Origin of the sequence: Gracilibacillus salinarum (genome assembly GCF_022919575.1) — a bacterium.
Classification (GTDB): domain Bacteria; phylum Bacillota; class Bacilli; order Bacillales; family Amphibacillaceae; genus Gracilibacillus; species Gracilibacillus salinarum.
In genome coordinates this window covers 1,153,430-1,211,100 of the sequence record NZ_CP095071.1, presented here as the reverse complement: position 1 = coordinate 1,211,100, position 57,671 = coordinate 1,153,430, and the positions used below count along the sequence as shown (strand labels likewise).

The 57,671-nt window shown below is 38.4% G+C and carries 45 protein-coding genes and 1 riboswitch (1 of these 46 cut by a window edge); of the genes, 41 read left to right on the top strand and 4 right to left on the bottom strand.

The window, feature by feature from the left end:
• Positions 1–284, bottom strand: the 5' portion of a protein-coding gene (locus tag MUN87_RS05905) for a thermonuclease family protein (RefSeq protein WP_244746770.1). 385 nt of this gene lie to the left of the window's left edge; 284 of the gene's 669 nt are visible here — the first part of the coding sequence; it begins with the start codon at positions 282–284; its stop codon lies off the left edge, out of view.
• Positions 285–372: 88 nt separating this feature from the next.
• Between MUN87_RS05905 and MUN87_RS05900 the strand changes: the two genes are divergently transcribed.
• From MUN87_RS05900 to MUN87_RS05775, 26 genes are all read left to right on the top strand, one after another.
• On the top strand, positions 373–945 hold the full coding sequence (locus tag MUN87_RS05900) for a YdcF family protein (RefSeq protein ID WP_244746768.1): 573 nt from the start codon (positions 373–375) through the stop codon (positions 943–945).
• A gap of 162 nt (positions 946–1,107) precedes the next feature.
• Positions 1,108–1,482 (top strand): cupredoxin domain-containing protein, encoded by a 375-nt coding sequence (locus MUN87_RS05895; protein WP_244746766.1) that lies wholly within the window; start codon positions 1,108–1,110, stop codon positions 1,480–1,482.
• Between the two features lie 226 nt (positions 1,483–1,708).
• Positions 1,709–2,395: an RluA family pseudouridine synthase gene (locus tag MUN87_RS05890; protein ID WP_244746765.1), complete on the top strand. Its 687-nt coding sequence runs from the start codon at positions 1,709–1,711 to the stop codon at positions 2,393–2,395.
• Positions 2,396–2,415: 20 nt separating this feature from the next.
• On the top strand, positions 2,416–3,426 hold the full coding sequence (locus MUN87_RS05885) for an LLM class flavin-dependent oxidoreductase (RefSeq protein WP_244746763.1): 1,011 nt from the start codon (positions 2,416–2,418) through the stop codon (positions 3,424–3,426).
• A gap of 85 nt (positions 3,427–3,511) precedes the next feature.
• Positions 3,512–3,676 (top strand): hypothetical protein, encoded by a 165-nt coding sequence (locus MUN87_RS05880; RefSeq protein WP_244746762.1) that lies wholly within the window; start codon positions 3,512–3,514, stop codon positions 3,674–3,676.
• Positions 3,677–3,760: 84 nt separating this feature from the next.
• On the top strand, positions 3,761–5,386 hold the full coding sequence (locus tag MUN87_RS05875) for a BCCT family transporter (RefSeq protein ID WP_244746761.1): 1,626 nt from the start codon (positions 3,761–3,763) through the stop codon (positions 5,384–5,386).
• A 1,007-nt stretch (positions 5,387–6,393) separates the two neighbouring features.
• Positions 6,394–6,582 carry a hypothetical protein gene (locus MUN87_RS05870; protein ID WP_244746759.1) on the top strand — a complete coding sequence of 63 codons (189 nt, stop codon included), beginning with the start codon at positions 6,394–6,396 and terminating at the stop codon, positions 6,580–6,582.
• A complete protein-coding gene (locus MUN87_RS05865) occupies positions 6,579–8,051 on the top strand; it encodes a sodium:solute symporter family protein (RefSeq protein WP_244746757.1) in 1,473 nt (490 codons plus the stop codon). Before MUN87_RS05870 ends, MUN87_RS05865 begins: the two co-directional genes overlap by 4 nt.
• A 90-nt stretch (positions 8,052–8,141) precedes the next feature.
• Positions 8,142–8,558: a MarR family winged helix-turn-helix transcriptional regulator gene (locus MUN87_RS05860; RefSeq protein WP_244746756.1), complete on the top strand. Its 417-nt coding sequence runs from the start codon at positions 8,142–8,144 to the stop codon at positions 8,556–8,558.
• Position 8,559: 1 nt separating this feature from the next.
• A complete protein-coding gene (locus MUN87_RS05855) occupies positions 8,560–9,726 on the top strand; it encodes an MFS transporter (RefSeq protein ID WP_244746755.1) in 1,167 nt (388 codons plus the stop codon).
• Between the two features lie 103 nt (positions 9,727–9,829).
• Entirely contained in the window at positions 9,830–10,999 is a 1,170-nt protein-coding gene (gene trpB, locus MUN87_RS05850; RefSeq protein WP_244746754.1) for a tryptophan synthase subunit beta, read from the top strand.
• Between the two features lie 2 nt (positions 11,000–11,001).
• Complete coding sequence (locus tag MUN87_RS05845; protein ID WP_244746752.1) at positions 11,002–11,205, top strand: YdbC family protein; 204 nt, start codon at positions 11,002–11,004, stop codon at positions 11,203–11,205.
• A gap of 236 nt (positions 11,206–11,441) precedes the next feature.
• Complete coding sequence (gene glnA, locus MUN87_RS05840; protein WP_244746750.1) at positions 11,442–12,812, top strand: type I glutamate--ammonia ligase; 1,371 nt, start codon at positions 11,442–11,444, stop codon at positions 12,810–12,812.
• Positions 12,813–12,913: 101 nt separating this feature from the next.
• Entirely contained in the window at positions 12,914–14,131 is a 1,218-nt protein-coding gene (locus tag MUN87_RS05835) for an EAL domain-containing protein (RefSeq protein WP_244746749.1), read from the top strand.
• 16 nt (positions 14,132–14,147) lie between these two features.
• Positions 14,148–15,041 carry a diacylglycerol/lipid kinase family protein gene (locus tag MUN87_RS05830; protein WP_244746748.1) on the top strand — a complete coding sequence of 298 codons (894 nt, stop codon included), beginning with the start codon at positions 14,148–14,150 and terminating at the stop codon, positions 15,039–15,041.
• Between the two features lie 352 nt (positions 15,042–15,393).
• The gene (locus MUN87_RS05825) at positions 15,394–18,690 is read left to right on the top strand and encodes a glycoside hydrolase family 2 protein (protein ID WP_244746746.1); all 3,297 of its coding nucleotides are present in this window, start codon (positions 15,394–15,396) and stop codon (positions 18,688–18,690) included.
• A gap of 16 nt (positions 18,691–18,706) precedes the next feature.
• The gene (locus MUN87_RS05820) at positions 18,707–21,310 is read left to right on the top strand and encodes an exo-rhamnogalacturonan lyase family protein (protein WP_244746745.1); all 2,604 of its coding nucleotides are present in this window, start codon (positions 18,707–18,709) and stop codon (positions 21,308–21,310) included.
• Between the two features lie 504 nt (positions 21,311–21,814).
• Entirely contained in the window at positions 21,815–24,160 is a 2,346-nt protein-coding gene (locus tag MUN87_RS05815) for an AraC family transcriptional regulator (protein ID WP_244746743.1), read from the top strand.
• A gap of 11 nt (positions 24,161–24,171) precedes the next feature.
• Positions 24,172–26,676: a hypothetical protein gene (locus tag MUN87_RS05810; protein WP_244746741.1), complete on the top strand. Its 2,505-nt coding sequence runs from the start codon at positions 24,172–24,174 to the stop codon at positions 26,674–26,676.
• On the top strand, positions 26,677–27,303 hold the full coding sequence (locus MUN87_RS05805) for a rhamnogalacturonan acetylesterase (protein WP_244746739.1): 627 nt from the start codon (positions 26,677–26,679) through the stop codon (positions 27,301–27,303).
• Positions 27,304–27,992: 689 nt separating this feature from the next.
• Entirely contained in the window at positions 27,993–29,522 is a 1,530-nt protein-coding gene (locus MUN87_RS05800) for an extracellular solute-binding protein (protein ID WP_244746737.1), read from the top strand.
• A gap of 100 nt (positions 29,523–29,622) precedes the next feature.
• Positions 29,623–30,576: an ABC transporter permease gene (locus tag MUN87_RS05795; protein ID WP_244746735.1), complete on the top strand. Its 954-nt coding sequence runs from the start codon at positions 29,623–29,625 to the stop codon at positions 30,574–30,576.
• A gap of 37 nt (positions 30,577–30,613) precedes the next feature.
• A complete protein-coding gene (locus MUN87_RS05790; protein WP_244746734.1) occupies positions 30,614–31,492 on the top strand; it encodes a carbohydrate ABC transporter permease in 879 nt (292 codons plus the stop codon).
• A gap of 278 nt (positions 31,493–31,770) precedes the next feature.
• A complete protein-coding gene (locus MUN87_RS05785; protein ID WP_244746732.1) occupies positions 31,771–32,457 on the top strand; it encodes a DUF1961 family protein in 687 nt (228 codons plus the stop codon).
• Positions 32,458–32,467: 10 nt separating this feature from the next.
• The gene (locus MUN87_RS05780) at positions 32,468–33,103 is read left to right on the top strand and encodes a YesL family protein (RefSeq protein WP_244746730.1); all 636 of its coding nucleotides are present in this window, start codon (positions 32,468–32,470) and stop codon (positions 33,101–33,103) included.
• Between the two features lie 24 nt (positions 33,104–33,127).
• On the top strand, positions 33,128–34,390 hold the full coding sequence (locus tag MUN87_RS05775; RefSeq protein ID WP_244746728.1) for a hypothetical protein: 1,263 nt from the start codon (positions 33,128–33,130) through the stop codon (positions 34,388–34,390).
• 191 nt (positions 34,391–34,581) lie between these two features.
• Here the strand turns inward: MUN87_RS05775 and MUN87_RS05770 are convergent, their stop codons facing one another.
• Positions 34,582–36,738 (bottom strand): methyl-accepting chemotaxis protein, encoded by a 2,157-nt coding sequence (locus MUN87_RS05770; RefSeq protein ID WP_244746727.1) that lies wholly within the window; start codon positions 36,736–36,738, stop codon positions 34,582–34,584.
• A 312-nt stretch (positions 36,739–37,050) separates the two neighbouring features.
• Here MUN87_RS05770 and MUN87_RS05765 point away from each other — a divergent pair, with 312 nt between their 5' ends.
• The gene (locus tag MUN87_RS05765) at positions 37,051–37,404 is read left to right on the top strand and encodes a DUF2200 domain-containing protein (RefSeq protein ID WP_244746725.1); all 354 of its coding nucleotides are present in this window, start codon (positions 37,051–37,053) and stop codon (positions 37,402–37,404) included.
• 192 nt (positions 37,405–37,596) lie between these two features.
• Here MUN87_RS05765 and MUN87_RS05760 read toward each other — a convergent pair whose 3' ends face one another.
• Positions 37,597–38,301: a DsbA family oxidoreductase gene (locus MUN87_RS05760; RefSeq protein ID WP_244746724.1), complete on the bottom strand. Its 705-nt coding sequence runs from the start codon at positions 38,299–38,301 to the stop codon at positions 37,597–37,599.
• An 80-nt stretch (positions 38,302–38,381) separates the two neighbouring features.
• Positions 38,382–40,178: a BCCT family transporter gene (locus tag MUN87_RS05755; protein WP_244746723.1), complete on the bottom strand. Its 1,797-nt coding sequence runs from the start codon at positions 40,176–40,178 to the stop codon at positions 38,382–38,384.
• Positions 40,179–40,473: 295 nt separating this feature from the next.
• Here MUN87_RS05755 and MUN87_RS05750 point away from each other — a divergent pair, with 295 nt between their 5' ends.
• The 14 genes from MUN87_RS05750 to MUN87_RS05685 all read left to right on the top strand — a co-directional run bounded on the left by MUN87_RS05750 (position 40,474) and on the right by MUN87_RS05685 (position 57,660).
• Positions 40,474–40,737 carry a phage holin family protein gene (locus MUN87_RS05750; protein WP_244746722.1) on the top strand — a complete coding sequence of 88 codons (264 nt, stop codon included), beginning with the start codon at positions 40,474–40,476 and terminating at the stop codon, positions 40,735–40,737.
• A gap of 15 nt (positions 40,738–40,752) precedes the next feature.
• Positions 40,753–41,616, top strand: coding sequence for a peptidoglycan-binding protein (locus MUN87_RS05745; RefSeq protein ID WP_244746721.1), 864 nt, complete (start codon positions 40,753–40,755; stop codon positions 41,614–41,616).
• Positions 41,617–42,107: 491 nt separating this feature from the next.
• A complete protein-coding gene (locus tag MUN87_RS05740; protein ID WP_244746719.1) occupies positions 42,108–43,568 on the top strand; it encodes a SulP family inorganic anion transporter in 1,461 nt (486 codons plus the stop codon).
• 20 nt (positions 43,569–43,588) lie between these two features.
• On the top strand, positions 43,589–44,005 hold the full coding sequence (locus MUN87_RS05735) for a universal stress protein (protein ID WP_244746717.1): 417 nt from the start codon (positions 43,589–43,591) through the stop codon (positions 44,003–44,005).
• Between the two features lie 608 nt (positions 44,006–44,613).
• On the top strand, positions 44,614–46,401 hold the full coding sequence (locus tag MUN87_RS05730) for a methyl-accepting chemotaxis protein (protein ID WP_244746716.1): 1,788 nt from the start codon (positions 44,614–44,616) through the stop codon (positions 46,399–46,401).
• A 164-nt stretch (positions 46,402–46,565) separates the two neighbouring features.
• Positions 46,566–49,346: an EAL domain-containing protein gene (locus MUN87_RS05725; protein WP_244746715.1), complete on the top strand. Its 2,781-nt coding sequence runs from the start codon at positions 46,566–46,568 to the stop codon at positions 49,344–49,346.
• A 469-nt stretch (positions 49,347–49,815) separates the two neighbouring features.
• Entirely contained in the window at positions 49,816–50,130 is a 315-nt protein-coding gene (rhaM, locus tag MUN87_RS05720) for an L-rhamnose mutarotase (RefSeq protein WP_244746713.1), read from the top strand.
• Between the two features lie 28 nt (positions 50,131–50,158).
• Positions 50,159–51,442, top strand: coding sequence for an MFS transporter (locus MUN87_RS05715; protein ID WP_244746712.1), 1,284 nt, complete (start codon positions 50,159–50,161; stop codon positions 51,440–51,442).
• A 364-nt stretch (positions 51,443–51,806) separates the two neighbouring features.
• A complete protein-coding gene (locus tag MUN87_RS05710; protein ID WP_244746711.1) occupies positions 51,807–52,067 on the top strand; it encodes a metal-sensitive transcriptional regulator in 261 nt (86 codons plus the stop codon).
• Between the two features lie 106 nt (positions 52,068–52,173).
• Entirely contained in the window at positions 52,174–52,653 is a 480-nt protein-coding gene (locus MUN87_RS05705; RefSeq protein ID WP_244746710.1) for a DsrE/DsrF/DrsH-like family protein, read from the top strand.
• Positions 52,654–52,695: 42 nt separating this feature from the next.
• The gene (locus MUN87_RS05700) at positions 52,696–52,992 is read left to right on the top strand and encodes a rhodanese-like domain-containing protein (RefSeq protein WP_244746709.1); all 297 of its coding nucleotides are present in this window, start codon (positions 52,696–52,698) and stop codon (positions 52,990–52,992) included.
• Between the two features lie 1,085 nt (positions 52,993–54,077).
• A riboswitch (cyclic di-GMP riboswitch) is annotated at positions 54,078–54,164 on the top strand.
• Positions 54,165–54,325: 161 nt separating this feature from the next.
• Entirely contained in the window at positions 54,326–56,167 is a 1,842-nt protein-coding gene (locus tag MUN87_RS05695) for a diguanylate cyclase domain-containing protein (RefSeq protein WP_244746708.1), read from the top strand.
• Positions 56,164–57,447 carry an ABC transporter substrate-binding protein gene (locus MUN87_RS05690; RefSeq protein ID WP_244746707.1) on the top strand — a complete coding sequence of 428 codons (1,284 nt, stop codon included), beginning with the start codon at positions 56,164–56,166 and terminating at the stop codon, positions 57,445–57,447. Before MUN87_RS05695 ends, MUN87_RS05690 begins: the two co-directional genes overlap by 4 nt.
• A 48-nt stretch (positions 57,448–57,495) precedes the next feature.
• Positions 57,496–57,660, top strand: coding sequence for a DUF4025 domain-containing protein (locus MUN87_RS05685; RefSeq protein WP_244746705.1), 165 nt, complete (start codon positions 57,496–57,498; stop codon positions 57,658–57,660).
• Positions 57,661–57,671 lie beyond the last annotated feature (11 nt).

Below are 57,671 nucleotides of genomic sequence, written 5' to 3'. Positions count from 1 at the left end.
GTTTCTCCTGATAATATTTTCTCAGCAAAGTCTGAAGCTTCTTGTCCGAATGGCTGCTTCGGTAAATCAGGGTGTTTGGTTTCAGGAGTGTCCACTAAAAGTAATCGAATATTCTCTTCTTCACCGTTTATTTCAATTTTTATCGTATCCCCGTCCACTACGTGAATAACCTTCGCCTCAGCATCATATACGGTATCACTGCTGTAATCCATTGCAGGAAGGCCGCAACTGGTAAGAAAAATACTGATAAGAAATAATAGTATGAACACTGTTCGTTGAAGCATGCTTACACCTTCCTCTATAACTTTATATGCATTGAAAAATAGTTTACTATAGTAGATAACAATTGAAAAGATAAAGTGAGGGACTTTGATGAAAAAATGGTTGTTGATCGTATTCGCGGCATTCTTCCTATTTTTCCTTGTTCACACTTCGTTCATTGTGATAGATGGATGGACAGATGAGAAGAAACAAACAGAGCTTGGTGTGGTTTTTGGCAATAAAGTAAATCAAGATGGCAGTCTGTCGAAACGCTTAAAGGCAAGATTAGATAAAGCGCTTCAATATTATGAATCGAAAAAGGTAGAAAAAGTACTAGTAAGCGGCGGAATAGGAAAAGAAGACTTTGACGAAGCAAAAGTGATGGAGCAATACTTGATTCGAAAAGGTGTAAATTCTGCAGATATTATCGTTGACAGTAATGGTTATAATACGAGAATGACAGCTGAAAATAGTTTTCGTATCGCTAAGGCTAATCAGTTGTCGGTTCATAGAATAACGGTCATTACACAATATTTTCATGTTACCAGAGCTAAGCTAGCAATGAAGCAAGCAGGATTTCAAGCTACTGCAGGGGCACATGCTGAATATGTTGAATGGAGAGACATCTATTCGATAATACGTGAGTTTCCTGCATTCTATCAATACTGGCTATTTTCAGATTAGTTTATGAAATTTTTGTGAAGGATGTTAAACATCGGTAGTATTGGCAATTAGATTCAGTATAATGGAAATGTATCTATTACTAGATTAAAAAGGTCCTGTTCTGGATATAAATGGGTAATGTTACATAACAAATACGAACAGACTTGAAAGGAGCATTTATTGATGAAAAAATTAGTCCTATTATGCCTAACTCTTACACTAGTTATGGTTTTAGCAGCTTGTGGTTCTGGTGAAGAAGACAATGCCAGTGAAGATAACCAGAATTCTGCAACAACGGGAAATGGTGAAAGCGTGGATTTAGTTGCGACAAACTGGGAATTTGATCAGGAAGAATATACAGTTCCAGCAGGAGAAGTGACGGTTAACTTAACAAGTAAAGAAGGCTTTCATGGTATCGTGATCGAAAATAGCGATGTGTCCATTGAAGGGGAAGGCTCAGCTACTACGACGTTAGAACCGGGTGAATACACCATTAGATGTTCAGTGCCATGTGGCACGGGGCACAGTGAAATGACCGCTACGCTTGTAGTACAATAAGCATTTAGTGAAGGACGGATTCTCGTTGCCACCGCAACAAACAATCCGTCCTCTTTTTAATTTAGCAATGAAGAAGCTCGACTTAGCAAAGAAAAATCATCCAGGATTAAACCAGGTATTTCTTTTCGACAGTATCAAATTACCAAATAGGAATGCGTTGATGCCGGGAACAGGATAATGTTAAACTATAAAGCAGGAGAGGAATAATTGAAGGAATGAGGTTACTATGAGTATCGAAATTTTATATGAAGACAATCATTTGTTAATGGTTGAAAAACCTGTTAACTTGCCGGTGCAACAAGATCAAAGTAATGATCATGACTTATTAAATATATTGAAAGAAGATATAAAATACCGCTATCAGAAACCAGGAAATGTCTATTTAGGACTGGTCCACCGCCTAGACCGGCCTGTTGGTGGTGCGATGGTATTCGCCAAAACATCAAAAGCAGCTTCGAGGCTATCCAATACCATTCGTAAAAATGAAATAGACAAAACATATCTGGCAGTTGTCAGAGGAGTTCCAGATCAGGCAACTGGTCATTTTGTTGATTATCTTGTGAAGGATAAAAAACAAAACAAAGTATCGGTGACATCATCACAATCGAAGCAGGCAAAAAAAGCAGAGCTTGGTTATGAGCTTTTAGCAAGTGAAAGTGGATTAAGCTTAGTGAAAATTCATCTCTACACAGGAAGACCACATCAAATCCGTGTTCAGTTTGCTTCCCGTAATATGCCGCTTTACGGAGACCAGAAGTATGGAGCGAAACAAAATAAGCCTGGACAGCAGATTTCACTATGGTCGCATCGATTACGTTTTTTTCATCCTGTTCGCCAAGAAGAAATCAGTAAAAAATCATTTCCGCCGGATACATTTCCTTGGTCCAAATGGAATGATATTTTGTATGCATGATGATAGAGAGGATGAGAGAAATGGAATTAGGTGTGTATAGTTTAGGAGAAATATTGTCTGATCCGAAAACAAATCAGGTCCGTTCAGCACATGACCGCATCAACGCTCTGATCGAAATGGCACAATATGCTGATCAGGCTGGTGTGGACGTATTTGGTGTCGGTGAACATCATCGGCTCGATTACGCAATATCTTCTCCGCAAATGCTGTTATCTGCTATATCCCAAAGAACGAAATCAATACGATTAACGGCATTAACTTCCTTATTAAATACAGCTGACCCTGTCCGCTTATTTGAAGACTTTGCCACGTTAGACCTCTTATCAGGTGGACGAGTAGAATTTACTGCAGGAAGAGGTGCGTTTGTAGAGGCATTTCCTCTGTTTGGTTATGATGAGAAGAATTATGATGAACTGTTTAGCGAGCATTTAGAGCTCTTCTTGCAACTTAATCAACAGGAACGAGTTACTTGGGAAGGGACTTACCGTTCGAAATTAGATCAGGCAGAAATAGCACCACGACCCGTACAGCAAGCTTTGCCAGTATCGATTGGTGTTGGAGGAACGATTGAAAGTGCGGAACGTGCAGGTAAAAATGGCTGTGGTTTAACAGTTGTAATGATAGGTGGCATTGCTAAGAAGTATCAGCCGCTTGTTGCCCGCTATCGTGAAGTATACAACGGCGAGCAGGCACCTCGAGTTGCTATTGCGGGGCATACGATGGTTCGCGAAACTGTTGAGGAGTTACAAAAAGACTTTTATAGCTATTATGCGAAATATTGGGAGCACTTGACAAAGCAGGGAATTGGGGGAGCAATGGGAGTTGCTCGATCTGATCTGGACTTTATTACCAGTGCAGAATCCACCTTAATGGTTGGGACTCCGGAACAAATAATCGCAAAGATACAATATCAATATCAGTTATTCGGTCATGACCGATTCTTAGCGCAAGTCGACTTTGGTGGACAACCGTTAGAATCAGTGAAAGTAACCATCGATTTATTGACAAAGAAAGTCATGCCTTATTTATAAATACAGCCATGCATATGTTCAGTATATAGCTAATATGATAAAATAAAGTTCATGTTGAAACCGCTTAACAGGAGAGGAGAATAAAATGGGTTCCAATAAAATTCGTATACCACTGCTCGTCGCTCTAGTCATCTTGATGATTTTAGATTTAACTGGTATTATATATGTTCCCGGTATCGTTATTTTCATCATCGCGATTGCACTTATCTGGTATAACATAAATATTAGAAAAAATCATAAGCGTAATTGAAAGGACAATAAATATTGTCCTTTTTTGTTTGGTTTCTTTTTTTATGGGTAAGTTAATATTATTTAGGAATGGAAGGTGAAGTATTTGAATAATCAACGAATCGACTGGCCTACATTTATTGGGGCCTTTATATTATTAATTGCAGTTACAGTTCCTCTCGTTCTATTCCCAGAAGCGGGTAAAGAATTTGTGAGTATGGCAAATACGTTTTTAACGACGAACTTTGGTGTTTTCTATTTAGCAATGGGGTTGATCGTATTTGCTTTTCTTATGTATGTGGCATTCAGTAAAAATGGACATGTTAAACTGGGAGAGGAAGGACAAAAGCCAGAATTCAATTCTTTCTCCTGGGCAGCCATGCTCTTCGCTGCTGGTATCGGTTCAAGTATTCTATATTGGTCTGTTATTGAGTGGGTTTACTATTATCAGGGACCGCCGTTCGGTATTGAAGCAGAATCGAATGAAGCGATCCAATGGGCAACAGCATATGGTATTTTTCACTGGGGACCGATTGCATGGGCGATCTATACATTGCCGGCGTTACCAATTGCTTACTTTTATTATGTGCGGAAGAAACCAGTATTGAAAGTGAGTGAAGCAGTACGACCGGTGCTTGGACAATGGGTAGATGGACCGATTGGTAAATTGATCGATGTACTGTTTATATTTGGTCTGTTAGGCGGTGCCGGGACTACTCTCGCATTAGGTACTCCGATGATCGCGGAAGGAGTTCATCATTTAACTGGTATACCGGTAACACTTGGTATGCAGGCAGTAATTATGTTAATTTGTACCGTGATTTTTGCGATAAGTGCATATTCAGGACTGCAAAAAGGAATTAAACTATTAAGTGATGTCAATTTATGGCTTGCATTATTTATTCTGGCTTTTATTCTTATTTTTGGACCGACACGCTTTATCATAGAGACGACGTTTAATGCTGTGGGGATTTTATTAGATAATTTCTTTAAAATGGCAACCTGGGTTGAACCATTTGGTAATCTTGCCGGTTTTAATGAGACAGGTTTTCCGGAAGGATGGACCGTCTTTTATTGGGCCTGGTGGCTTGTATATGCACCATTTGTCGGGCTATTCGTTGCACGTATTTCCAGAGGACGTACGATAAGGGAAATGATTATTGGTACAATGGTATACGGTACATTAGGCTGTGTGTTGTTTTTTGGGATCATGGGGAATTTTGGTCTTCATTTACAGCTGACAGGTCAATTCGATGCGATTGGTTATATGGATGCCAATGGTCCGGCAGCAACCATTATTGCTGTGATTGGACAATTGCCTTTACCGAATCTGATGATTTTTTTATTTACGGTTTTAGCGATTATCTTCCTCGCTACAACGTTTGATTCGTCTTCCTTTATTTTGGCATCTGTTGTTCAAAAAGAGGTAGGAGATGAGCCATTCAGATGGAATCGTCTATTTTGGGCATTTACTCTTTGTATCATGCCACTCGTCTTAATGTTTTTAGGTGGATTGGATACATTACAAACGGCGAGTATAGTCGGCGGTTTCCCCTTAATCTTTATTATGTTCTTGTTGGCGTGGTCTTTCATGAGAGCATCAAACCGGGATATTACAGCATCCGATGATTATGAATCACCAACCATTCATATAAAAAGATGGAAGAAAAAGAAGAAAAAATCCGCATTAGAAGTGTTGAAAGAAAAAGATCCTGATAAAAAGAATGATTAAAGAGAAAAGAGACAAGATCCTCCGTGTGATCTTGTCTTTTTTTTACGTTAGAAAAGTATAAACGAGGCGAACGCCGAGTTTTTCTAATGTTTATAAGTACAGTCATGATAGTAATCATGCTGTATATGAAGAAGGGTTCTTATAATATGGATTATGTAAACTAACCGCCTTAGCAATAAGGTAATTTTGAAATGTTTCAAGTGCTAGCATACCGCTCCGTCCAACCACTTCGCGTCCTGCGGGGCACGGCTGAAACTAGGCTACTACCCGAAATACTTCTCTGCTGCCTTGCACCGAGGAAGCCTACGTCGAAGCTTTACTAGTAGACGCAGATGCAGACGTTGTGGATCTTCAGCGCCTGCCTGTCCCGCGGGAGTCTACGTGGTTGGCCTCCGCTAAAATTGGTACTCTACAACCTTTGTAAGATATAGCATACTGATCACTCATCCCTATATAACAGGAATTGAATGATTAACATAATGCCTAAAACCACTGCTTTTAGCTGTTCCATACATTGTAGCACTTCCCTTAAGCGTAGGGAATAGGCGGAGACTCCCGTGGAATCAGCGCGAGCTGAAGATCCACTTAGGAAAGAAAAGAATTTTCTTTCCTAAGTTAGCTGAAGCCGTGCCCACAGGACGCGGAGCCTATTTCCGGAGCTTTGCTGAGCAGATAAAATATATCAAAATGACCATCTTGCAAAAAGTTCCACTTTGCATAATTCATATTATGTAGTTAGGACCGGGCTGGTTAGGTCCGGCTTTTCTTATATATAGTTGTGACTAATGCATGCAAGTCTTGTGTAATAGTTAAGGAATGGTGAAACACACTATAAAAAATGAAATGAAAAGTTGTAACTACTTAGTTCCCATCAGTACTGCCTCGTTAAAACGAGACCAGATAACTATAATAGGAATTCGCTTTACATATAATTTTCACAAGTGTCTTTACACATGTATGAAAATGTGTATAATAAAACTCATGACACGAAAGGTTAGGTGAGTGTAGTGAATCAGAAAGAGAAAATATGGGGACTGGTGATTTTGATCATCGTTTTTCTTGGATATTTCATTCCATACGCATTCTTAAGCAATGTTACAAAATGGTATGGAAGCTTTTTAATTTGGTCGATTTTAGCTATCATTGTCATCATCGCCAATTACTTTTTATCGAAGAATTGGGGTGACGAAGAATGAGTACGAGCTTAGTTTGGGCGAGTATTTCGGTATATGTTGTTATCGCTATTATAATTGCTTATTTATCTAGGAGTGGTGACCAGAAAAGTATGGCAGGTTATTTTCTGGGTGAACGCAAGCTGAATGGATTTGTATCTGCCTTAAGCTATAGTGCAACCACATACAGTGCCTTTATGCTGGTAGGACTTGCAGGTTTGACCTATAACGGTGGTGTAGGTGCATTTGGTTTTGAAATCATTTATTTTATGGGAGTTTCGCTTGTAGCCATTTTTGGTCCGCGATTTTGGCTGGTTGGCAAAAAGTATGGATATGTCACACCGTCGGAAATGCTGGGGGATCGTTATCAAAGTAAATGGGTTGCGATTGTTACTGCAATATCGAGCTGTCTATTTCTGATTCCGTACAGTGCTGTTCAACTAACAGGTATCGGTTATTTGTTAGCAGGTGTAACAGACGGTGCTATTCCATTTACGACAGGTGTTGTGATTGCAACGGTTCTAGCGATTGTTTTTTCTTATATTGCAGGTATTCGCTCTGTTGCCTGGACAGATTCACTGCAGTCGTTACTAATGATTACAACTTCTACAATTGTGGTGATTGTGATCATTCTTCACTTGGGTGGCATTGGTGGATTTTTTGATGCCATTGAAGCAAGAGATCCACAAGCGTTAGCGGTACCTGGTAATGGATTCTTCAATTTTTGGACGTTTTTAGGTTTAACGATTCCATGGTTCTTCTTCAGCATTTCGAATCCACAGGTTAGTCAGCGACTTTTTATGCCTGCTTCGCTAAAGAGCATGCGGCATATGCTGCTAGGATTTTTAGTGTTTGGATTTATTTATACGATCGTTTCTGTCGTTTGGGGTTTTTCTGCTTCCGTGCTATTCCCTGATTTAGAAAATGCCGATTTGGCGACGCCGACACTATTATCGTCAGATGTTGTCCCGCCAGTTCTAGGTGTGATTGTAATGGTTGGAATTATGGCGGCAGCTATTTCTACGATTGATTCGATATTATTAACATTGTCTTCTTTATTTTCAAGAGATGTTTATCGTAATATGACGGATAAGGCAGATGATAGTAAGCAGTTAATGGTAGGTAAGCTGGTTATTCCGGTTATTGCTGTTCTGACATTTTTATTTGCTAAATTAGAGCTGGATTTAATAGCTGTCTTGTCTGTAGCAGCTTCATCAGGTCTGATTGTTGTTGTTCCAGCAATCATCGGCAGCTTTTTTTGGAAAAAAGGTACAGCGGCTGGTGCGATCAGCAGTGTTGTTCTGAGCAGCTTGCTTGTTATCTGGGTGGAAGCAACGGATGGGCTCTTATTTGGCTTAAAATCCGGTATATGGGGACTACTATCGTCAAGCTTGCTATTCATCGCTGTCAGCCTTGTTACGAAAGCACCAAAGCAAAAAGCAGAGGAATTTACGCAATATGTTAGACAAAATATGAGAAGCAGTCGTTCATAACGAACGGCTGCTTCTTTACATTTTTTATCCTTTCAACTATACTGGTAAAAGCGAATTATTTACCTGGGTAAATAATTAGGAGGGGAATTTATGGATACAAGTCATTTGTTGCACTTATATAATCAAAAATTGCGTCTTTTTCAAACTGAATTAAATGAACAATTGAAGCCATTTGGTTTATTTCATTCTCAATGGACGATATTGTATACATTGTTTCAACAAGAGGAAATGACACAAACAGAAATCTGGCAATATCTAAAAGTAGAGGCACCTACTATTACAAGAACTTTGGTCCGTATGGAGAAGAATGGATGGATCCATCGGTCAATCGGACAGGATAAAAGAGAACGCCTTGTGACATTGACAGATAAAGCAAAATCTACTTATCCCGAAATAATGAAGCAGATAAAAAAGACAGAAGCGCAATTTTTGCAAAATTTGTCGCAACAGGAAAGACATCAATTCCAGCAACTTCTAGAAAAACTATCAATAGAGAAAGAGGAATAATATGACAGAAAACAAAATTTGGACGAAAGATTTTATTAGTTTAGCTATCGTGAATTTATTCGTGTTCATGAGTTTCTATACGTTACTAACAACGTTACCTTTATTTGTTATGAATGAATGGAACGGGTCAGAAGCTGAAGGCGGCATGGTGGTGACAGCAATGTTATTAGCTGCTATATTATTACGTCCGTTCTCTGGAACGATTCTTAGTAAATATGGAAAGACCAAAGTATTACTGATCAGTAATATTTGTTTTGCAATCACAATGGTGGTTTACATCTGGATTGATTCCTATTATGCGTTACTGTTACTTCGTTTTGTTCATGGCTTTTCATTTGCCATTGTAACTACTGCGACATCAGCATTAGCAGCGGATATTATTCCAGCTGCGAAAAGAGGAGAAGGACTCGGCTATTTTACGATGTCAATGAATCTAGCTATTGTACTGGGACCATTTTTCGGATTGAGTCTCATTCAAATAACTTCCTATAATAATCTGTTTATCATTTTATCTATTTTTGCTATTTTAAGCGTGTTATCTACCTTCTTGTTAAAAGTTGAGCATCCACCAGAACAAGAAGTTACACCCTTTAATTGGAAAGAGTTACTGGAGCGTCCTGTGTTACCAATCGCCGCTATAGGGTTATTAATTTCGTTTGCGTATGCAAGTATCGTATCTTTCATTTCAGTTTTTGCCTCAGCTAGAGGGCTGGATCAGGTCTCTAGCTATTTCTTTGCTGTTTTTGCGATTACGATGCTATCTACACGTCCTTTCTTAGGGAAACAATTTGATTTAAGAGGACCACGTGCAGTTATCATTCCGTGTATGCTGTTGTTTGCTGCTGGATTTGTTCTGTTGAGTGTAGCGCACAACTCGTTTACCTTCTTGCTGGCGGCTGGAGTAATCGGAATTGGATATGGTTCGTTATTGCCTTTCTTCCTATCTATTTCTGTTTCAAAGGTTTCCTTGTCAAGAAGCGGACATGCTACAGCAACATTCTTAACCTTGTATGATGCGGGTATTGCCATCGGTTCGAGCGTGTTAGGGGTGGTTGCATCGATGTTAGGATTTACCCAGATGTTTATTCTCTTAGCGGTGTTTGTCTGCATGATTATTTGGATATTCTCTATATATATGAAATGGTCAGCGAAGCAAGTGACAGAATAAATTTGAAAAGCTCTATCTGTTTTTTGAATTTTCAAGAAATGAATTGAATCTCTATCATGCTTCCCCTAAAATAGAATTAGGAACGAGAGAGGGGAGAACATACATGGGCGAGCAAGGTTTATTCGGAGAATTTGGTGGCAGTTACGTACCGGAAGATTTAGGGAAAGTACTAGGTGTATTAGCGGAAGAATTCGAACAGGCTGTTAAGGATCCTGTATTTATTGATGAGTTTAAACAGGTTTTGGCAGATTGCGTTGGCAGAGAAAACCCGTTAACATTTGCCAAAAATTTGTCCGAGCAACAACAAGGGGCAAAAATATATTTGAAGCGAGAAGATTTAAACCATACCGGTGCCCATAAGATTAATAATGCAATTGGACAAATATTACTAGCAAAACGGATGGGAGCAAAACGAGTCATTGCTGAAACAGGTGCAGGACAGCATGGTGTTGCCACTGCTACAGCTTGCGCAATGTTTGGAATGGATTGTACGATATACATGGGAAAACATGATATGAAGCGGCAAGCCTTAAATGTTTTTAGGATGGAGTTGTTAGGTGCGAAGGTAGAAAGTGTTGCTGCTGGTCAAGGTCGGTTAAAGGATGCAGTCGATGCTGCCTTAGCAGATTTAGTGGAGAATTATCAAAATACGTTCTATTTACTAGGGTCTGCAGTAGGTCCACATCCATTTCCTACCATGGTGAAATTCTTTCAGTCGGTGATCAGCGAAGAATCAAAACGTCAGATTATCGATAAAGAAGGGAAGCTTCCTGCGGCAGTTGTAGCATGTGCTGGGGGAGGCAGTAATGCAATTGGCGCATTTGCCCACTTTATAGATGAGGAAAATGTCCGACTAATCGGGGTAGAACCAGCTGAAGCACCATCATTAACGGAAGGGGTGCCAGCGGTAATACATGGCTTTAAATGTCTGACTTTACTCGATGACGATGGTAATCCAAAACCAACTTTTTCGATTGCAGCTGGTTTGGATTACCCTGGAATAGGACCGGAGCACAGCTATCTCAAAGAAACGGGACGAGCAGAATATGTGACGATAACGGGAGAAGAAGCGTTAGCTGCATTTAAATTATTATCCGAAACAGAAGGTATCATTCCCGCATTAGAAAGTGCTCATGCTGTTGCATATGCCATGAAGCTGGCGAAAGACTTACGTGCCAGCGATAGTATCATTGTGAATCTATCGGGCCGCGGTGATAAAGATGTTCAGCAAGTCTTTGAGATGGAACATGAGGCAAATATTCAGGAGGTATAAAAGTGGCAGGAATAAAATTCGAAATTATCGAACATGTTGCTATATTGTCAGAATCACAAAAAGGGTGGCAGAAAGAAGTTAATTTGATCAGTTGGAATGATCGAGAGCCAAAGTATGACATACGCGATTGGTCACCTGACCATGAAAAAATGGGAAAAGGCGTAACCCTGACAAAAGAAGAATGGCAAACGTTAAAAAATTTATAAAAAACAAGCATCCTTTTACAGGGTGCTTGTTTTTTGTACGATAGCTTTCTAGCTATTATTGTGGCGGGATTCAGCGAGAAAGGTGAAATAATCATCACTTGATAAGGTATCAAATTTTTTTTAAAAAGTTTGTCAGATTTTCTTACAATGTTATCGACTTATATCCCGGATAGCATGTAGGATGGTGAATAACAAGTGATGTTAAAAATAGTTACATGGAAAAGGGGAAATAAAAGATGGCAACCATTACTCCAGAGAAAACGAAGAACACCGTTGAACAATTAGAAACAATTAAAGAAACTATTAAAACAAAAAATGTTGAATTATTACACATGCAATTTGTAGACATCGAAGGAACGTTAAAACAAGTTACAGTGACAGCTGAACAACTTGATGATGTAGTAAAAGGAGAAACAATGTTCGATGGTTCTTCTATTACAGGCTTTACACCTATTAACCAGTCTGATTTATACTTATTACCAGATTTAAATACATTTGCCGTGTTACCTTGGACGGAAGAAGAGGGATATTCTGAAGCACGATTCTTATGTAGTGTAACAAATCCGGATGGTACGTTGTTTGAAGGAGATCCTCGTAATATTTTAAAAAATACAGTAGATAAAGCGAAAGAAAAAGGTTTTTCAATTAATGTCGGACCTGAACTGGAATTCTTCTTATTTGAAACAGACGAGAAGAACCAGCCGACACAAACAGTGCATGATAAAGGTGGCTATTTCGAGCCGGCACCATATGATTTAGGTGAAAGAGTTCGGTTAGAAATCTATAAAACGTTGAAAAAAATGGGCTTTACTATTGAAGCTTCTCACCATGAAGTGGCAGAAGGTCAACACGAAATTAATTTCAAGTTTGATGACGCGTTAACAACAGCAGATAATGCAACTACTTTTAAATGGGTAGTAAAAACAGTTGCACAGCAATTCGGATTACGCGCTACTTTCATGCCTAAACCGGTTTTCGGTGCAAATGGTAACGGTATGCACGTAAATATGTCTTTATTCGATGAAAATGCTGGAAAGAACGCATTTTACGATGAGTCAGATTCTCGTCAATTGTCTGAAACAGCTTATTCGTTTATTGCTGGTTTATTACACCACGTACCGTCATTCGTAGCATTAACTAATCCATTAGTTAACTCGTACAAACGTCTGGTGCCTGGATATGAAGCACCTTGCTACATTGCATGGTCATCGTCTAACCGTTCTGCATTAGTACGTATCCCAGCCACTCGTGGAGCAGGTACTCGTGTAGAAATTCGTTGTCCGGATCCGAGTGCGAACCCTTACTATGCATTTGCCAGTATTGCGGCTGCTGGTATTGATGGCGTTGAAAAATCATTACAAGCACCTGCAGAAACAGTAGATGATATTTTCAGCATGGATTTAGCAGAACGTGAAGAGCGTGGTATTGATAATCTTCCAACGATGCTTGGTGAAGCGATTGAAGCTCTAAAAACAGGAGAAATTGGTAAAAAAGTTCTTGGAGAGTTTGCTTTGAATGAATATGTTTCATTTAAACAGGATGAGTGGGACAGTTATCGAATCGCCGTAACGGAATGGGAACTTGATCGCTATCAGGCCAAATTTTAATGAAAGTAATAAATAGTCTGAATTCCAAACGGATTCAGACTATTTTTTTTGATTAAACAGTTTGCCACCGTTACAATAAATGTAAGGAGAGGAGAATGCACATGGATCCTTTAGATATAATGATGCATGTAGATAAAATAAAACCGCATTTTCAGGCAATTTTTAGCGCTGACAGTCATGAAGTGGTTGGCTACGAAGTGCTGGGGCGATTGGAATTGGATGATCAATCTATTCGTCTAGGTCCTTTTTTTCGTGATCCCAATGTTCCGGATGATTTCAAAATGGAGATGGATCAGAAAATACAAGATCTTGCATTGCAGCAATATTTGGAACAAGGGATGGATGAACAACTCTATATTAATGTTCATGCAGATTATTTTGCTTCTGATAAAGAAGACGAATATTTAGAGCATTTATTTGCTTATCAAGAAAAAGGCCTTGATCTTTCGAAAATCATTATCGAAATTACCGAACACCATTTCGCAGGGGATATCGAAATGCTGTTACATACGTTTAAATACTTAAAAACATTGGGTATAAAAATAGCAATCGATGATTTAGGAAGAGGATCGAGTAATTTAGATCGGATCAGTTTGATGGAGCCGGATATTCTTAAAGTTGACTTAGAAGCATTACAGAATGAATCCATGTCGACAGCGTTCCACGGTATTATTTACTCTCTGTCCTTACTTTCACGTAAGCTGGGTGCTGAGTTGCTATTTGACGGTATTTCATCTAACTACCACTTCCATTATGCTTGGCGAAATAATGGTCGGTTTTATCAAGGTAGCTTTTTAGCTGAACCCGTTAATCACTTTGTCGAAAAAGATCGTCTCAAAGACCGCTTTCGTCAAGACATTCAGCAATTTATCCAAGTGGAACGTGCAAAGCTTACAACAAAATTTCAACTGACAACGACATTAAATCATCAAGTGCAAGAGAAATGGAAATTAATAAAGAAAAGCAAAACTCTTGATGAACAAGTAGATGACTTAGCCAAAGAAATGGAGCATATTTTCTTTCGAATCTATGTGACAGATGAAGACGGTTTTCAAAAAACAGTAAACTTTATTCACCTGGGACATGATTGGGTATGGGATGAGACTGTTAAAGGGAAAAATTGGAGCTGGCGTCCATACTTTATCGAGAATGTGATCCGGATGAAGGAAGAAAAAACAGGTTTTTTATCTGAGCTCTATAATGACATTGAGACAGGAGAAAGGATTCGCACGTTTTCTTTTCCGTTAGACGAGACACTTTATTTATTTATGGATGTCTCCCCAATGTATTTAGATGAGCATCAAGATTTATTGTGGTAAGAGGGAGGTACCTCAGTTGGCGTCTCAACAAGCAATGATTATCGTAAATCCTAGTTCGGGCCGGGAAAAGGCACAACAATTCAAAGATGATATAAGGGAAATATTAGAGCACCATGATTACGAGGTTTTAGTAAGAGAGACGGAAAAAGCAAACGATGCATTACAATTTGCTGAAGAAGCAAGTCAGTTAAAAATAGACCTTGTTTCTGTGTTAGGTGGAGATGGGACTGTTAATGAAGTGATTAATGGATTGGCGGAAAAGGAGCATCGGCCAATGCTTCATATTATTCCGTTGGGAACGGTCAATAACTTTGCTAAAGCTCTTGATATTCCTTTGAAGCCGGAGGAAGCTATTCAGGTGTTAAATGAAATGAATGCAAGGCCAATCGATGTCGGCAAAATAAACGACCACTATTTCATGAATTTAGTTAATATAGGTGCTATTGCTGAAGCTACCTACCAAGTTTCAGCAGAACAAAAATCTAAGTTAGGACCACTTGCTTATTTTATCGAAGGGGTCAAAAAGTTTTCGGAACATGACATCTTTACTGCGGAAATTGAGCACGATCAGGAGAAGGAACAGTACCAAGTGATTTTAATCATAATTGCTGTTACGGATACGGTCGCTGGAATCCAGCACGTATTATCAGAGGCTGAAGTGGATGATGGCTACTTACATGTTTATGCTATCAAGGATTTGACCAACTTGGAAAGTGTCTCGATGTTGACTCAATTTGTAAATGGTTCGCTAAAGGATCAACAGCAAGTAGCCTATTGGAAAACAAAAGAGATTTCTGTTCATACAACCCCTTCCAAAATAACGAATATTGACGGAGACGAAGGAGAGTCCACACCGATCAACCTCTCCGTCTTAAAACAGCATATTAACATTTTGACAAAAAACACCTGATACAGGTGTTTTTTGTGTTTAGTAAAGAAAGCATCAACATGATATCCAACTTTTTAGTTGTGGTTATATGGACATGTGTCATGTACTACCAGCAATACTTTCTTGCAGTTTTTTCGAAGAGACTTGAAAACAGTCATAGTGGGAAGTGGAGCTTCCTTTATGTATAAACCAACACATTTTTGCCCGGTGATCGGTGATAGAGTTTCTGGAGGAATGGTATATTATACGCATAGCTTCGAATGCTTTTTTGTTAGTTAAGGCAAAAAAGTATCATTGTTGGAAAAGGTGATCAATGCTATCATTTTGAAAACGCTTCCTGACAAAAGAGCTAATAAGGAGGAATGTAGAAAAAATGAGAAACAATAGCCATCATTTCATCGATAGTAACCAAGTGAAATCCGACGTATATAATTTTAATTATGATTGGCGGTTTAAGCTGGCAGATTGTTTTCCGTTACAAGTGGCATTGAACACATGGAAAGATCAAAACGGAAAATATTTTTATGAGAAGGAATACGAAGAACAAGAATGGCAAACAGTGGGTATTCCTCACACTTATAATGACAGAGATTTATTTGAAGCAAGAATTGAGGATGCTGGCAGTGGTCAGAAACGGACCTTTGCGTTCTACAGAAAATGGTTTAAATTACCTGCGAAACATAACAGCAAAAAAGTGATGATTGAATTGGAAGGAATTCGTCAAACATGTTATCTGTATGTGAATGGCGAAATGGCAGGTTATTATGAGGCTGGTGTAGCTCCTTTTGGGTTCGATCTTACGCCATACATACACGATAAGGAAGACAATTTAATTGCTATTGCGACCGATAATACATCATCCAGAAATTTAGATCACTTTGCTGCGGAAACACCTAATAACGATGGAGCGATACCTGGTGCATTCATTGCATCGCTTCAACCAGAGACTATATCGGAGGATAAACGAGGAGTAGGGTATTTTTGGAATGCTAATGATTTCAATCCTAGTATTGGTGGTCTTACGAAAAACATCAGGTTGCACGTTAAACCAAGACTACATATTACCTTACCGATATACAGTAATCTGCAGACAAAGGGTGTATATATTTATGGTTCTGATTTTGATATACAGAATAAAAAGGCAAAGATACATGTTCATGCGGAGATAAGAAACGAATCAGCGAGCGAGCAAGTAGTAACCTTAGTATCGATAATTTATGATCATAGCGGTAAGGAAGTAGCACAAACATCTTCAGCATCTATAACTGTACCACAGGCAAAGTCGCGCACTACTAATCCACCATTATCGATAGTTCCAAAGGATGCTTATAAAAGAACTGAAATGGGATATGCGCCTGTACCAGAAGATCAAGTGGCACCGACGGAAACAGATTCTGTAGAGGTCACACTCGTAAAAAACAGTACAACTGGATCTGATCTGCGCTTCTGGTCGCCGGATGATCCTTATTTATATACTGTACAAACATATTTGATCTGTAACGGTGAAGTGATGGATCAAGTAACAAACACTACTGGATTTCGGAAGGTTTCCTATCATTTTGAAACAGGACTGCAAATCAATGATCAACGAGTATGGTTAACGGGCTATGCACAGCGTGCTGCAAATGAGTGGGCGGCCATAGGGACTGCGGTGGATTGGTTAAAAGATGTCGATGCGCAATTAATTCGTGAAAGCAATGCGAACCATATCCGCTTTATGCATGTAGCTGGCAGTCCTGCAGATATTCGGTCATTTGACCGGTATGGCGTAGTTTGTACCCAACCAGCCGGCGACAAGGAAAGGGAAAATTTCGGGAGACAGTGGGATCAGCGTGTGGAGCTTATGAGAGATGTCATCATTTATTTTAGAAATAACCCGTCCATTTTGTTTTGGGAAGCTGGCAACAATTCGATTAATGCTGAGCATATGAAGGAAATGAGATTATTAAAAGAGAAGCTCGATCCCTGCGGTGGCAGATATATGGGCTGCCGCACGTTAAACACAGATGAAGTTTTACAAGAGGCGGAATATGTAGGCACTATGCTTAATCGCCATGCTGGTCGCTATCAGTCTGAACAAATGCCTGTCACCGAGACAGAATATCTGCGTGAGGAAGCACCAAGACGCGTCTGGGATGATTTTTCGCCACCAGATTTTGATTACGATAACCTTTGGTTGGGTCCAGGTGGACGAAAGCAAGTAGGGGCGGATTGTCATGATCTTACTTCAGAGGATCTCGCACTCTGTGCGGCAAAAGGTTATGCAGAATTCTTCCATGATCGCATTGGTGGAGCTTCTGGTAAGAATTATTATGCTGCTGCAGCGGCATTATGCTGGACAGATTCCGCTCAGCACGGAAGGCAATCGGCGAGCGAAAATGCCAGGATGAGCGGTCGTGTTGATCCGGTGCGAATAAAAAAGCAAAACTTTGATGTATTCCGAACGATACAGTCACCGGAGCCAATGGTCCACATTGTCGGACACTGGAATTACCCTGCGTTTGATGGCAATAACTATCGCTATCCAGTAAAAGAATTTGATGGAACTTATTGGCGTAAAAATGGTGAATTTCAATTTAGAAATCCACGTGACAAAACCGTATATGTCATGGGCAGTTACGGTATTGCCAAAATTAATCTGTATATTAATAACCAGTTACTGGCAACGTGTGATCAACCGTTAGATACGTTTGTGTTTGCTTTTCCTCATGTTGATATTACGCAGTCGGGATCCATTACTGCTGTTGGCTACGATTATCAAGGAAAGCAAGTTACAAGTGATAGAGTGCATACCGTATTGGAGCCAACTAAAATAAAGCTTACAACCTATACCGGTGAACGAGGGTTATTAGCAGACGGAACCGATATAGCTTATGTAGATGTGGAGGTGGCAGATAATCATGATCGGGTACATCCTCTAGCAAACGATAAAATTGAATTTGTACTAGAAGGCAAGGGAGTCTTTCTTGGAGGCTATAATAGTGGAAGATTTAAAGGTTATGGAAGAAATGATAGTGTCATCCATCAACATTATGTTTATGCAGAGTGCGGTAATAATCGTGTATTTATCCGATCAACGGATCAAGCTGGTTTAATCAAATTGACAGCTAAAATGAAAGGGTTACCTGATCAAAGTGTTGAGATTATTAGTCAAGCCGCTGATACAAGACCACTGTCACTTGACTACCCTCAATATGTACCGGCATCTATTAGGCAATCTGGCAATCGACGCTATTCATTTGAAACAATAGCTGAGGCAGATGCTGTTAAATATCAAGAGCCGGATCATATCTATTGTAAAGTTGTAGTGAACGGGCAAGAACCAAACACCTATGGCATTCTCAGTATCTATGAACATGGCAGTGTCTACAGTCCGCTATTGTTTATTCTCGAGAGTATGAAGCGGGATTTTTCTCATTTATTTGACTATCACTATGATGAACAGAATGGGGTATTAACGATAAAATCAGAAGGGAGAACAGTAATAGCAGAACAAGGTAGGACACATCTTTTGGTAGATGGTGAAGAAAATCTATTAAATGGGGAGCCGTATAAGGATTCAAATGAAGCTTTTATCGTGGAAATTAATGCCGTTATATCTTATATCAAAGGTGTCATTTCCTGTTATGACGAGAAGGCAAGCTTGTTTCGAATAAATATAGCTGATTAGAAGGGAGTAATAAATAATGTCAACTAACGTGAAGTTATCTTGGTTAGATCAGAAACCTGGTGTCAACCGGGGGGTAACATGGGGAATACCTTGGGAGAAAGGGCATTTAAAGAAAACAGATTCCTTAACATTAATGGATAGCATGGATACAGAGATTCCACTTCAATCATGGCCGACAGCATACTGGCCAGATGGCAGTGTGAAATGGACAGCACATGCGGTATCCCTAATGGATGATAGCTTGGCAGAATCCTATCAGGTAAAAAAAGGGGAAGCTGCCACCCTTGAGCATCCTCTGATTGTAACAGAGTCTAATCAATTTATCGAAATCAACACCGGTGATCTGACTTATATCGTAAATAGGTCAGGTGAACAAATTATCAGCCAGGTACACGATGGTGAACAGCTTGTGTGTGAAGGTGGATATTTGAAAGGGATAAAAGAATCCTCGGCTGATACCGATGGCGTTGTGATAACAAAACAGGAAGCTTTCTACAGTGATATAAATAGCGTAATTGTCGAACAAAGTGGTCCAGTAAGAGCAGTCGTGAAGGTTACAGGACGGCATAAAGTTGTTACAGATCAGCGTAAATGGCTGCCCTTTACGTTAAGGTTATATTTTTACAAGGGTCAATATACGATGAAAGCGGTGCATACGTTTATCTATGACGGTAATCCACATCAAGATTTTATCAAAGGGATCGGGATTGATTTCCAAATACCAATGGAAGGACCATTATATAATCGCTATCTCCGGTTTGCTGGTGATGATGGCTTCTTTCATGAATCACCTAAAGGGATGCTTACCTGGCGTACAAAAGGACGTTACGAAACCCTTTATCAAGACCAAATGGAAGGCAAGCCGATTCAATTTTTGGATGATGATCAACCTTTTGTCAACTTGCTCGATGATGCGGCAACTTGGGGAAATTATAAGTTGGTCCAGCATTCTGCAGATAGTTATGCTATATCCAAACAAACGAAAAATGGATGTTCCTGGGTACATGCTGTTTCCGGAAATCGTGCTAATGGTGTTACTTATGTTGGAAGTGAATCAGGTGGGATGGCCATTGGCGTGCGTCACTTCTGGAAAAAACATCCATCCTCATTTGAAGTAAAAGATTTAGCTAAGCGAACAAGTACATTATCGACATGGTTCTGGTCACCTGAGGTTCCGTCGATGGATATGAGGCATTATGATACCGATACACATGTGAAATCTTCCTATGAAGGTGCAGAAGAATTCCGCAGTACGCCATACGGGGTGGGCAATACCAATGAAATCACCGTGGGATTCTACTCATCTACGCCTGATCAGAAGGAGTTGCAGTCATTTGTCCTTGAGAAAGAATCTCCTGCGCTGCTGGTATGTGAGCCGGCTTATTATCATCGAACCAGTGCATTAGGCGTTTGGAGTGTAAAGGATGAAAGTACTCCGACAAAAGCAAAGCTTGAACAAGCGCTTGATGAAGTAGTTCAATTCTACATGAATGAGGTGGAACAACGAGGGTGGTACGGTTTTTGGCATTACGGTGATGTGATGCACAGCTATGATCCGATCCGTCACGTGTGGAAATATGACTTAGGTGGCTGTGCGTGGCAGAACACAGAGTTAGCTCCCAACTATTGGCTTTGGTATATGTTCCTGCGGTCTGGCCGTGATGATATTTTTCGTTTTGCAGAGGCAATGACAAGACATACAAGTGAAGTAGATGTATATCATATCGGCGAATATACTGGTTTGGGATCCAGACATAATGTCGTTCACTGGGGCTGCGGCTGTAAGGAAGCACGAATTGGTGCTGCTGGATTGCATAAAATTTATTATTATCTGACAGCAGATGAACGGATTGGCGACATCATGGACGAAGTAGTGAATGCCGATTACACGACAGAGCATTTACCACCTATGCGGGCGTATTATCCTAAGGATCATTTCCCGACTCACGTAAGAAGTGGCCCTGACTGGGCAGCATTTTGCTCTAACTGGTTAACACGGTGGGAACGTTATGAGGATACGTCATTCCGTGATAAAATGCTGACAGGCATTGATTCGTTAAAAAATATGCCGTATCGCTTGCTGACAGGGCCGGTATTCGGTTATGAACCAAGGACTGGCGAATTAATGTTCTTCGGTCATGAAAACCATGGACATCACTTAATTATGAGTATGGGTGGTGCACAGGTCTGGATGGAATTAGCCGAGGTATTAGAAGATCCGGAATGGTTGGATATGCTAGCAGAGTTTGGTGCATTTTATAACCTGCCCACAGAAGAAAAAGCGAAACAAACAGGTGGAGCAATTCCAGGCGACAAACCCTGGGGAACGTCGATGCTTTCCTCCACGTTAGTGGCGTTTGCTGCAGCATATAAGCGAGATCCGCAATTGGCGAAAGAGGCGTGGCAATATTTATTAGAAGACGATACTCACTGGCAGATCAAATCACCCTTAAAGATAAATAGAACCAACGATTACGTAAAACCAATCTCAGAAGTGAAAAACATATCCACTAACACAGCTTCGCAATGGTCGCTAAACGTAATTGTCTGTCTGGAACTGATTGGTCAGTATTTGGAACCCGCTATGCAAGAAAATACAACTTTGGCAAATAAGTATTAACTTGTAAAGGACAACCGTATGCAATATTCAAAAATTGCATATTGCAGGAAAGGTGTTCGCCCTTTATAGTGTCATTATAGTTGATAAGGGGGAATGCCTTTCTGTCGAATCAATAAAGTGAGACTTTAATCAGTGGAGGGGTGACCCGCACTGATTGCTAGCGAAACTAATAGGAAGTTATCGTCCGATTATTCCCCACTTAACTTCTTATTTAGCTCTCGAATTTTGAAGTGGAGGTATTACGGACGGTTAGCGCCGTGATAAAACGAGAATATATTAGAACACCTTTCGTTACGTTATAATTTTGTTATAAATGGTAGAGCATGTACGGATATCGATCATGAAGGCTCCGGCATGATGCGAAGTGGCTGGCTGGGGGGTATAAACTTGCATAATGAGAACTTCACATTCCCCCTGTGTTTTGTAAACAATTTTAAATCTTTTCCTCACTTTATGTAAAAGCGCTTACAATTATGGTAATATAAATGTTGTGAGGTGGGGAAAATGGAATTCAGAAAAGTGATGACAAATTGGAAATACTGGTTTTTAAATCGTTGGCAAAGCAATTATTTTCGTAAAAGTTTTCTATTAATTCTGTTTATTACATCGATTCCAGGCATTATATCCGGTATTGCTATTTATACATTTGGCTTAGATTCGACAGAAAATGAATTGCGAAAAGTGCATGTAGAAGAAATAGATGAGCGCGCACAAAATATTGATGACCAACTAAACTATCTGGAAGAATCACTTACATATTGGGCGTATGAGCCAACCTTTAATTATCAATTGATTACAACAGATTTTGTGTATGAGTTTCAAACAACTAGAGATATTATGCAGAAATTGTTAATTCTTGAAGGTAGTCAGCCGCTGATTAGTCATGTGGATCTCTTTGTGGAAACACAAGATGGTCCGGTACTGTTTACACCGTATATGAACAAAATTAACGATCAGAAGCAGCAAGATGCTTATCATAGTTTTTTGGATTCATCGACTAATATTTCATGGTATCACAATGAGAAGCAGTTTGAGGAAACTGAGTATGCAAATAATTTACTATTAGCTCATCAGATTCCTGGAGTAGTAAACAGTTCATTCGGTGCAATAGTTGTTTCGCTCGATAAGAAAAGTCTAACGCAAACATTGGAAACATTAACACCCTATAGTAATGGTGTAACTCTGTTAATGAACGAAAATAATGAATTATTATTGTCGACTGAGAAGTCTGCTGATCAAGCATTTACCAAGAGGTTAGTTTCGATGTTTGCAAATAAGGAACAGTCTGATCGTTCCTTTCAAATGGATTGGGATGACAAAACATACTCTGTTTCATTCGGAACATTCAATCGAGTCGGTTCTGAGTGGACCTATGTATCTGCAGCACCGATATCAGCTATTACAACCCCAATTATCACGATCTCTAAAGTTATCTTAATTGCCAGTTTGACGGTGCTGGGTTTAGCATTTCTCCTGACATGGTTTGCGTCCAACCGCTTGTATCAGCCGGTCAGAAATCTAGCAAGCAGTTTTACAACTGCAAATTCTATGGAAGAAAAAGGCCCGAAAGACGAATTTAAACAAATTAGAGACCGCATTGATACCTTAACCTTTGAGAGTGAGCAATTGGAGCGAAGAATATCGAAACAAATACCGCAATTAAGACAAAATTTCCTTATCCAGTTAACGAAGGGATATTTATATGATTTCGATGAATATGCTCTAAAGAGAAGGATGGAGAATTACCGGTGGAAAGTGGACGATACTTCCTTTGTATTACTCGATATTCAATTAACAGGCATCGTTGCCAATGAAGAAAGAAAATACGAGGATGATAGTTTACTAGCCTTTGCTATGGCGAATATTGCAGAAGACGTTACGAAAGAGTACATTGAACAATACGCCGTTCTCAATCAATATGATATGACGGCAACAATTTTTTTAATTGTACCTGATCATATTTCGAATGTATCTGATTTATTACGCAGTCTGAGTGATGATATCACGAATTCGATTAACCGTGTCTTATCACGTTATGTCACGATCACGATCAGTTCAAAAACACCTAAGATCAAAGATATTAATTTTCTGTTTGAAGAAATTGGAAGGGTCAAACGTTTCCGAGATTTTCATAATCAGAATCAGGTTCTTATGTTAAATGAAGTCGAAGAGCATGTTACAGGTCACCAATTATTCTATCCATTTGAAATGGAAAAAGAAATTATCCAATCGATCAGGAGAGGGAAAATTAATGAAACAGAGACGCTAATCCGTCAATTCTTTGATCAGCTACTCGAGAATAGTACGAAAGAGGTTAGTGTGCAAGCTGGCATGATGCAGCTATACAGTGCCATTCAACACGAAATATTACTTTCCGGTGTAGATCCCGTCATTTTATTTAAAGGACGGAATATGTATGAAGAACTAGCGCAACTTCGAGAAATGGGATGGGTAATCAAGTGGTTGATAGAGCAAGTCATAACGCCATATATTCATTATTTAGAAGATAATATGAATATGGAAATGAAGATGGTTGTCGATAAGATTGTATCCTACATCGAAAAGCACTATATGGAAGACATTTCACTGGAAAGTTGTGCAGAGTATGTCAATGCTACCTCTTATACGATCAGTAAGGCTTTTAAAAAAGTGCACGGTGTTAATTTTATTGATTATTTGACGAAGTTACGACTCGATAAAGCAAAAGAACTCTTAGTACAAACGAATATGAAAATAAATGAAATTGCAGAAGAAGTGGGCTACAGACATAGTTATTTTAATAGAATCTTTAAAAAACATGTAGGCTTGCCTCCAAGTCAATATCGTAAATCAAGGGCAAGTAATTCTTAGGAGGAATACAAGTGGATGAATTATATCAACAATTTCTTCAACCAGCATCAGAGTTTGCACCAATGCCGTTCTGGTTTTGGAATGACCGACTTGATAAAGACGTGTTACGGCAGCAAATAGAAGATTTTCAACAAAAAGGGGTAGATGGCTTCGTATTACACCCGCGTAAAGGGATCCCCGAACAGACCAAATATTTGTCAGAAGAATTTATGGAATATGTCCAGTTCGCAGTGAAGGAAGCAGCTAATCGAAATATGCACGTGATATTATATGATGAAGCGATGTATCCTTCAGGTGCTGCTAATGGAAAAGTAGTGGAACAGGAACCGACATTTGCAAGCAGAGGCTTAAAGGCAGAGGTGATCAATGATTGGGACCGACCTGCAGAAGTGCCACTGGAGTCAGGCGATCGAATCGTCGCTGTGTATATAGCATTGAAAAAAGAAAGTGGTGGGTATGATGCTCGCCATACGACATGCCTCTATCCGTTAAATGCCCAAGTAGTAAAGGTTGATCAAGAAAAGGCCGCGGTTCCAGCAGAAGTGATTCATTCTTTCTTCCAGGCAAACAATCGTAAAAAAGATGATTATGCATGTCTTTTTTTAATAGAAGGGTATACAGAAGGGACAATTCGTGGCGTGCATCCGGATCAAGATGATGGTGAAAGAAATGCTCCACCCTCTGCTGATTTATTGAATCCAGCCGCTGTTCAATCCTTTATCGATTTAACTCATGAAAGGTATAAAGAAAAAGTAGGAAATTACTTTGGGAATACGATCTTTGCTATGTTTACGGATGAGCCTGACATTACCGGAAGAAATGCAAAGCGTGGTTACCTGGCATGGACGAAGCGGTTTGAAATTTATCTGTATCAAGAAGGACTTCATGTTGAAGACTTGCCTGGATTATTTTTTGATATAGGAGCGGAAACGTCTAGGATCAGGCAAACATATCATAAGGCGATAGACAAACGAATGCTCGAAAGCTACTACATACCAATAGCAAAATGGTGTAAAGAAAATAACTTGTATTTAACTGGTCATCCAGCAAAAAGTGATGATATCGGTTTGTTGAAGCCTTTTACTATTCCAGGTCAGGATGTTGTTTGGAGATGGGTAGCGCCGGAAGATGGCAAAGGTATTACTGGTGAGCATTCTACTGCCGGTAAGTGTGGCAGTGATGCAGCCAGACATTATGGCCGTAGAAGAAACTTAAATGAATATCTCGGTGTCTGTGGGTTGGATAACAGTTGGAATTTATCCGCTTCTGATATGAAGTGGTATACCGATTGGTTAGCAGTAAGAGGTGTTAACTTATTTTGTCCCCATGCCTTTTACTATTCAGTTGAGGGGAGAGAAAGAAGTCATGAACGTCCGCCAGATGTAGGATTGAATAATGTGTGGTGGCCATACTACTCCTACTTCAGTACGTATATCAAACGGATTAGCTGGCTCATGGCAGATAGTGTTAATCAGACGGAGATCGCAATTTTGGCACTTGATCATTATATACCTTGGAAAGTGGCTGCGACCTTTTATCAAAATCAAATGGAATTTAATTATGTACATGAATCACTATTTAAAGACGGGCAAGTCATGGTAAAGAATGGTCGTCTGCTAATTGGTGAACAATCATATCTAGCTGTTGTAGTCGATGAGTTGGAATGGTCACAGTTTGATAACAGTGTTTTGAATCAATTAAAGCTTTTTGCTGATCAAGGAGGTAACGTCTATGTTGTTTCCAACACACAACAGCTTCCGGACTTTAAAACAATTGATGTAGCTATTGAAGATCATAAGTCTTTACTAGAACAGCTAACAATGCATCGTTATGCTGATCTAACAGGAGATCACCAAGATCTACGAATAACGAAAGTCAAAAAAGATGGTCGCCTATTTTACTTTATGACGAATGAAGGAGACAACAATTACGAGGGTAGTATCCAGTTTAGGGCTGATCAGCCTGATGAACAATGGAACCCTTGGACAGGTGAAAGAAGTTTACTAGTTAAATCAGCTGACAATAGCTACTATTTAACTCTCCCAAGAAGAGAATCCATTATTTGGGCAGCTGGTCATGGATCTGGCACGATAGAAACGCAAGTGAAGCCGATGGTTGTAGCGAAAGAATGGACGCCTACATTACAGCTCCTAAACCAAAAGGATGCTTGGAATCGAACAGAGCTACTGGATTGGGCAAAGTGTGAGGAGTTGCAGTATTTCTCAGGTGCAATGGAATATCAATTTAACTTTGATTATGATGGGGAAGATGTCGAGAAGCTAGTGATTGATCTAGGAGAGGTACATGAAATAGCGGAAGTAACTTTGAACGATTCACCAGCAAAGGTGAAAATGTGGTCCCCTTATAGCGTGGCATTTTCCTCAGATTATTTGCTGAACGGAAAAAACACATTGCACATTTCTATCACCAATAACAGTGCAAATGAAATGGATCATCAAATATTGCCTTCAGGATTATTTGGACCAATAAAAATAATAGGGAAAAGGAATGAGTAAATGAAATCGAGTATTTTTTTGGCAAGTGATTCTACTTGTCAAACCTACCCAAAGGAACAAGTACCTCAAGCGGGGTGGGGTCAATTCCTGGCAGCGTATATACCAGGATACACGATTCGTAATCATGCTATTGGTGGCAGGAGTTCAAGAACGTTTATTGAAGAAGGTAGATTAAAAGATATCGAGAAGGAGCTGCAAAAAGGTGATTATCTGCTGATCCAAATGGGCCATAATGATGCAACAAAGGAAAAACCAGAAAGATACACCGACCCTTATACGGATTACAAACATTATTTAAAGCAGTATATTGAAGCAGCAAGATCTCATGATGCGACGCCTGTACTAATTACGCCGGTAGCACGCTTGCATTATGTTTCAGGTGAATTTTTAATAGATTTTAACGATTATTGTAATGCTATGAAAGAAGTGGCGGAAGAAGAGGAATGTCTCTTACTCGATTTAATGTCGTTAAGCATTGCACATCTGACAGAAGTCGGATTCAATCAAGCGACTACGTACTACATGCTAGATGTGAATGGAACCGACCATACTCATTTTACAGAGAAAGGCGCAAACCAAATTGCTGTTATCATTGCGGAACAATTACAAATGATAGTTACAAATTGATTAATCTTGAGCCCCTTACCGATTAAGTAGGGGGATTTCTTCTTTTATACGTTAAGGAAGAATAATAAATCGATCATAAGTAATCATGCTGAGCAATGAAAATGGGTTCTCATAAGATGGATTATGGAATCTAAAGTTTTTTTACAAAATGGTAATGTTGATATACTTTATCTGCTTAGCAAAGCTCCGGAAATAGGCTCCGCAGGACGCGGAGTGGTTGGACGGAGCGGTATCCCAGCACTTGAAACATTTCAAAATTACCGTACCGCTATGCAGTTTACATAATCCATATTATAGGTAGTTGTATATTGTTTTGTTAGTTAGGACCAGGTGAACTTTCTCGTTTTTTCTTAAGCTATAAAATACATACAATTTTGCCTCTGTGCGGAAAATCAGCTTCTGGCTAGTGATTAAGCGTTTTGTGGTACTGTGCAAAAAAGTGTTAATCTGCTATAAAAGTGATATTTCTTTTGTGTAAACCCTTACAATAACTAAGGGGATGGATGAAAATTGGTAAGTAGACAAAAATTGAATATTGATGGAAAAATGAAAGCGTTTTATATTTAGTTTATCGAGACACATTACTTCCTTTCCAAATTTCAATAAAGAAAGGGTGGATGATGAAAGGTGTAGAAATAGAAATTAGTAATGTGCTCGTCAAAAACTTGTCAAACTATGGGAGGGTCAAGATGAAAGCAAAATGGTTTCGTTACGTTATTTTAGCATTTTTAGTTGTAGGAATTTTATTAGTCGCTGGTTGTAGTGATGATAGTGAAACAGCGGGCAATGATTCAGGTGGAGATTCAGATGGGGAAAGCTCTGGTGAAAAAATGAACTTGCGTGTGTTCGTACCAACTTTTTCCACCGAACCACCTACTGATGACAGTCCAGTACTTAAGAAAATTGAAGAGTACACCAATAAAGACATTACGATGGAATGGGTGCCAAACAGTAACTTGGAAGACAAATTCAACATCACCTTATCGTCTGGTGATCTTCCGCATGTGATGTATGTACCTAGTAAATCGCCAAGTTTTATTAGTGCAGTAGAAGATGGAGCATTCTGGGAGATAGGACCTTATCTGGAGGACTATCCGAACTTAAGTCAGGCAAATGATATCATCCTAAATAATAGTTCTATTAACGGCAAGGTTTATGGTATGTACCGTGCTCGGGATTTAGGGCGAAATGGTGTAATTATTCGTAAAGACTGGTTGGAGAATCTAGGATTAGAAGAACCGAAGACAATCGATGAATTCTATAATATGTTAAAAGCGTTTACAGAAGAAGATCCTGATGGAAATGGACAAGATGATACGTACGGTATGGTAGTTTCTAAATATGAAGGACCGTGGGATGTTATGCAAACATGGTTCGGCGTTCCTAATAAATGGGGCGAAGATGAAAATGGTGAACTTTATCCAGCATTTATGGATGATAACTATATGGAAGCCTTAAATTTCTTTAAAAAATTGTATGATGAAGGTCTTGTTAACGAAGACTTTGCGGTAATGGATCCTGCACAATGGTCAGAACCAGTTGTTGCTGGTGAAGCGGGCGTTCAGGTTAATGTACTTGATGAAGGTCACCGTATTCAAGAGAAAATTGTTGATGCAAATCCGGATAACGCGGATCCAATCACTGTAATTAAATCGGTAGAAACGGAAGCAGGATTAAACAATTTACCGACTTCTGGGTATTCCGGTATGCTTGCTGTATCGAAAACATCAGTAAAATCAGAAGAAGAATTGAAGCAAGTATTGGATTTCCTTGACAAAATGAATGATGAGGAAGCACAAATTCTAGCTGAAAATGGTATCGAGGGACAACATTATGAAATTGTTGATGGAAAATATGAATCGAAAATAACAGATGATGCAGCTCTTAAAGCAGAAGTTGACGGTTTCAACCAAATGCTTATGTATCTTCCTGAACCTAAATCTCTTAAAGCAGAATCAACTCCTTTACGTGAGCTGGAAGAAACATTAAAGGTTGAGAATGAAGATATCGTCGTAGCGAATCCAGCAGAATCCTATATTTCCGAAGTTTATTCGAAAAAAGGCCAACAGCTGGACAATATCATTATCGATGCTCGTATTAAATATATTGTTGGTCAGATTGACGAAGCAGGGCTTGAGGAAGCGGTAGAACGCTGGAAGAGCTCTGGTGGTACAGAATACATGGAAGAAATCAACCAATTACATCAAGATGCTCAATAATTGATGCTGAAAAGGTGAAATAGATAAAAGCAGGTGATAAGAGCCTGCTTTTATCCTTATCAGCAGTAACCATTCAAATTTTAGAGTAAGAGGGGATTCGATGGAAAATGTACAAGAGCAATCAGTGAAAGCTGTAGATCAGCCGAGAAAGAAAAGTAAATGGAATCAGATATTGAAAGAGAAATGGCTCTACCTCATGGTTCTGCCAGGTTTAATATACTTTATTTTATTTAAATATGTACCGATGTGGGGAATCGTCATTGCTTTTCAGGATTATTCACCCTTCCTCGGTGTATGGAACAGTGAATGGGTAGGATTTGAACATTTTCAATATTTCTTTTCCAATCCAGATTTTTTCCGATTGTTACGGAATACGTTTATTTTAGCTCTATATGATTTGGTGTTCTTTTTTCCTGCTCCAATTATTTTATCGTTAATGCTGAATGAAATTCGTTTAAGTTTCTATAAACGTACCTTACAAACCTTAGTTTACGTCCCTCACTTTATGTCATGGGTAATCATTGCCAGTGTCAGCTATGTTTTCTTAACAACGGGTGGTGGTGTTGTAAACGAATTATTATCAGGTCTAATTGGTAAAGAAGTGAATTTCCTCTCCAGTCCAGATTGGTTCAGACCGATGATCATTGGACAGATTATGTGGAAAGAAACAGGATGGGGAACGGTTATTTTCTTAGCGGCATTAGCTAGTGTCGATCAGGAGCAGTACGAAGCTGCGATTGTAGACGGGGCTGGCCGATTCCGTAGACTTTGGCACGTTACGTTACCAGCATTACGCAGTACGATTGTCATTTTATTAATCTTGCGACTTGGTAACTTCTTAGATACCGGTTTTCAACAAATCTACTTAATGTCTAACTCATTAAACCGTAGCGTTGCGGATGTATTTGATACGTATGTGTATTTTGTCGGTATAACAGAAGGGGCATTTAGTTACAGTACAGCCGTAGGTTTGTTTAAATCAATTGTTGGTATCGTACTCATAGTCGGTGCAGACCGATTGGCGAAGAAGGTTGGCGAGAGTGGTTTATTTTAAATTTGAAATTGAACGAATGGAACTGGAGGTATGAAACATGCACCGTATGCATAATACTGGCCCAGGTAGGGTTTTTGATATTTTTAATCACATATTTTTAGCAATTGTAGGGATTGTCACCGTTGTTCCCTTTCTATATGTAGTTGGTGGTTCATTTGCAACAGAATCAGAAATTGCGAGCAGATCATTCTTTATCATACCAAACGAAATTACAACCAATGCTTATGATTATATATTCTCGACGAATGCAGTTCTTCGCAGTTTAGGCGTTTCTATTTTGGTAACGGTGATAGGAACATTGATAAGTATGATTTTGACATTAACAATGGCTTATCCGTTATCAAGAAAAAATATGGTAGGTCGAAATTTAATCTTGAATTTGATTCTCTTCTCCATGTTATTTAGTGGTGGAATGATTCCTACGTATCTTCTTGTAAAGAGTTTAGGTTTACTAGATTCGATTTGGGCATTAATTCTGCCGCTTGCGATCAATCCGTTTAACTTGATCATTGTAAAAACATTCTTCCAACAGCTTCCTGAAGAATTGGAGGATGCATCGAAAATAGATGGTTGTACGGAATTTCAAACATTCTGGCGAGTCATGCTGCCGTTATCTAAGCCTGTTATTGCTACGTTTACTTTGTTTTATGCTGTTTTTTATTGGAATGACTTTTTTCAAGCGTTATTGTATTTGACAGATACATCAAAATGGCCTATCCAATTATTATTACAGCAGTTAGTAATGGTAGCAAATACTGGTTTAGGTGACTTACAGGAGGCTTCCTTATATGAACCGCCAGAAGAGTCTGTCAAGCTTGCTGTAATTGTAGTTGCGACGGTTCCAATATTATTGTTTTATCCATTCTTACAGAAGCACTTTGCTAAAGGTGTCATGCTAGGCTCTGTGAAAGGATAATAGCAATGAATAAATATTAGCTCGGGCAGAAGATTCAAAAGGATGTTCAAAAAGGTCCGGAAAAACGCTGTGAATTTATGCGTTGGCTGGCATATATTTGTGTTACTTGATGCTACGCTGCATTGAATTTCTTGCGATTTGGTCCTCATTTTTGAACAAGCACTTCCATCCATTTATTCTGCCCGGGAATGAAAGATGAGAACAAATGACTATCAAATATACAGGCAGGTAGTTGTTTGTTTCCGTCTTTCTACGGATGTTAAGGAGGAAAATCAATCATGTTTATAGCAGAAGAAATAGTGTATCAAAATAGCTTGAATGGCGAAGCTGCAGTGGAAGATTGGATAACTGAAGGTCAAGTAAAAAAAAGAAACTGGAACGATAAACTATTGCTTGAAAATATGTTAGATCCTGATGAACATGGTGATCATGCTCACTGGTTATTGTGGTGTCCTGTTGAGTTTCCTGACAGAATCATGGTTGAATGGGATTTTTACCCGCTGGAAGAACCAGGTCTTTGTATGCTTTTTTTCGCAGCCCAAGGAAAAGAAGGTGAAGATTTGTTCGATCCAACTCTTCCGAAACGAGCAGGATATTATCCTGATTATCATTCTGGAGCGATTAATACGTTGCATTTATCATATTTTCGACATAAGTATGCGGAAGAAAGAGCTTTTCGTACTTGTAATTTACGGAAAAGCTATGGGTTTCACCTAGTCACACAAGCGGCTGATCCATTGCCGCCAGTAGAAGATGCAATCTCACCATATCATATGAAACTGATTAAATATGAACAGCATGTATTATTTTATATCAATGATTTGCTTGTATTGGAATGGGAGGATGATGGAGCTACTTATGGACCTGTTTATCAAGGTGGAAAAATTGGATTTCGTCAAATGGCACCAATGAAAGCAGCTTATGCGAATTTGTCAGTAAAAAAAGTACGTAAAGTAACAGAATAGGAGGATCATTATGTTGGGGAATGGCTTTATCAGCAAATTTTATTTTTTTGGAGAAACGGTACTGCTCCTTTTATATGTTAATTTTTTGTGGGTGTGTTTTACATTAGCTGGTGCTGTGATATTCGGCTTTGGACCGAGTACAGTCGCCATGTTTACCATTTTTAGAAGATGGTCACAAGGGGAGGAAGATATTCCGGCTTTTAAAGTATTCTGGCAAACATATAAAAAGGAATTTATTCGCGCTAACAAATTAGGCATATTTATATTGTTGTTTGCGTATATGCTTTATATAAATTTTCATTTTTTGCAGATTGATAATGCTGCCATGCAGCAAGTGATGGAGAAAGTACTGCTTTTTGTTTCTGCTGTACTAGGTCTAATGGTGATCTATATTTTTCCAATGTATGTGCATTACGATAACAAATTATATAATTATGTAAAAAATGCGATTTTGTTAACAGTCTATTCCCCTGTACGAACGATTTATCTAGTTTCAGCGTGTTTAACTTTATACTATTTATACTTTAAGTTACCGGTATTTCTATTCTTCTTCGGAGCTAGTTTATCTAGTTTAGTAATCATGTGGATTGCGCATCGAACATTTTTACGATTAGAAATAAAGCAAGAGCTGCTTCAGGAAACTTAAATTTATAATGGAGGTTAGAAGTGCATGACAGCAAATACGAAAGAAGTAAATTTACTAGCAACGCTCGATTTAACGAAGGCAGGAAAAAACTGCAAAATGTACTTAGGTGATTTAACGGGAAATGGAAGAATGGATGTGCTGATGGTTCAGCCGAATGGTGGAATTGATGATCGCTATGTACCACATCAGGTAGAGGCAATGACTGCTTTTGATTTGAATGGTAACATGTTGTGGCAAGTTGGAACGCCTAGCGAAGATCCTGGTGGACCTGGCAGTGATTATCCTGTCCAAATCTATGATCTTGATGGTGATGGACATAATGAAGTTCTTTGTGTGATGAAAGATCAATTTCTGATGATAGATGGCAAAACAGGCGTCACGAAAAAACAATATGCCTTACCGGATAGGTTTGCCCATGACTGTATTGTTATTGCTAATGTGTCAGGACATTCGTATCCACAGGATGTCATTTTGAAAGATCGTTATCATCAAATGTGGGTGCTTAACAATGCATTTGAACTGCTTTGGACACACAAAGGAAATATAGGACATTTTCCTTGGACATTCGATTTCAATCAAGACGGTCGCGATGAAGTGATGGCAGGCTATGACTTTCTAAGCGCAGACGGTGACTTGCTATGGTCCTGTCATGACTTAGATGAGCACGCAGATTGTATTTGGGTAGGTAAAGTTCAAGCAGAAAGTGATCAATACCAGTTAGTCATAGGTGGCAGTGTAACTGTGCTATATGATTGGGAAGGTAATGAATGCTGGCGCTATGATGGATCGATTGAGTCACAGCATGTCTGCTTAGGTAAATTTAGAAGCGATATGGATGGGCTGCAGGTAGCTGGTTTAGATCGGATTATAAGGGGGAAGCATGCCTCCGACGGTCGAGATGGTATCTTTTTATTAGATGCAGATGGAAACGAGATCTGGAAGGAAGACCGTAAAACAGGGGGGTGGTTAACAATTATCGATACGATCCGGAATTGGGATGACCATGAGCTGGATTATATTATCGCTTACCGCCGTGGTGGAGGTATTCCACCGACGATTTATGATGGTTATCAAAATGTCGTGACACGTTTTCCAGTTGATGGTTATATCTGTTATGGTGATTTAAACGGTTCTGGATATACCCAGGTGATAGTGTACGATCAAACCACTGCCTATGTATATGGAAACAAACAGATGGATGTCACACAGACAGCTGAAGCTGGATTAGCACAAACGAAAAGGGATTATTCTGTAACCTTGTATCCAGGTGGGGAGTACGTAGATTAGCAAAAACTCCAAAGACAATATCTGGATGACCAGTTAAATTGTAAAAATATATTATAAAAAATAGGTTCTTATAATTAATTGTTAGTGATATAGCTGATCGACGTTGTGAAAATTTAGAATTTATCATGTATAAGAAAAACGACGGCATTTGCTCAAATGAGGCGAATGCCGTGTTTTTTTATAGGTGCAAATTATATTTTAAACTTACGCATCATACCCTGTAATTCTTCGGATAATTCTTTAAGCTGATCAGAAGTAGTAACTAACGATTCACTTACTTTCAACTGTTCTTCAGTTGTGGCAGAAACTTCTTCGCTGATGGCGCTGGATTCTTCTGCTGTTGCACTGACCTGATGAATCGTAGATGTTAGTACTTCTTGAGATTCGCGTAATTGCTGAATGGAGTGGGTAACATCCTGGATTTTATTTGTAAAGGTACTCATGCTCTCCCCAACACCATTTAAAATTAATTGTGTATCTTCCGCTTGTGTTACCTGTTCCTTGAAACGTGGTGTTGCAGCTTCTAATACTTGCAATGTTTCATTTACTTCATTAACGATACCTGTTGTGATTTCATCAACTTTATCAATGGAATCTTTGGATTGGGTCGACAGTTTTCTGATTTCATCTGCAACGACAGCGAAGCCTTTTCCAGCTTCACCGGCTCGCGCAGCTTCGATTGCGGCATTCAAAGAAAGTAAGTTTGTTTGCTGGGCGATATTAGTAAGCATTTCCATTACTTGATTGATTTGTTCGGTACTTTCTTTCAACGTATCCACTTTTTCCGCTAAAGCATTGGTCATTTGTTCACCATCTTTGGTCTTTACTACTAATTCATTCATTTTTTCTAATCCTTCATGGCTGCGTTCTAATACCTCGATAGCATGATTTTCCATGATACCATTATTTTGATAGACATTTTCTACTTCATCGTGAATGCTAGCCGCCAATGTGTTTCCACGTTCTGCTTCATCTGTTAATCCGGTTGCGCCACTTGCAATTTCCTCGGATGCTGCAGCGACCTCTTTAGCGGACTGGGATTGCATTTGTGAGATATTGGTCAACTCAATTGCGGCTTCGAGTACTTTATTAGCAGATGTTCTCGTCTGATTCATCATCACTCCAATATTTTCTAACATTTCATTGAAGCTGCTCGCAAGTAATCCAATTTCATCCTTGCGATTTACAGCCTGAGAACGGACGGTAAGGTCACCGTTTTTAGCAGATGCCATCTGATCAGAAATGGTCGCAATTGGACCAGCAATTAACTTGACTGTTCTTCTGGCGATAAATATGGATAGTAAGACTGCCAGCAGAATGATCCCAATGGTTACGTAAAAGATATAAGCTGTGTCTTTCGTTAATTCTTTTTCGGATACAGATCCGACCAAATACCAATCAGATGCTTCCGAAGGACTTTGGAACACTAATTGTCCATTGTCATTAATCATGTTCTTTTCAGACTTAAAGTTTACTTTATAAGGATAGTCTGTTGAAATTTCCTCTAGATCTTTAGAAAAAACGATCTGGTTATTAGCATCTACAATATTAGCATCGCCATCTTCACCGAACTGGACACCTTCGAGTGCAGTGGCAAATACTGCAGGAGTTAACTCAACGATTAATATATAATCTGTTCCGCTTATCCGTAGCTTCTGACCAAATGAGATCGTTGGTTCTTCGTTAGTTCCGGATACCCCTTTGCTTAACCCGCCTATCCATGCTGTCGGTCCATCATAATTTACTGCCTCTTTATACCAGTCTTTAGCAAAAATCTCTTCCTCGCTAATTGTCTGTGTAGATGAGATGATCCGTTCTTTCTCTGTATGTAGCAGGTATAGACTAACATTACTATCCAGTGTAGTAATTTGTGTCAACGCATCATCAACCGTACTTTTTAAGGAGAAGTAATCAAAATTATTTGTTTCTTCATAAGTATCAAGCTCATTCAACGTATTACTGAAGTTATCCGCCATTAATATTTCAGTTACACGATTTTTATACTGATTAATTAAATAGTCCAGTTTATCGGCCGATTGGATAATCGTCTGTTCGGAAGCGTCCGTCACTTTTTCTTTTATAATTGCATTTGAAATAAAATAGGAAGCAATACCTACAATACATACACTGATTAATACAGTAGTTAAAATATTAACAAGAATTTTTCTGCTGATAGAATGTTTCTTGGATACTGTAGAGTGCTGTGCAGCTGGTTCTGTCCCTGCACTGATTTTATCCGCTTTCATTTTTTTCTTACTAAAAAAAGATAGTTTATTTCTTGTTGCGTTAACAAAGTCCTTGGTTTTCCTGATTCCTAGCTTGTTTTTTCCTTTCCATTTGTTCGCCATCGTTCATCCTCCGCATTTGATAATTTAGTAAGTGCTTACAAAAAACAAAGAAATCCTTTAAGTGTAAGCGTAATAATTAAATAGTAGTAGTACAATATGATTATAACATTAAATAGAGGCAATAAACGATAAGAAATTAATATTTTTAAGTTTTTGTAAAAATACAGGACTAAAGAACTAATTGTTGGTCATGAAAATTTAACATAATCCTTTAAGGAAAACTTAGTGTGCTATTGGAAAAAAGTCTGATAAATCAAATTAATATACTGGTTTGTAAACACTAGTAACAAAATCATTTCAGGAGGGTTTATCATGACTAAACATAGAATTTATACGATGAGCTTCGCGGGTGTCTATCCTCATTATATTACAAAAGCAGAGAAAAAAGGCCGTACAAAAGAGGAAGTTGATGAGATCATCTGCTGGTTGACAGGGTATAGTCAGGAAGAGTTGGAAAGACAATTAGAGAAAAAGACAAACATGGAAAACTTTTTTTCAGAAGCTCCTCAATTGAATTCCTCACGTAACTCGATCAAAGGTGTCATTTGTGGGGTACGAATAGAGGAAATCGAAGATCCATTGATGAAGGAAGTTCGCTACTTGGATAAACTGATTGATGAACTGGCAAAAGGAAAAGCGATGGAGAAGATTTTGCGAAAGCCCTAATTGAGAAAAATGAAAATAGGGATGATTACCTGTGAGAAAAACGGCAAAAGTTCACCCGGTCCTAAACAACTACCTATAATATGAATTATGTTAACAAAGGCTGTATTGCAGAACGATCATTTTGATGCTTTCCTACCGTACAAAAAACAGGCTTGACATCTAATTGTAGATATCAAGCCTGTTTGTCTCAAGTTATTTGCAACCATCTCCGTCGCAATAGCTACCTTGCTCCGTATTTAGACTTTCAAATGGCTGTTTCTTTTCTTCTTCCATTACTTTCTCGATTGCCTGCATAAATGTTTCGATCGGCTGTGCTCCTGAAATAGCATATTTTTTGTTGAATACAAAGAATGGTACTCCAGTTACACCTAAGCTTTTTGCTGTTTCTTCATCATTCCTGACATCATTTGCATAGCTTGATTCATCTTCAAGTATGCTAGAAACTTCTTCATGATCGAAAGCTAATTCGTCTGTAATGGCAAGTAAAGTTTCCTTATCACTTAAATCTTTTGATAACGTGAAATAATGGTATAACATCGAATCAACATATTCCGTTTCTCTATTTAACTTTGCAGCATATTTACTAAGACGATGTGCATCAAACGTATTTCCAGGCTTCATTGTGTCAAAGACAAATTCCAAACCAACAGCTTTTGCTTGTTCACCGATCTGCTGATTTGCATGCTTTGCCTGATCTAATGACATATTGTACTTTTTTGCTAACATTTCATGAATACTTCCGCCTGTATACTTAGGTGTATCAGGATCAAGTTCAAAACTTTTATATTCTATCGTAACATCGATTGGATGTGGAAAACGTTCAATCGCTTGTTCAAGTCTTTTTTTACCTATATAACAAAAAGGACATACAAAATCTGACCATATTTCAATTTGCATGATAACACCTCACTTCGAATTCTATCCTATTCTGACATAAATACAGGTCTCAGAAAAGGAATATGCTTATGAGGGAGGTATTACTTGCTGGTTTTATCGTCGTCTTCTGTGATTTCTTCAATGATTTCATCTTTGATCTCATCATAAATTTTATCTTTGAAATCATCATACAACTCATCTTTCATCTCATCATAGATTTCTTCTTTGAAATCTTCATAAAAGTCAGTTTTCATATCTTGATATAAATCGTCTTTTACATCGTCTCGAACATTATCAATAAATTCATCTTTAAAGTCTTCGGTAAATTCATTTTTGAATTCACTCTTAACTCGTTTTTCTCTTTTGCGCCTTTTCAAGCGCTGGTCTATTTTCCAATCTTTCCCCAGTGTGATGACGATCGATATGATCATGAGTACCATGATGATAGCGAACGGTAAAGCGGCTATGATTGAAGCGGTTTGCAGTGCATTAAGGCCACCGCCACCACTAAATAATAATACACTTGCAGCGCCTGCGATTAACAGTCCCCAAACTACTTTTACTGACATCTTCGGTTCCAAATCACCGTTCGACGTCATCGATCCAAGCACAAAGGAGGCAGAATCGGCAGAAGTAATGAAGAAAATCAAAATTAAGATGATCGCTAAAGTGTTAGTAATAAAGCTTAATGGAAGCTCATTGAGCATGGCGAATAGTGCTAATTCAACATCAGAATTAATCAACTCACTCAGTCCGCCAGCACCGTACATTTCTACATTTAAACCGGTACCTCCAAAAGTAGTAAACCAAAGAAGTGCTAATAATGAAGGTACAATTAACACCCCTGCCATAAATTCTCGAATGGTACGTCCTTTTGATATTCTGGCAATAAAAATACCCATAAATGGTGCCCATGAGATATGCCATGCCCAAAAGAAAATGGTATTGGTACCGAGCCATTCACTTTCAGAAAAGGGTGTTAATGTTAATGCCATTGGTACAACATTCGTTATGTATCCTCCTAGAGTGGTAACAAAGCTTTCAGCAATGAATAAAGTAGGACCTACAATAATAACAAACAGGAGCAGAAGTCCTGCTACAACGAGGTTGGCATTACTCAGGATCTTAATTCCTTTATCCAGACCTCTGGCTGCTGATATTAAAAACAACGCAGTCACAATACAAATGATTATGAGCTGAGTCCAAGGAGAATTTGGAATAGGCGTAATATAAGATAACCCGCCAGTTATCTGCATCGCACTTAACCCGAAAGTCGTTGCTACCCCTGTACAAGTAGCAATAACAGCTAAGGTATCTATCGTTTTTCCTGCCCAGCCATTGACGCGATCTCCTATCATTGGATAGAAAGCGGAGCTAATTAATGCGGGACGGTCTTTACGATACTGTACATAGGCTAGCGTCATCCCTACAATGGAGAAAATAGCCCAAGGGTGCAGTGACCAGTGATAAGAACCGTATCGTAATCCTGCAAGTGCCGCTTCCCTTGTGCCAGGTTCATAACCGAGTGGAGGGTCCATATAATAGAGGACTGGCTCCGCAACACCCCAGAAAACAAATCCTACTCCAATCCCGGCAGCAAAAAGCATACCAATCCAGGAAAACCAGGAATATTCTGGTCTGTCCTCCGGTTTACCAAGTCGTATTTTCCCATAAGGGCTTAGTGCCAAAACGATGACGAAAAGTACAAATAGTGCAGTGATGAGCATGTAAAACCATCCGAAGTTGGTAATCATCCATTCTAATCCCGTGTTGGCTGCATCACTTAATGAGTTTGGAGAAAGTGCGCCCCATAATACAAATATCGCCACTAAAATGGCAGAAGTGATAAAAACAAATCCCACTTTCCCTACCTTTTTGTTTAACTGGTTAGTTGTCATATGTATGTATGCCAGCGATAAAGTACTGACATGTTCCCCCTTCCAATTTAGTTCTGGATTTCTAGTTTCTGTTAATCAGTATATCCTTCTTATACCCTAATTATAGTTAGCTAATCAACAGATTATGAAAATTGTTAGCTACTTTTGTACACATTCCATTGATTATAGTAATGAGTGGAATACATGTCAAATGCCAAAGCAACTTCAGGAAGATATGCATAAAATACAGTGAGTCAACCTTGTATTGATTGCGTTGTTTGGAGAGAACATTATCAAATCAGAGGAGGTGTTCGGAATGCCAGAAATTTTATATGCTTTAAAAGAAGATTTCTATTTCCTAGTGCCTGCATTATGGTTTATCGGTTATGCCTGCAAAAGAACACCCTTTATTCCTGATTGGTTGATTATTTGGATTTTGCTGTGTATAGGGATACTCGCGTCAGGTAATTTGTATGGCTGGACCATCCAAGCTATAGCAGATGGAGTCATCGTAACTGGCATGGCAGTGTTCAGTCATCAAATCGTAAAACAGACTTATCATAGAGATGGAAAAATATAAAAGGGAGGAAATATCATGGCAGAGTTTAGAGGTTACACGATCACTAGTCCGTATGGAAATCGGACACATCCTATTTCCAATAGTAGCACGTTTCATTCTGGCGTAGATTTAGTGAAATATCACAAAGCACCAATTCAGGCCTTTACATCTGGTACCGTTATTTATGCAGGGTTTGGAAATAGTGGTACAGGCTTGGGCGGATATGGAAATGTAGTCTTAATAAGAGACCGTAATAACAGGGAGCAATTGTATGCACATTTAAATTCAGTAACCGTATCGAAAGGACAAACAATTGGACAAAATCAAGTGATTGGTTATCAGGGAAGCACGGGTTATGTGACAGGTTCCCATTTGCACTTTGAAGTAAGGAAAATAGTAGAGATGAAACCGCCTTACGGTTATCGTCCTGATAAGAAGTCTTCCACACTCAACCCGATTGCATATTTAAATAATTTTGATCTCGATGATCTTCTGGAATCTGGAGACTCAGGCTCAGCTGTACGAAAGTTGCAACGCGATCTAATAAAATTAGGCTTTTCCCTGCCGAAATTCGGTGCAGATGGTGTTTTTGGCCAAGAAACTGAATCAGCTGTACGCTCCTTTCAATCTGCAGAACATCTTGCAGTTGATGGAATTGTAGGACCCAATACAAATGCTAAGCTAGACGAACAAACAACCTTAGTATCTAAATATCCAGGGATTATTAAAAATGGCAGCAGAGGCGACATTGTAAGAATTATTCAGCGTCGTGTGTATGCGAAAGCAGATGGTATTTTCGGAACACAAACAGAAAAGAAAGTGAGAGAATATCAACAGAGAAACGCGCTAAAAGTAGATGGAATAGTAGGACCTAAAACATGGGATAAGTTATTTGGATAATCGTGTAGAAAGAAGAACTGCTTCTATAGCAGTTCTTCTTTTATACTGAAAATGAAGATGTGGTGTTATAAAATGGATTATCTAATGTAGCAGCTAAGTGCCCATTCTGAAATATTCAATCTGCTGGATACCGCTTTGACCCACAGGACGTGGAGTGGTTGGCCGGAGCGGTATCCTAGCACATGAATCATTTCAAAATAAATACTAAGCTGTTAGTTGACATAATCCATATCATAGGTAGTTATATGAAATTTAAATCAAATAGAACCGGGCAGGTTATGTCCGTTTTTTCCTACTATGATGTCTGCTTGACCTGTTTAAGTAAAATAGTCTAATACATACGTAAATGAAAGTATAGTAGAGGAAAAAGTAAATGAATGCGTTTTTTTAACGGTTTAATGATCGGCGTAAATATGGTATGATTCGATTTGTTCATTACGGCAAGTTTCTCAGAAGGAAACTTTGAGTAAACGAAAAGAAAGAGGTGCTTCATGAACTTATCGAAAATAAGACAGGATTGGTTCGGCAATATTAAAGGAGATATCTTATCGGGTATTGTAGTCGCATTAGCATTAATTCCAGAGGCGATAGCTTTTTCGATTATTGCCGGCGTCGATCCAATGGTTGGTTTGTATGCTTCTTTTTGTATGGCGGTGATCATTTCATTCGTAGGTGGAAGACCAGGGATGATTTCAGCGGCAACGGGAGCAATGGCATTATTAATGGTGAATTTAGTTGCGGATCACGGGTTGCAATACTTATTTGCAGCAACTATTTTGACAGGAATTATTCAAATTATATTTGGTGTTTTTAAATTAGCAACAGTGATGAAATTCGTTCCACGATCTGTAATGGTAGGGTTTGTCAATGCCCTTGCTATCTTAATTTTCACAGCACAACTTGAACATTTCAAAGGAGAAGGATTTGTGATGTATGCCTTAGTTGCGCTGACACTGGGTATCATTTACCTTTTTCCTAGACTAACAAAAGTGATTCCATCCACTTTAGTAGCAATTATTGCTGTTACAGCTATATCTTTATATTTTGGCTTTGACGTTCGCAGCGTTGGTGATTTAGGAAACTTAAGTTCAGATTTACCTGTATTTTTAATTCCGGATATACCATTTAATTTCGAAACACTAGCTATCATTTTTCCTTATTCCCTTTCGTTAGCAGTAGTAGGTTTATTAGAGTCATTACTTACAGCGAACATCGTGGATGATATGACAGATACAGAAAGTAATAAAAATCAAGAAAGTCGTGGACAGGGAGTTGCTAATATTGTGACGGGCTTCTTTGGTGGTATGGCGGGTTGTGCTATGATCGGACAATCTGTTATTAATGTTAAATCAGGCGGACGCGGAAGACTGTCGACGTTTGTGGCGGGTATCTTCTTAATGTTTTTAATATTTGTATTAGGAGATGTTGTCGTACGGATCCCGATGGCTGCTTTAGCAGGCGTTATGTTCATGGTATCTATAAGTACTTTTGACTGGTCGTCCATCACCACCCTGCATAGAGTGCCAAGAACAGATGCTGTTGTTATGGTCGTAACAGTTCTATCTGTAGTAATGACCCATAACTTATCTATCGGTGTATTAGCTGGAGTGCTGCTAAGTGCAATATTTTTTGCTGCAAAAATTTCAAAGGTACACGTAACCCAGATTATTGCAATTGAAGGAAAGAAAAAAATATACAAAGTCGATGGTCAAATATTTTTTGCGTCTGTTAATGATTTTGTAGAAAAATTTAATTTTCAAGATGATATAACGGAAGTGGAAATTGACCTGACTCATGCTCACCTGTGGGATGATTCTGCTATAGGAGCGCTAGATAAAATAGAAATGAAATTCGAGCAAAATGAAGTGAACGTCGAATATGTCGGTTTAAATGATGAAAGTAAATCACTCAAAAACAAAATTGGTGGTTTATCAAAAGCTTCAGGTCACTAATCGATAAATGAGGTGAACGGATGTATCGAAAAATATTATTAGCTTCTGACGGATCTGAGCATTCATTACGCGCTGCATCTCATGCTGTGGAACTAGCTAAGATCGATAACAGTAAAGTAGATGTAGTCTACGCAGTTGATGGCAAAACGTCAAAAGAAGATGTTTTACATGGTCTGGATAAATATCAGGTGAAGAAAGAAAGAGAACTAAAAATAAAACCAGTTGTAGATAAGCTCAAAGAAGCAAATATTACATGCGAATCACATATCATACATGGTGAACCAGGGCCTGCTATTGTCTCGTTTGCTAATGATTACGACTACGATATTGTTATTGTCGGAAGCAGAGGCAAAAATAAATTACAGACAATGATATTAGGCAGTGTCAGCCATAAAATAGCTAAACGGGTTCACTGCCCAGTACTGATTGTGAAATAACCCAATAAAAACAGCTAGCAAAGTAGGGCTAGCTGTTTTTTTATTACATAAGTAAAGTAAAAAAATTCGCGATGAATCTGCTCGACGTACTGAAAATTTAAATTGTACTCAATCACTATTATTAGTGAGAAAGGAACTAAAAGTGGGAAGCGTTGACCAGAGATTTGTATCGTTTAGCGAGAAAGGAACCAAAAGTAGGAAGTAGCACAACAAGATTTGTAGTGTTCAAAAAGAAAGAAGACAAGTGAGGGTGTTTCCCGGCTGGTTTTGTCTTCTTAAAGAGTCTGAACCATAGCGCAGGCCGGCGGATAGACTCCTACTGGCCGATAAATGGCTGGTAAAGGTATCCCAGCACATGATTCATTTTAAAATGATTGCTATGTGTCACTTAACATGTTTTATATTAGGATCGGGTGGTCTTTTCTAGTTTTAGTAATTTAGCAGGAGTGAATGCGGATTGTTCTTATAGTCAATTAATACTAACGACAGATTAGAAACATAAAAATAGGCAATAAGACTTAAATTACTGCGATATATAGTAACATATTGCGTTGTATGGTAATATAGACTGATGCTGAAAACACTAAAACAAAAAGAAGGGGACGACTATGCAGAAGCTACGACAGTTACGATTTAAATTACCAGCAACAATGATTTTCTTACTTATTATTCCAATAAGCTTCGTCGGGTACATATCTTATCAACAAACAGAAATTTTGGAAAGAGCAATTGTGCAAAAAGATGACATCGTCGAAATATCACCAAAATACAATAAGATTTTTGAGGAATATGAGGCATTTATTTCTGACCTATCTACATTAGAGCAAATAAACTATCAGAAGGTGCAGACATCTGATGTTGAGGAATCAGTAACTTCTAATATGCCAGTGATGAACAACCCAAAATTAACTAGTTTTTATTTGGATTTCTTATCAGAAAAAGCAGAAAATATGGAATATATTCTTAATTTATATCTTGCTACAACTGATAATGCCCTTTATATGGACAACTATACAGATGGTACTGATTTATCTGGCTACAAGGCTACTGAAACGGATTGGTACCAAAAAGCCGCTGCCAACCCGGAGCAATTGGTTTGGTCAAAACCTTATTTAGACACGGCTACTGATAAACCAACGATTACATTAGCCCAAACAATTCAAGGGAACGATGGGTCCATTATCGGTGTTGCAGCACTAGATTTTGATATGTATACACTAGTATCTGACATGCGGCAGGATCTTCTCCATTCTACCTTAATTACAATGGCTATATCGGTTGTAATAGGGCTCTTAATCGTACTCCTAATTGTTAGATTAATTAATCGCAATATTGTAGTAGTAAAAACAGAGCTACATTATTTAGCACAAGGTGATTTGTCCAGACCGGATGTTAAAGTAGAAGGAAAAGATGAATTTGAAGATTTAGCACGAGCTATGAATGCATTGAAAGAAAATTTATATGGGACTATAAATCAATTGATGATGGCTACTGGCCAGGTGTTAGGACAGAGCAGTACATTAAAGCAGTCCTCTGATCAAGTAAAAGAGGGAAGTGAACAAATTGCTGCAACAATGGAAGAATTATCTTCTGGAAGTGAATCACAAGCAAGCCATGCTTCTGACCTGGCAGGTGCAATGGATCAGTACAATAAGAGAGTGAACAGTGTTGTTGAATATGGAAACCAAATCGCCGGTGAATCAGCACGAGTAATGGATCTAAGCGAACAAGGAAAGCATGCTATTGATCGCTCTGTTAATCAAATGAGAACCATTCATCAAATGGTTCAGACATCCTATCATAAAGTACAAGGACTAGATAAACGTACAGAAGAAATTGATCGCATAGTAGAAGTGATTAAAGAGATTGCAGAACAAACCAATTTGTTAGCGTTGAATGCAGCGATAGAAGCTGCAAGAGCAGGTGAAACAGGAAAAGGATTTGCCGTTGTTGCGGATGAGGTAAGAAAATTAGCGGAACAGGTTACCGATTCGATTGCAGATATTACGAATATAGTAGCCAATATTCAAACCGAATCCAATCAGGTAGCACAGTCATTAGAAGCAGGCTATCAGGAAGTAGAGAATGGTACGGAGCAAATGCGACAAACAGGTGAGAACTTCTCTACGATTAATCAATCGATTACAGAAATGGTGAATCGTATGAATCATATGGTAAGTAACTTAGAAGAGATCAATGAGCACAGTACAGAAATGCATAGGTCAGTGGATGAAATTGCAGCTGTTAGCCAGCAATCTGCTGCTGCAGTAGAGCAAACTGCTGCGTCAGCTGAAGAAACGAATCACTCTATGGAAGAAGTATCGCGTAGTGCACAGGAATTAGAGGCGCTGGCAGGATCTTTAGAAAAACAAATAGAAAAATTTAAAATAGTATAACAGGTTGAGAAAGAGGAGTACCATACAATGGTCTGTCCTTATTGTGGTTTAAAAGTACTGTTTATTCCGTTGATATTTTTTGATTTTAGGTATAGTGTCCTAATAATAGATATGGTATGATTATACCAACTAAAATGATGTCAGTAACAATAGGGGTGGCGATAGTGAAAAGCGCACTTCGTATTACAAGTGTCTATGTTTTATCCGGTGTTTTATGGATCCTTTTTTCTGACTTATCTAACATAACTTTACAACGGCTAGCTTCAGTATTCTTGATAGATCAACATACATTCATGCATTTGATTTTCCTCACCATAACATCTTGTTTACTTTATTATTTAATACACATACAAACAAAAAAATATCAACAGGAATTACACTCGCGAATCGTTACAGAGTCACTTGCTACTGAATCACTGGAAGAGAACCGACGACTGTTACATCTATTTGACCAAATTTCCAGTGGCATTATATTAATTGATCCTGACAAAGAAGATTATCCTATTGTCTATGTTAATAAAGGTTTCGAGGGGCTTACCGGCTATACAGCAGATGAAGTGATAGGACAGAATTGCCGAATTCTTCATGGTCAGCGTACAAAGGAAGAAGATATTAAAAGCATTGAACAAGCATTGCATCAGTTTCAGCCAGTTCAGACAGAAATTAAAAATTATCGAAAAAATGGTGAAGAATTCTGGAATGAATTAAAAATTAAACCAGTAATGAATCAAGAGAAGAGATTTTTAATTGCTATCCAAAATGACATTACCGATAAAAAGAATCAATCTATTCTAGTGGAGAACCAATTTATGATTGTAAAAAAACTGTTGGAGCATCCAGATAAACTTACAGCCTTTCGAGAAGTATGTAAGATCGTAGATGAACAGACCGGCTATCAAAGTTTAATTTTTCAGAAGGATGTTCAGACGATGCAATTGCGTACATTTGCAACGTATTCTTTGCCACAGCAATTTTTAGATGAATTAGCTGACTTTCCGATAAGAAAAAAAGAAGGAATTAGCGGCGAAGCGGCATTCTTTAATAAAACAATTATTATTGATAATCTTCCTGCTCTAGAAAATGCAAAATATGTAGATTTATCACGAAAATACGGAATTCAGACTATTTGGTCGACGCCAATCAATACGAGTACTGATGATGTTATCGGTGTATTTACACTTTATCGGAAGAGCCTTCATACTCCTTCAGAACAGGAAATTAGAGCATTGGAAACTTATGCTTATATTATTGGACAAGTAATGGAGAATTTGAATTTCCAGGAAACGATTAAAGAGAATAATTACCGTTTCCGATTAATTGCTGAAAATACGACAGATATAATTTGTTTAATAAACGAGAAAAAAGATTTGCAGTATGTTTCGCCATCGATCAAACAATTGATTGGCAATAGTATTTCCCGTTTTAATATAGAGAAAATGTTTAGTGATAATGCAAAACAGACCATTCAGTATCTTATCCACTATTTATTATATGTTAAGGAAGAGGATACAACTGAAATAGAAGTAACAGACCATCATGGTCAATTAAAATGGCTGGATGTGAAAGGAAAGCGTGTGGTAGGCCAAAACAATGAGACTAGTTTATTGTTTTTGGCGAGGGATGTGACGTCCAGAAAGCAATATCAGGAATCTTTAGATAAAATTCTATACTTTGATCCGGTTACACAATTACCAAATAAATATAAATTAAGAAAAGAAATCGACTATCTCGTACAAGCAAAATACCGCTTTAACCTATTGCTTCTTGATTTTGATCAAATGAAAGAAATAAAGAGTATGTATGGGATCAATGCTTGGGATTATGTGATGATGGAAATGTCCAACCGATTAAAGGACCACTTTCAACCGATCGTACTTGCGCGAAGTGGAGAAGATGAGTTCTGTCTGATTACTAGACTTACTAAGAAGCAATTGGAACGGGTTATGTTGAAGTTTTTTGAGATACTGAGACTTCCATGGAGGTATGAAGAGCAAGAATTTTTAGCGAGCGTCTCGATAGGCGTGGTATGTTATGAAAAACAAACGGCAGATATGATGCTTTTACAAGGACAGGAAGCGTTGCAGATTGCAAAAAGTTTAGGTGAAAATCAATTTTACTTTTATTTTAATGATCAAGCCAATCGCAAAAACCGTGAGTTACATATCAAACGATATTTATACCAGGCAATGGATCAACAAGAATTGGAGTTATGTTATCAGCCTCAAATTGATTTGAAAAAAGGAGAAATTACAGGATTAGAAGCGTTGTTACGTTGGAATAATCAACAATTAGGTGTTGTGTCACCGGGGGAGTTTATCGGTGTTGCTGAAGAAACCGGATGGATCGTGCCAATGAGCGATTATGTAATGGAGAAAATTGTGGAAGATATAGTGAAATGGAACAAACAGGGCTACCACTTCCATGTATCTATCAATATTTCTTACAAACAAATGAAAGAAGCTGATTTTGTTGAAAAAGTAAAAAAAATATTGCTAACAAAAGGGTGCCCTGCACACCAAATCAGCTTTGAAATTACCGAAAGCTTACTGTTGGAAGATCTTGAACTATCGTTACACGTTCTGCATCAACTCCATGCGTTAGGGATTGGAATAGAGGTTGATGACTTTGGGGTTGGATACTCCTCCTTAGCTTATTTGAAGAAGTTCCCGATTGATGTATTGAAAATTGACCGATCCTTTGTGATGGATCTTTTTCAGGATCATAAAAATATAGCGATACTGCAAGCCATAATGGAAATGAGTAAGGCGCTGGAATTGAAGGTGATAGCAGAAGGTGTGGAAAATTTCGAACAAATAAAATTATTAGAAGAGCTCGGGTGCCAGATATTCCAAGGCTACTGGTTTTCAAGACCGGTAAAACAAGAAGAACTGCTATCAACTATTCATTATATTAATCAAGAGAAATTGTCAGCTTTTAGTTTATAAGAAAACCGTGACATAACAATTAAGTCTGCATTATAAATAATTTGTGATACGTGACAGGGTTTCAGTTTGAATGTTTAATGATCAATAGAATAGCCGAACATAACGTGAATTCTCTAAGCTGGAATATGATGTTATGTTCGGCTTTTAGTTGACTAAATAGACCGATCCGAATTAAAAGATTTCTTTTTTAAGACAATAAAAGATAATTTCGAACCTCTTTCTGATTAATTTCCCACGGGAACGTTCTAAGCTAAGATGTATGGTCATCATATACTTGATAAATCCTGTAGGTAGTTTAATAGGATAATGGTTGGTTTACCCATTTTCCCTTAATTTCAGATATAAATCCAAAAATTACATCTTTATATTATTTTATTTGTGTTTATTTGTGTTTGACTTATTGGGTAAAAAGGTTTATTCTTTTTTAGTAAGGAATATGAAAGCGTTACAAATAAGGGGGAGAAGAATAATGATGCGTAAAGGCTTTTTAATGAAGGTGTATCCGGATATGCATGACGAATATGAAAAGCGTCATAACGAAATATGGCCAGAGATGGTAGAAGCCTTACACCGACACGGGGCAAAAAATTATTCGATTTTTCTTGATAAAGAAACCAGTACATTGTTTGGTTATGTAGAAATCGAAGATGAAGCGTTATGGAGCAAAATGGCCACCACTGAAATCAATAAGAAATGGTGGGCATTTATGGAACCAGTTATGGAAACGAATACAGATAATAGTCCGGTAACGACTAATTTACAAGAAGTTTTTCATATGGACTAATTCATATCATCTAACGGAGGTATAACAAATGGGGAAAGCTATAAAAAGAAAAGAAACAACAGGATGGTTAGCAACGATAGCGATCGCTATGGCGAATTATATTGAAGCTGGGGCAATTATTGCTGCAGCAAGCAGTTTAACATTATGGCAAACATACCTTGGCATTGACAGCGTTGGGGTAGGTTTGTTAAGTGCATTAAGTGCAAACGCTTTAGGAGCGGCTGTTGGTGCTCTTTTAGGTGGATATATTACTGATAAATATGGCCGGAAAATCGTCTTTAATTACGATCTACTAGTTTATATGTTTGGTATTCTATTAATTATGTTATCGTTTAACTTCCCAATGTTGTTGATCGGTACAATTATTACAGGTATCGCAGTTGGGGTAGCAGTACCTGTATCTTGGACATACATTGCCGAAGAAGCACCTTCTAAACAGCGTGCAGCACGAGTGGGAGCTTCACAATTAGCTTGGTCTATCGGTCCAATGATTACGTTTGCTCTTGCAGTATTACTCGAGCCATTAGGATTATTAGGCTCTCGTATCATATTCTTTCATTTGCTTGTAGTTGCATTTGTAACATGGATTTTAAGACGAGGTTTACCAGAATCACGTATCTGGACAGAAGACAATTTGAAAAAACAGAAAGAGCAGCAAAAAACAAAACTAAAAAAGAGTTCTCTGAAAGAGTTATTTTCTTTAGCAGTTAATAGACAAGCGTTATTTCTGTTAATCGGTATATATTTATTTTGGAATTTAACAGCTGGTGCAATGGGTTATTTCATGCCATATATTTATGAAAATGTAGGCGGTTTATCTAATGGACAAGCTAACTTGTTACAAGCATTTTTATGGATGTTTACCGTACTGACAACCTATTTTGGTTTTATGAAATTAGCAGATAAAGTAAGTCAGCGCTTCCTTTTCGGTTTAGGTGCAGTTATCGGTGTAGTAGCTTGGATTATATTAACGTTCATGCCGATGAACTGGGTATCATTAGTATTATTCGTAGTTCTGTGGGGCTCTGCAGCAGGTATCGGTGCCCAAGCATTCTATGCCCTATGGACAAGCGAGTTATTTGTTACAAGATACCGTGCCAGTGCTCAAGGCTTCATGTATTTCTTAGTACGTACTGGTATAGCTATTTGGTCGTTTATTTTACCTATTTTAATGGACGCACTTAGCTTTACAGTAGCAGGTGTTGTAATGATTATATTCCTGATCATTCACCTGATTATCGGTATAGCCTTAGCGCCAAAAACAAGAGGAAAAACGTTAGAACAAATTGAAGAAGAACGGTACGGGGTATAAAAACTCTACTTTGGAAGACGCTTGCGCCTGTAGCAAGCGTCTTTTTGTATTCAATCAAGAAAGTAATAAAAAAGCAGTCACAGCAGTAACCATATTGAACAATGAAGCTGAGTTCCTATAATATGAATTATGTTAACTTGCGTTGTGACCATTTTGCAATAAAGCCCTAGTTTACATAATCAATTGCATCGCCCGTAAAGGTGTTAGCCAACGCAGTTTTTTTTGTCAAAAATCTTGCCAGATGATTAAAAGTTAATTGACAAAATACCGAGAGGGGTATAATATGAGTGTTGTATTATTTTCTTCATAGCGTCTCATTTAGTATGATAAAGGTATAACTGATATAGAAAGGGGCGTCTTCATCATGGAATACGATGCGAAAGTGATCAACCGAATGAAACGGATTGAAGGACAAATCCGTGGATTGATTAAGATGATGGATGAAGGCAAGGATTGCAGAGAAGTCGTTACACAGATGTCTGCTTGTCGCAGTGCATTAGATAGGACGGCTGCGTTAATCGTTAGCACGAACCTTGAAAAATGTATTCGAGAGGAACAGGAATCTGGTCAAAGCTCGGAGGAACTAATAAAAGAAGCAGTAAATTTACTGGTGAAAAGTCGTTAAATAAAAAAGGTAACTGTCTTATACGTTTATATTACGCTTACGGAATAAGACAGTTTCTTTTTACATTTATAAATACCCATACAGGTATAGGTAAGGAGAGGTTAGAATGACTGAAAAAAAGAAAACTACAATTGTGTTATTCAGTGGAGATTATGATAAGGCTATGGCAGCCTATATCATTGCAAATGGGGCTGCTGCTTATGACCATGAGGTGGTGATTTTTCACACTTTTTGGGGGTTGAATGCGTTAAGGAAAGACGAACACCTTCATGTAAAAAAAGGTTTACTCGAAAAATTACTTGGCTGGATGATGCCCAAAGGGGCAGACAAAATGGGACTGTCAAAAATGAATTATCTAGGCATGGGTCCACACATGATTAAACATGTAATGAAGAAGCATAACGCTTTACCAGTCCACGAATTGGTAGACATGGCACAGGCACAAGGGGTAAAATTGATTGCATGCACCATGACCATGGATCTTCTTGGATTACAAAAAGAAGAATTACTAGAAGACATTGAATATGCAGGTGTTGCAGCATATATTGGTGGATCAGAAGATGGAAATATTACATTATTTATTTAAAATTGCTATACTAAGTATAGATAATTTATGGGAGGTATCAACATGAACGAAATTCAACCAAATCAACTAGCTGAAAAATTAAAAGAAGGAGAAAAACTTCATATCGTAGATGTACGGGAGGATGAAGAAGTAGCACAAGGGATGATTCCGGGAGCCAAACAAATCCGCTTAGGAGAAATACCTGATCGCTTGGATGAATTTGATCAGAATCAACATTATTATATGATCTGCCGTTCAGGTGCAAGAAGTGGACGTGCCACAGAATATTTAGAAGCGAATGGCATTAAAGCAACAAACATGACAGGCGGCATGTTAGCCTGGGAAGACGAAGTTGAATAAGCTTAGGAGAAATCAGTTCAAAACACGAACTGATTTCTTTTTTTATCTATCAAGAAAGTATATAAGTCTGGTCAAGTCAGTAATCATATTGAACATGATGTGGAGTTCCTATAATATGGATTATGTAAACAAAAGCTGTATTGCAGAATGGTCATTTTGATATCGTTTATCTGCTTAGCAAAGCTCCGGAAATAGGCTCCGCGTCCTGTGGGCACGGCTTCAGCTAGGCTACTACTTTGAACTACTCCTTTGCTGCCTTGTGCCGAGGAAGCTTACTTCGAAGCGGTACTTGCAGACACAGGCACAAACTAAGTGGATCTTCAGCTCGCGCTGATTCCACGGGAGTCTCCGCCTATTTCCTACGCTTATGGGAAGTTCTACAACATTTGAAACAGCTAAAAGCAGTAGTTTTAGGCATTATGTTATTCATTCTATTCCTGTTATGGATACATTGATCAATATGCTACCCCATACAAAAGTTGTACAGCCCCTATTCTAGCGTAGGCCAACCACGGAGACTCCCGCGGGATTGTGCAGGTGCTGAAGATCCACTTTGTGAAGTGCTCTTCTTCACAAAGTTAGCTTCAGCCGTGCCCCGCAGGACGCGGAGTGGTTGGCCGAAGCGGTATCCCAGCACATTAAATATCTCAATATGGATGTTTGGCTAGCGATGGTTAGTTGACATAATCCATATTATATATCATTTATGTCAATTAGGACCGGGCGGGTTATGCTCGGTTTTTCTTATAAGTCAAGAAAGTATAAATTTTGGGCTATATGATGTTCGCTGACAGAAACGGCCACGTCCGGCTCCAGCGCCCAGAGACTAGGCGACTTCGCGAAATCGCCCTACGATAAGTCATCATCGATTCGCAAGCTCACCGTGATTCCTTTATCTCAGTTGATTCGCTCCACTCGCTACGTCTCTAAACGGGCGCTTTCGCCTTTGTTCTTAGGAAAAAGAAATTCATATATATACCAAATTATATTGATTATTTGCTACCAGATATATTAAAATAGATAGGAATATAGTTTTAATAGAAACTAAATAATTGGCAAATTATGTGATAAAATAGTACTATATAATTAGAAAATGGCAAATCTATTGAAAAATAGAGACGCAAAACCACAGATCTAAGGTGAATTTTCACGATGATGGCTGGGTTACCTGATAAGTATCACAGGGGAACCTATACATTTTTGTATGGGTTTTTTATATGAGTTTCGTTAGATCCTTCAGTATGAAATAGTCGTGAAGCTCGATAAATTACGTGAAAAGTAATTGTTAAGAGAATCTGTTTAAATGGTAATACCAGACAAGGAGCTAAGAATTATGCGCAAAATAAATTACAAGCTTGTTAGTTTATTTATTTTCATAGTAGCGTTGACCGTCATGGCGCAATATATTTCCATACCCCTGATCTTCGGTGTTACGTTAAGCTTCGCTCCTATCCTTTACTTAGCTTCTATTCGCCTGTTTGGCGTGAGATTTGCTCTTTTGTTAGTTAGCGTAATGAGCGGAATTACTTATTTTACAGGCATGGATAACGGCTTTGTTTTCTACAGTATCATAGAAGTATTGTTAATTGGTTCTTTATATGTAACAAAAAGAAAAGATTTATTTACCTGGAGTTTCGCCTATTCTTTATTGATATTCTTAGTGTATTCTCTAATCGTTTTATTTTTTTCTGATTTATTACCTCATTCCCGTGTGCTGACAGATTTCCTGGTTGTTCAATCGGTGACTGAAATATTATTTGCAGCACTTGTAGCGGATATAATTTGCGATTACCTACCATTAATACCAAAATTAAAAAGGTATTTTGGACATCAGCACCGCTTATACTTTGGTCAGGTTATATCGCATCTGTTAATCTTCTCTGCAGTTCTTCCATTACTGATCATCATCTTAGTCAATACAAAACAGATGGAGAGTGACTTATATCAACTATATCAGGAAGAACACCAACAGTTATCGGAGCAAATTCAATATAAGATTGATGAGATGGATTCCGGTGAGATTCAAAGTTATCAATTGGATGCGGTAACCGAAAAAGCAAGGATTAAGGAAGTATTTGATCAGTTTATAGGTCAATCTAATAAGCGGATTTTTATACTGGATCAGAATAATCAATTATGGGTTGATGCAAATCAACTGACAGTCGATACAAATATTGAATATTTTACAACGGGTTTTGTTAAAGAAATACATAATGATGGGTTCATTTGGCTGCCTGTCCGAACTCCATCCATTTTTGACTGGTCGCAAGGTTATTATATAGGGGAAATGAAGTTCTTAAATAAAAGTACGTTTCTTGTTATTCCGACTAACGGTAAAGTATTGGAATTAACACGTGACTTAATTGATTATTTATTGTTTGCACTGTTCGTTTTGTTCGTGGCTTTGTTTTTTGGCATGCTTGTCAATAGAATTTTATCCAATTCCTTAACGCGTCTTACTCAGATGACAAGTGATCTTCCTGAGAAAATGCAGCGCCAGGATAATTTTTACTGGCGAGATACATCCATTTTTGAATTTTCAAAACTAGGGCTGAATATTGAAAAAGTAGCAAATCGTCTTCAGTCGATGTTTATTGAAGTAAGAAAGAAAAATGATCTATTAACTGCCCGGACTGATCAGCTAATGGAATCGGAAGCAAAGCTCTATCAATTAGCACATTTTGACACACTTACTGATTTACCCAATCGCCACTCTTTTCATACAGATTTAACTGAGTGCTTAGATCGTGAGGTGCGTGAGGAGCGATTTGCTATTATTTTTATAGATTTAGATAAATTTAAACAAGTGAATGATACACTCGGTCATAGTGGTGGTGATTTGCTTTTGCAAGTATTTGCAAAGAGATTAATAGAATTTCAACAGACAATGCCCGTTATTTTTTATCGTTTGGCGGGTGATGAATTCGTAGGTATTGTGGAATTATCGAGAAATGAAGAAGTTAATCAACTCTGTGATGAGTTACTGACAATTATTCAGCAGCCACTACTGGTTAATAGAAAGGAAATACTTCTCTCTGCGAGTATCGGACTCAGCTTTTACCCAGATCACGGAAATACGATTGATCAATTATTACACCATGCCGATACGTTAATGTATGAAGAGAAAAAACTTCATCATAATACATTGAAAACAGCTAAGGAGGCGGACAATTGAAAAAAGTTGGCAAAAAGATAATATTTATCTTGTTATTGCTACTGTGCGGGTGTAGTAATGCGGATTTCACTTCTTTTCAATCGTCTCCATTAGCGCCAGAACTTCTAATACAAGAAGAAGTTCAGGGAGAACAACAGCGACTGGAAGTGTGGACTAATACCAATATATTCAGCGAGTCATTACCTGGTTTTCTCGAGAGCCATCAAGGGGTAGAAGTGACAATTAAAGTGTTTGATAAGGACGAATTGCTGGACAAGTACAGAAGAAGTTTAATTGCGGGTGAATCACCGGATGTATTCGTCATCCCAGACAATTTCCTAGGTGAGTTCTCTGATATTACTGGCTTTGAGAACTTGCTTAATGAACCTTACTATGATGAAGATTTTTTTGCTGAGAGACCTTCTAGCTTATTAAAACGCTATCAGGATGAAAAAAAACAAACGATGTTCGCAATGCCGTTATTGTTCTTTCCATATGTAACGTTTTATCGAGCGGATATATTACGTGAGTATGGATATCCAACTGATCCTTATCAATTAGCAATCTTCCTAAAGGAACGCAGTAATTGGATGGAAATGGCACAGGAATTAGCCCAGGATGGACGTTACATTTTGGAATCTGAGCATAAGCTGATCGAGATGCTCTTAAGAACGAATTATTTTTTGGATGACCAATATCATTATTTAGCAGCGGAACCGCCTTTCTCTACCGCGTTTGTAGCAGCAAGTAGTGCAGCTGGTTTTGAGTTAAGTCCTTATTTAAATATATGGGATTCTAATGGTCAAACAGCACTCAAAGCAAATCAATTAGTGATGTTTCAGGCGGCGAGTTATACACTTGAAAACTTAAAAGAATGGGTTCCTGATCAGGCAGGTAAATGGGGGATGACCAGTTTGCCATTTGACGTGGCAGGAATTGATAATAATGCCAGCATGTCGATCGCTATTTCAGAAACAAGTAAACAAAAAGAGCTGGCATGGGCATTTATTCAAAAGATGTCAGACGATATGCTTCATATGTATAAGAATGTAGAGCATGATTCGTATCTTCTTAATCAAGACTTAGAACAATTATATTGGATGGTGTTACATAAAGAATTACCGGGTAAACCACATTCACTGGACCAGCAAATTTTCTTTTACTGGAATGCGGCGTTAAAAAATTTTAATGACGGCAAAGCTATAACATATGAAACAATTGATCAGGTTAACCAGCAAATTTTAAATGCGATTAAATATGATCAGCGTGCATTACATAACTATTTGACAAATACAGAATAGCTTCGTATATATCGATTTTACTTTGCAGATGCTAAGTGAGAGGTGATAATGATGGTTCACAATAAAAAAGCGAAAGTCGGCGAAAAAAATTATCAGCCCGACGATTATCAGCAATCAGACGAACGTAGTAAAGGTCTAGCAACAACACATGAACAAGCAACAGACACATTAAAAGAAGGTTACAATGAAGAAACTGGGGCGGAAGAGTCGTAACCACAAATAAA

Coding starts and splice junctions, on each gene's coding strand:
- MUN87_RS05745 (WP_244746721.1), top strand. CDS start 40,753: ATGGCAGAGTTTAGAGGTTACACGATCACTAGTCCGTATGGAAATCGG.
- MUN87_RS05900 (WP_244746768.1), top strand. CDS start 373: ATGAAAAAATGGTTGTTGATCGTATTCGCGGCATTCTTCCTATTTTTC.
- MUN87_RS05890 (WP_244746765.1), top strand. CDS start 1,709: ATGAGTATCGAAATTTTATATGAAGACAATCATTTGTTAATGGTTGAA.
- MUN87_RS05730 (WP_244746716.1), top strand. CDS start 44,614: ATGCAGAAGCTACGACAGTTACGATTTAAATTACCAGCAACAATGATT.
- MUN87_RS05685 (WP_244746705.1), top strand. CDS start 57,496: ATGATGGTTCACAATAAAAAAGCGAAAGTCGGCGAAAAAAATTATCAG.
- MUN87_RS05715 (WP_244746712.1), top strand. CDS start 50,159: ATGGGGAAAGCTATAAAAAGAAAAGAAACAACAGGATGGTTAGCAACG.
- MUN87_RS05710 (WP_244746711.1), top strand. CDS start 51,807: ATGGAATACGATGCGAAAGTGATCAACCGAATGAAACGGATTGAAGGA.
- MUN87_RS05755 (WP_244746723.1), bottom strand. CDS start 40,178: ATGACAACTAACCAGTTAAACAAAAAGGTAGGGAAAGTGGGATTTGTT.
- MUN87_RS05805 (WP_244746739.1), top strand. CDS start 26,677: ATGAAATCGAGTATTTTTTTGGCAAGTGATTCTACTTGTCAAACCTAC.
- MUN87_RS05750 (WP_244746722.1), top strand. CDS start 40,474: ATGCCAGAAATTTTATATGCTTTAAAAGAAGATTTCTATTTCCTAGTG.
- MUN87_RS05820 (WP_244746745.1), top strand. CDS start 18,707: ATGTCAACTAACGTGAAGTTATCTTGGTTAGATCAGAAACCTGGTGTC.
- MUN87_RS05895 (WP_244746766.1), top strand. CDS start 1,108: ATGAAAAAATTAGTCCTATTATGCCTAACTCTTACACTAGTTATGGTT.
- MUN87_RS05790 (WP_244746734.1), top strand. CDS start 30,614: ATGCACCGTATGCATAATACTGGCCCAGGTAGGGTTTTTGATATTTTT.
- MUN87_RS05735 (WP_244746717.1), top strand. CDS start 43,589: ATGTATCGAAAAATATTATTAGCTTCTGACGGATCTGAGCATTCATTA.
- MUN87_RS05700 (WP_244746709.1), top strand. CDS start 52,696: ATGAACGAAATTCAACCAAATCAACTAGCTGAAAAATTAAAAGAAGGA.
- MUN87_RS05865 (WP_244746757.1), top strand. CDS start 6,579: ATGAGTACGAGCTTAGTTTGGGCGAGTATTTCGGTATATGTTGTTATC.
- MUN87_RS05780 (WP_244746730.1), top strand. CDS start 32,468: ATGTTGGGGAATGGCTTTATCAGCAAATTTTATTTTTTTGGAGAAACG.
- MUN87_RS05800 (WP_244746737.1), top strand. CDS start 27,993: ATGAAAGCAAAATGGTTTCGTTACGTTATTTTAGCATTTTTAGTTGTA.
- MUN87_RS05760 (WP_244746724.1), bottom strand. CDS start 38,301: ATGCAAATTGAAATATGGTCAGATTTTGTATGTCCTTTTTGTTATATA.
- rhaM (WP_244746713.1), top strand. CDS start 49,816: ATGATGCGTAAAGGCTTTTTAATGAAGGTGTATCCGGATATGCATGAC.
- MUN87_RS05885 (WP_244746763.1), top strand. CDS start 2,416: ATGGAATTAGGTGTGTATAGTTTAGGAGAAATATTGTCTGATCCGAAA.
- MUN87_RS05695 (WP_244746708.1), top strand. CDS start 54,326: ATGCGCAAAATAAATTACAAGCTTGTTAGTTTATTTATTTTCATAGTA.
- MUN87_RS05775 (WP_244746728.1), top strand. CDS start 33,128: ATGACAGCAAATACGAAAGAAGTAAATTTACTAGCAACGCTCGATTTA.
- trpB (WP_244746754.1), top strand. CDS start 9,830: ATGGGCGAGCAAGGTTTATTCGGAGAATTTGGTGGCAGTTACGTACCG.
- MUN87_RS05825 (WP_244746746.1), top strand. CDS start 15,394: ATGAGAAACAATAGCCATCATTTCATCGATAGTAACCAAGTGAAATCC.
- MUN87_RS05795 (WP_244746735.1), top strand. CDS start 29,623: ATGGAAAATGTACAAGAGCAATCAGTGAAAGCTGTAGATCAGCCGAGA.
- glnA (WP_244746750.1), top strand. CDS start 11,442: ATGGCAACCATTACTCCAGAGAAAACGAAGAACACCGTTGAACAATTA.
- MUN87_RS05880 (WP_244746762.1), top strand. CDS start 3,512: ATGGGTTCCAATAAAATTCGTATACCACTGCTCGTCGCTCTAGTCATC.
- MUN87_RS05770 (WP_244746727.1), bottom strand. CDS start 36,738: ATGGCGAACAAATGGAAAGGAAAAAACAAGCTAGGAATCAGGAAAACC.
- MUN87_RS05860 (WP_244746756.1), top strand. CDS start 8,142: ATGGATACAAGTCATTTGTTGCACTTATATAATCAAAAATTGCGTCTT.
- MUN87_RS05835 (WP_244746749.1), top strand. CDS start 12,914: ATGGATCCTTTAGATATAATGATGCATGTAGATAAAATAAAACCGCAT.
- MUN87_RS05765 (WP_244746725.1), top strand. CDS start 37,051: ATGACTAAACATAGAATTTATACGATGAGCTTCGCGGGTGTCTATCCT.
- MUN87_RS05705 (WP_244746710.1), top strand. CDS start 52,174: ATGACTGAAAAAAAGAAAACTACAATTGTGTTATTCAGTGGAGATTAT.
- MUN87_RS05740 (WP_244746719.1), top strand. CDS start 42,108: ATGAACTTATCGAAAATAAGACAGGATTGGTTCGGCAATATTAAAGGA.
- MUN87_RS05815 (WP_244746743.1), top strand. CDS start 21,815: ATGGAATTCAGAAAAGTGATGACAAATTGGAAATACTGGTTTTTAAAT.
- MUN87_RS05855 (WP_244746755.1), top strand. CDS start 8,560: ATGACAGAAAACAAAATTTGGACGAAAGATTTTATTAGTTTAGCTATC.
- MUN87_RS05785 (WP_244746732.1), top strand. CDS start 31,771: ATGTTTATAGCAGAAGAAATAGTGTATCAAAATAGCTTGAATGGCGAA.